At 66.9% G+C, this 54,867-nt stretch carries 62 protein-coding genes and 2 riboswitches (2 of these 64 running past the window's edge); of the genes, 34 read left to right on the forward strand and 28 right to left on the reverse strand.

Annotated features, from left to right (window positions below):
* Positions 1-380, reverse strand: partial view of a DUF4307 domain-containing protein gene (locus tag JOD62_RS12030; protein WP_204939505.1) — the 5' portion only. It extends 7 nt beyond the left edge of the window; the window shows 380 of its 387 coding nt (coding positions 1-380); its start codon is at positions 378-380; the stop codon falls past the left edge of the window.
* A gap of 67 nt (positions 381-447) precedes the next feature.
* Between JOD62_RS12030 and JOD62_RS12035 the strand changes: the two genes are divergently transcribed.
* Positions 448-735 carry a hypothetical protein gene (locus tag JOD62_RS12035; RefSeq protein ID WP_204939506.1) on the forward strand — a complete coding sequence of 96 codons (288 nt, stop codon included), beginning with the start codon at positions 448-450 and terminating at the stop codon, positions 733-735.
* 23 nt (positions 736-758) lie between these two features.
* Here the strand turns inward: JOD62_RS12035 and trhA are convergent, their stop codons facing one another.
* Complete coding sequence (trhA, locus tag JOD62_RS12040; RefSeq protein WP_271171529.1) at positions 759-1,496, reverse strand: PAQR family membrane homeostasis protein TrhA; 738 nt, start codon at positions 1,494-1,496, stop codon at positions 759-761.
* Between the two features lie 72 nt (positions 1,497-1,568).
* On the opposite strand from trhA, the gene JOD62_RS12045 reads away from it, so the two are divergent.
* The 3 genes from JOD62_RS12045 (at position 1,569) to JOD62_RS12055 (ending at position 5,073) form a co-directional block, all read left to right on the forward strand.
* Positions 1,569-2,351, forward strand: coding sequence for an isoprenyl transferase (locus tag JOD62_RS12045; RefSeq protein ID WP_204939508.1), 783 nt, complete (start codon positions 1,569-1,571; stop codon positions 2,349-2,351).
* Positions 2,352-2,407: 56 nt separating this feature from the next.
* On the forward strand, positions 2,408-3,544 hold the full coding sequence (locus JOD62_RS12050; protein WP_204939509.1) for an aminotransferase class V-fold PLP-dependent enzyme: 1,137 nt from the start codon (positions 2,408-2,410) through the stop codon (positions 3,542-3,544).
* A 218-nt stretch (positions 3,545-3,762) separates the two neighbouring features.
* Complete coding sequence (locus JOD62_RS12055) at positions 3,763-5,073, forward strand: PhoH family protein (protein ID WP_204940193.1); 1,311 nt, start codon at positions 3,763-3,765, stop codon at positions 5,071-5,073.
* A 72-nt stretch (positions 5,074-5,145) separates the two neighbouring features.
* Here the strand turns inward: JOD62_RS12055 and JOD62_RS12060 are convergent, their stop codons facing one another.
* The 5 genes from JOD62_RS12060 to xseA are packed head-to-tail and all read right to left on the reverse strand — an operon-like array spanning position 5,146 to position 9,433.
* A complete protein-coding gene (locus JOD62_RS12060; protein ID WP_204939510.1) occupies positions 5,146-6,540 on the reverse strand; it encodes a class II fumarate hydratase in 1,395 nt (464 codons plus the stop codon).
* Positions 6,537-7,211, reverse strand: coding sequence for a carbonic anhydrase (locus tag JOD62_RS12065; RefSeq protein WP_204939511.1), 675 nt, complete (start codon positions 7,209-7,211; stop codon positions 6,537-6,539). Before JOD62_RS12065 ends, JOD62_RS12060 begins: the two co-directional genes overlap by 4 nt.
* Positions 7,208-7,858 (reverse strand): DUF4245 family protein, encoded by a 651-nt coding sequence (locus JOD62_RS12070; RefSeq protein WP_204939512.1) that lies wholly within the window; start codon positions 7,856-7,858, stop codon positions 7,208-7,210. Before JOD62_RS12070 ends, JOD62_RS12065 begins: the two co-directional genes overlap by 4 nt.
* Positions 7,855-8,112: an exodeoxyribonuclease VII small subunit gene (locus JOD62_RS12075; protein ID WP_378789534.1), complete on the reverse strand. Its 258-nt coding sequence runs from the start codon at positions 8,110-8,112 to the stop codon at positions 7,855-7,857. Before JOD62_RS12075 ends, JOD62_RS12070 begins: the two co-directional genes overlap by 4 nt.
* Before the next feature lie 16 nt (positions 8,113-8,128).
* Positions 8,129-9,433 carry an exodeoxyribonuclease VII large subunit gene (xseA, locus tag JOD62_RS12080; protein ID WP_204939514.1) on the reverse strand — a complete coding sequence of 435 codons (1,305 nt, stop codon included), beginning with the start codon at positions 9,431-9,433 and terminating at the stop codon, positions 8,129-8,131.
* A 174-nt stretch (positions 9,434-9,607) separates the two neighbouring features.
* On the opposite strand from xseA, the gene JOD62_RS12085 reads away from it, so the two are divergent.
* From JOD62_RS12085 to JOD62_RS12100, 4 genes are all read left to right on the forward strand, one after another.
* Positions 9,608-10,591, forward strand: coding sequence for a 4-hydroxy-3-methylbut-2-enyl diphosphate reductase (locus tag JOD62_RS12085; RefSeq protein ID WP_407666011.1), 984 nt, complete (start codon positions 9,608-9,610; stop codon positions 10,589-10,591).
* The gene (locus JOD62_RS12090; RefSeq protein WP_204939516.1) at positions 10,588-11,349 is read left to right on the forward strand and encodes an IclR family transcriptional regulator; all 762 of its coding nucleotides are present in this window, start codon (positions 10,588-10,590) and stop codon (positions 11,347-11,349) included. The genes JOD62_RS12085 and JOD62_RS12090 overlap by 4 nt, the downstream gene beginning before the upstream one ends.
* A gap of 220 nt (positions 11,350-11,569) precedes the next feature.
* On the forward strand, positions 11,570-12,100 hold the full coding sequence (locus tag JOD62_RS12095; protein WP_204939517.1) for a DUF6264 family protein: 531 nt from the start codon (positions 11,570-11,572) through the stop codon (positions 12,098-12,100).
* A 44-nt stretch (positions 12,101-12,144) separates the two neighbouring features.
* Positions 12,145-13,374: a hypothetical protein gene (locus JOD62_RS12100; protein ID WP_204939518.1), complete on the forward strand. Its 1,230-nt coding sequence runs from the start codon at positions 12,145-12,147 to the stop codon at positions 13,372-13,374.
* A gap of 88 nt (positions 13,375-13,462) precedes the next feature.
* On the opposite strand, the gene fbaA is transcribed toward JOD62_RS12100, so the two are convergent.
* On the reverse strand, positions 13,463-14,491 hold the full coding sequence (fbaA, locus tag JOD62_RS12105) for a class II fructose-bisphosphate aldolase (protein ID WP_204939519.1): 1,029 nt from the start codon (positions 14,489-14,491) through the stop codon (positions 13,463-13,465).
* A 184-nt stretch (positions 14,492-14,675) separates the two neighbouring features.
* Between fbaA and glpX the strand changes: the two genes are divergently transcribed.
* On the forward strand, positions 14,676-15,662 hold the full coding sequence (glpX, locus tag JOD62_RS12110; RefSeq protein ID WP_204939520.1) for a class II fructose-bisphosphatase: 987 nt from the start codon (positions 14,676-14,678) through the stop codon (positions 15,660-15,662).
* A 146-nt stretch (positions 15,663-15,808) separates the two neighbouring features.
* Complete coding sequence (locus JOD62_RS12115) at positions 15,809-16,021, forward strand: UDP-N-acetylmuramyl pentapeptide phosphotransferase (RefSeq protein ID WP_204939521.1); 213 nt, start codon at positions 15,809-15,811, stop codon at positions 16,019-16,021.
* Between the two features lie 64 nt (positions 16,022-16,085).
* On the opposite strand, the gene JOD62_RS12120 is transcribed toward JOD62_RS12115, so the two are convergent.
* The 3 genes from JOD62_RS12120 to JOD62_RS12130 all read right to left on the reverse strand — a co-directional run bounded on the left by JOD62_RS12120 (position 16,086) and on the right by JOD62_RS12130 (position 18,589).
* On the reverse strand, positions 16,086-17,465 hold the full coding sequence (locus tag JOD62_RS12120) for a DNA recombination protein RmuC (RefSeq protein ID WP_204939522.1): 1,380 nt from the start codon (positions 17,463-17,465) through the stop codon (positions 16,086-16,088).
* Positions 17,466-17,551: 86 nt separating this feature from the next.
* Positions 17,552-17,959 carry an ankyrin repeat domain-containing protein gene (locus JOD62_RS12125; RefSeq protein WP_204939523.1) on the reverse strand — a complete coding sequence of 136 codons (408 nt, stop codon included), beginning with the start codon at positions 17,957-17,959 and terminating at the stop codon, positions 17,552-17,554.
* A gap of 36 nt (positions 17,960-17,995) precedes the next feature.
* Positions 17,996-18,589: a 3'-5' exonuclease gene (locus JOD62_RS12130; protein WP_204939524.1), complete on the reverse strand. Its 594-nt coding sequence runs from the start codon at positions 18,587-18,589 to the stop codon at positions 17,996-17,998.
* 59 nt (positions 18,590-18,648) lie between these two features.
* On the opposite strand from JOD62_RS12130, the gene JOD62_RS12135 reads away from it, so the two are divergent.
* From JOD62_RS12135 to JOD62_RS12160, 6 genes are all read left to right on the forward strand, one after another.
* Positions 18,649-19,389: a class I SAM-dependent methyltransferase gene (locus JOD62_RS12135; protein ID WP_204939525.1), complete on the forward strand. Its 741-nt coding sequence runs from the start codon at positions 18,649-18,651 to the stop codon at positions 19,387-19,389.
* Between the two features lie 70 nt (positions 19,390-19,459).
* The gene (ychF, locus tag JOD62_RS12140) at positions 19,460-20,533 is read left to right on the forward strand and encodes a redox-regulated ATPase YchF (RefSeq protein WP_204939526.1); all 1,074 of its coding nucleotides are present in this window, start codon (positions 19,460-19,462) and stop codon (positions 20,531-20,533) included.
* A 68-nt stretch (positions 20,534-20,601) separates the two neighbouring features.
* A complete protein-coding gene (locus tag JOD62_RS12145) occupies positions 20,602-21,261 on the forward strand; it encodes an AraC family transcriptional regulator (protein ID WP_204939527.1) in 660 nt (219 codons plus the stop codon).
* A gap of 80 nt (positions 21,262-21,341) precedes the next feature.
* The gene (locus tag JOD62_RS12150; RefSeq protein ID WP_204939528.1) at positions 21,342-21,872 is read left to right on the forward strand and encodes a VOC family protein; all 531 of its coding nucleotides are present in this window, start codon (positions 21,342-21,344) and stop codon (positions 21,870-21,872) included.
* Between the two features lie 145 nt (positions 21,873-22,017).
* Entirely contained in the window at positions 22,018-22,248 is a 231-nt protein-coding gene (locus JOD62_RS12155) for a DUF4190 domain-containing protein (RefSeq protein ID WP_239526678.1), read from the forward strand.
* Between the two features lie 92 nt (positions 22,249-22,340).
* A complete protein-coding gene (locus JOD62_RS12160) occupies positions 22,341-22,889 on the forward strand; it encodes a HEAT repeat domain-containing protein (protein ID WP_271171530.1) in 549 nt (182 codons plus the stop codon).
* A 3-nt stretch (positions 22,890-22,892) separates the two neighbouring features.
* Here the strand turns inward: JOD62_RS12160 and arfB are convergent, their stop codons facing one another.
* Positions 22,893-23,333, reverse strand: a complete 441-nt coding sequence (arfB, locus tag JOD62_RS12165) for an alternative ribosome rescue aminoacyl-tRNA hydrolase ArfB (protein WP_204939530.1) — start codon at positions 23,331-23,333, stop codon at positions 22,893-22,895.
* 73 nt (positions 23,334-23,406) lie between these two features.
* Between arfB and JOD62_RS12170 the strand changes: the two genes are divergently transcribed.
* From JOD62_RS12170 to JOD62_RS12180, 3 genes are read left to right on the forward strand one after another with little or no spacing between them, the layout of a single operon-like run.
* Positions 23,407-25,062 carry an ABC-F family ATP-binding cassette domain-containing protein gene (locus tag JOD62_RS12170; RefSeq protein WP_204939531.1) on the forward strand — a complete coding sequence of 552 codons (1,656 nt, stop codon included), beginning with the start codon at positions 23,407-23,409 and terminating at the stop codon, positions 25,060-25,062.
* Positions 25,063-25,064: 2 nt separating this feature from the next.
* On the forward strand, positions 25,065-25,301 hold the full coding sequence (locus JOD62_RS12175; protein ID WP_271171531.1) for a hypothetical protein: 237 nt from the start codon (positions 25,065-25,067) through the stop codon (positions 25,299-25,301).
* Positions 25,302-25,305: 4 nt separating this feature from the next.
* Entirely contained in the window at positions 25,306-25,992 is a 687-nt protein-coding gene (locus JOD62_RS12180; protein WP_204939532.1) for an SDR family oxidoreductase, read from the forward strand.
* Positions 25,993-26,020: 28 nt separating this feature from the next.
* On the opposite strand, the gene JOD62_RS12185 is transcribed toward JOD62_RS12180, so the two are convergent.
* A complete protein-coding gene (locus JOD62_RS12185) occupies positions 26,021-26,437 on the reverse strand; it encodes a GNAT family N-acetyltransferase (protein ID WP_204939533.1) in 417 nt (138 codons plus the stop codon).
* A 117-nt stretch (positions 26,438-26,554) separates the two neighbouring features.
* Between JOD62_RS12185 and JOD62_RS12190 the strand changes: the two genes are divergently transcribed.
* On the forward strand, positions 26,555-26,911 hold the full coding sequence (locus JOD62_RS12190) for a VOC family protein (protein WP_204939534.1): 357 nt from the start codon (positions 26,555-26,557) through the stop codon (positions 26,909-26,911).
* Between the two features lie 13 nt (positions 26,912-26,924).
* On the opposite strand, the gene JOD62_RS12195 is transcribed toward JOD62_RS12190, so the two are convergent.
* Genes JOD62_RS12195 through JOD62_RS12205 form a run of 3 tightly spaced genes read right to left on the reverse strand, consistent with a single transcriptional unit; the run spans position 26,925 to position 29,956 of the window.
* Entirely contained in the window at positions 26,925-28,127 is a 1,203-nt protein-coding gene (locus JOD62_RS12195) for a low temperature requirement protein A (protein WP_239526680.1), read from the reverse strand.
* Between the two features lie 7 nt (positions 28,128-28,134).
* Positions 28,135-29,166: a S66 family peptidase gene (locus tag JOD62_RS12200; RefSeq protein WP_204939535.1), complete on the reverse strand. Its 1,032-nt coding sequence runs from the start codon at positions 29,164-29,166 to the stop codon at positions 28,135-28,137.
* A 10-nt stretch (positions 29,167-29,176) separates the two neighbouring features.
* Complete coding sequence (locus tag JOD62_RS12205) at positions 29,177-29,956, reverse strand: hypothetical protein (RefSeq protein WP_204939536.1); 780 nt, start codon at positions 29,954-29,956, stop codon at positions 29,177-29,179.
* A gap of 56 nt (positions 29,957-30,012) precedes the next feature.
* Here JOD62_RS12205 and JOD62_RS12210 point away from each other — a divergent pair, with 56 nt between their 5' ends.
* A complete protein-coding gene (locus JOD62_RS12210) occupies positions 30,013-30,699 on the forward strand; it encodes a hypothetical protein (protein WP_239526682.1) in 687 nt (228 codons plus the stop codon).
* Between the two features lie 147 nt (positions 30,700-30,846).
* Positions 30,847-31,410, forward strand: a complete 564-nt coding sequence (locus tag JOD62_RS12215) for an alpha/beta fold hydrolase (RefSeq protein ID WP_204939538.1) — start codon at positions 30,847-30,849, stop codon at positions 31,408-31,410.
* A 4-nt stretch (positions 31,411-31,414) separates the two neighbouring features.
* On the opposite strand, the gene JOD62_RS12220 is transcribed toward JOD62_RS12215, so the two are convergent.
* From JOD62_RS12220 to JOD62_RS12230, 3 genes are all read right to left on the reverse strand, one after another.
* The gene (locus tag JOD62_RS12220; protein WP_204939539.1) at positions 31,415-31,984 is read right to left on the reverse strand and encodes a 1-acyl-sn-glycerol-3-phosphate acyltransferase; all 570 of its coding nucleotides are present in this window, start codon (positions 31,982-31,984) and stop codon (positions 31,415-31,417) included.
* A 77-nt stretch (positions 31,985-32,061) separates the two neighbouring features.
* Complete coding sequence (locus JOD62_RS12225; protein WP_204939540.1) at positions 32,062-32,496, reverse strand: hypothetical protein; 435 nt, start codon at positions 32,494-32,496, stop codon at positions 32,062-32,064.
* Positions 32,497-32,517: 21 nt separating this feature from the next.
* Complete coding sequence (locus tag JOD62_RS12230) at positions 32,518-33,978, reverse strand: alanine/glycine:cation symporter family protein (RefSeq protein WP_204939541.1); 1,461 nt, start codon at positions 33,976-33,978, stop codon at positions 32,518-32,520.
* 157 nt (positions 33,979-34,135) lie between these two features.
* Here JOD62_RS12230 and JOD62_RS12235 point away from each other — a divergent pair, with 157 nt between their 5' ends.
* Positions 34,136-34,663 (forward strand): Dps family protein, encoded by a 528-nt coding sequence (locus tag JOD62_RS12235; protein ID WP_239526684.1) that lies wholly within the window; start codon positions 34,136-34,138, stop codon positions 34,661-34,663.
* Between the two features lie 64 nt (positions 34,664-34,727).
* Here the strand turns inward: JOD62_RS12235 and JOD62_RS12240 are convergent, their stop codons facing one another.
* Positions 34,728-35,027: a Fe-S cluster assembly protein HesB gene (locus tag JOD62_RS12240; RefSeq protein WP_204939543.1), complete on the reverse strand. Its 300-nt coding sequence runs from the start codon at positions 35,025-35,027 to the stop codon at positions 34,728-34,730.
* A 186-nt stretch (positions 35,028-35,213) separates the two neighbouring features.
* Between JOD62_RS12240 and JOD62_RS12245 the strand changes: the two genes are divergently transcribed.
* A complete protein-coding gene (locus tag JOD62_RS12245) occupies positions 35,214-35,852 on the forward strand; it encodes a DUF1345 domain-containing protein (protein WP_204939544.1) in 639 nt (212 codons plus the stop codon).
* A 5-nt stretch (positions 35,853-35,857) separates the two neighbouring features.
* On the opposite strand, the gene JOD62_RS12250 is transcribed toward JOD62_RS12245, so the two are convergent.
* A complete protein-coding gene (locus JOD62_RS12250; RefSeq protein WP_204939545.1) occupies positions 35,858-36,373 on the reverse strand; it encodes a DUF6328 family protein in 516 nt (171 codons plus the stop codon).
* Between the two features lie 86 nt (positions 36,374-36,459).
* Here JOD62_RS12250 and JOD62_RS12255 point away from each other — a divergent pair, with 86 nt between their 5' ends.
* Positions 36,460-36,597, forward strand: a complete 138-nt coding sequence (locus JOD62_RS12255) for a hypothetical protein (RefSeq protein WP_204939546.1) — start codon at positions 36,460-36,462, stop codon at positions 36,595-36,597.
* A gap of 59 nt (positions 36,598-36,656) precedes the next feature.
* On the opposite strand, the gene JOD62_RS12260 is transcribed toward JOD62_RS12255, so the two are convergent.
* The gene (locus JOD62_RS12260; RefSeq protein WP_239526685.1) at positions 36,657-38,144 is read right to left on the reverse strand and encodes an MDR family MFS transporter; all 1,488 of its coding nucleotides are present in this window, start codon (positions 38,142-38,144) and stop codon (positions 36,657-36,659) included.
* A 141-nt stretch (positions 38,145-38,285) separates the two neighbouring features.
* Here JOD62_RS12260 and JOD62_RS12265 point away from each other — a divergent pair, with 141 nt between their 5' ends.
* Complete coding sequence (locus tag JOD62_RS12265) at positions 38,286-40,190, forward strand: ABC transporter ATP-binding protein (protein WP_204940197.1); 1,905 nt, start codon at positions 38,286-38,288, stop codon at positions 40,188-40,190.
* A 6-nt stretch (positions 40,191-40,196) separates the two neighbouring features.
* Here the strand turns inward: JOD62_RS12265 and JOD62_RS12270 are convergent, their stop codons facing one another.
* From JOD62_RS12270 to JOD62_RS12295, 6 genes are read right to left on the reverse strand one after another with little or no spacing between them, the layout of a single operon-like run.
* Positions 40,197-41,144: a glycosyltransferase family 2 protein gene (locus JOD62_RS12270; RefSeq protein WP_271171532.1), complete on the reverse strand. Its 948-nt coding sequence runs from the start codon at positions 41,142-41,144 to the stop codon at positions 40,197-40,199.
* 29 nt (positions 41,145-41,173) lie between these two features.
* Positions 41,174-42,307: a cysteine desulfurase family protein gene (locus tag JOD62_RS12275; RefSeq protein WP_204939548.1), complete on the reverse strand. Its 1,134-nt coding sequence runs from the start codon at positions 42,305-42,307 to the stop codon at positions 41,174-41,176.
* A 1-nt stretch (position 42,308) separates the two neighbouring features.
* Entirely contained in the window at positions 42,309-43,160 is an 852-nt protein-coding gene (gene nadC, locus JOD62_RS12280; protein ID WP_204939549.1) for a carboxylating nicotinate-nucleotide diphosphorylase, read from the reverse strand.
* Entirely contained in the window at positions 43,160-44,659 is a 1,500-nt protein-coding gene (gene nadB, locus JOD62_RS12285) for an L-aspartate oxidase (protein ID WP_204939550.1), read from the reverse strand. Before nadB ends, nadC begins: the two co-directional genes overlap by 1 nt.
* Positions 44,656-45,999 (reverse strand): quinolinate synthase NadA, encoded by a 1,344-nt coding sequence (gene nadA / locus JOD62_RS12290; RefSeq protein ID WP_204939551.1) that lies wholly within the window; start codon positions 45,997-45,999, stop codon positions 44,656-44,658. The genes nadB and nadA overlap by 4 nt, the downstream gene beginning before the upstream one ends.
* The gene (locus JOD62_RS12295; protein ID WP_204939552.1) at positions 45,996-46,724 is read right to left on the reverse strand and encodes an NUDIX hydrolase; all 729 of its coding nucleotides are present in this window, start codon (positions 46,722-46,724) and stop codon (positions 45,996-45,998) included. The genes nadA and JOD62_RS12295 overlap by 4 nt, the downstream gene beginning before the upstream one ends.
* Before the next feature lie 249 nt (positions 46,725-46,973).
* On the opposite strand from JOD62_RS12295, the gene JOD62_RS12300 reads away from it, so the two are divergent.
* The 8 genes from JOD62_RS12300 to gcvP all read left to right on the forward strand — a co-directional run.
* Complete coding sequence (locus JOD62_RS12300; protein WP_204939553.1) at positions 46,974-48,665, forward strand: ABC transporter substrate-binding protein; 1,692 nt, start codon at positions 46,974-46,976, stop codon at positions 48,663-48,665.
* A gap of 68 nt (positions 48,666-48,733) precedes the next feature.
* A complete protein-coding gene (locus tag JOD62_RS12305; protein WP_204939554.1) occupies positions 48,734-49,729 on the forward strand; it encodes an ABC transporter permease in 996 nt (331 codons plus the stop codon).
* A complete protein-coding gene (locus tag JOD62_RS12310) occupies positions 49,722-50,819 on the forward strand; it encodes an ABC transporter permease (RefSeq protein WP_204939555.1) in 1,098 nt (365 codons plus the stop codon). Before JOD62_RS12305 ends, JOD62_RS12310 begins: the two co-directional genes overlap by 8 nt.
* Positions 50,816-51,676 carry an ABC transporter ATP-binding protein gene (locus tag JOD62_RS12315; protein ID WP_204939556.1) on the forward strand — a complete coding sequence of 287 codons (861 nt, stop codon included), beginning with the start codon at positions 50,816-50,818 and terminating at the stop codon, positions 51,674-51,676. Before JOD62_RS12310 ends, JOD62_RS12315 begins: the two co-directional genes overlap by 4 nt.
* Complete coding sequence (locus JOD62_RS12320) at positions 51,673-52,521, forward strand: ABC transporter ATP-binding protein (RefSeq protein WP_204939557.1); 849 nt, start codon at positions 51,673-51,675, stop codon at positions 52,519-52,521. Before JOD62_RS12315 ends, JOD62_RS12320 begins: the two co-directional genes overlap by 4 nt.
* A 130-nt stretch (positions 52,522-52,651) precedes the next feature.
* A riboswitch (glycine riboswitch) is annotated at positions 52,652-52,747 on the forward strand.
* Between the two features lies 1 nt (position 52,748).
* A riboswitch (glycine riboswitch) is annotated at positions 52,749-52,844 on the forward strand.
* Positions 52,845-52,900: 56 nt separating this feature from the next.
* Entirely contained in the window at positions 52,901-54,007 is a 1,107-nt protein-coding gene (gcvT, locus tag JOD62_RS12325; RefSeq protein ID WP_204939558.1) for a glycine cleavage system aminomethyltransferase GcvT, read from the forward strand.
* Positions 54,004-54,381, forward strand: a complete 378-nt coding sequence (gene gcvH, locus JOD62_RS12330; protein ID WP_204939559.1) for a glycine cleavage system protein GcvH — start codon at positions 54,004-54,006, stop codon at positions 54,379-54,381. Before gcvT ends, gcvH begins: the two co-directional genes overlap by 4 nt.
* 56 nt (positions 54,382-54,437) lie before the next feature.
* On the forward strand, positions 54,438-54,867 hold the 5' portion of the coding sequence (gene gcvP, locus JOD62_RS12335; RefSeq protein WP_239527224.1) for an aminomethyl-transferring glycine dehydrogenase. Its footprint extends 2,399 nt past the window's final position; 430 of the gene's 2,829 nt are visible here — the first part of the coding sequence; the start codon lies at positions 54,438-54,440; its stop codon lies beyond the right edge, outside the window.

The following is a 54,867-nucleotide window of genomic DNA, read 5'->3' on the forward strand; positions in this document are numbered from 1 at the left end:
ACCCAGCAGGTGTTCACCAAACCCGTCGTCGCCTCGGCGACGGTGGGGATTCGCTCGGTGAAGGCGCGGGCGCGCGCCTCGGAGGGGGAGTACTCGACGATGCGCCAGCCGACGATGCCGAACTCCTCGTCGAGCGCCTCCAGGGCGCAGTAGACGGGGCGGTCGTGCGGAGCGACGATCTGGAAGTCGATCGTGACACTGTGCTCATCGGCGACGTGGAAACCGAGATCGGTGATGTCGACGGCGTCGATGGAGCTGCGCACCGTGATCCATCCGCCGATGACGACGGCGATCACGGCGAGAAGGCCGCCGATCACCCAGGGGAGGCGTCCTCGGCGGACGCGACCGTATCGCTCGTCGAGGTGCTGGCTGGTCGTCACGGACACTCGTTCCAATCGTTAGGCTGGTACTTCTAGGCTAAGTGCTTCGCGCACGGAAGGCGGACACATGATCGACGCGCTCGTGCGTGCAGTGACCTCGACCCCCACTCCGACGCCCACGGTCGATCCCGACCTGGTGACCCCGGGTCCGATCGGCTTCGCAGCGATCGTGATCGTGCTGATCGCGGTCATCCTCCTGATCGCCGACATGCAGCGCCGTATCCGCCGCGTGCGCTATCGCGAAGAGGTGCGCGCCGAACTGGATGCGGAAGAGGCGGCTGCGGCCGAAGGGGCTGAGCCGCCGGCGAAGCCTGCGGATCCCGAGGCGCCGGAGGCACCCGACTCCTCACGCTGAGCGCGAGCCGACGAGACGGCCGCTCAGCCGGGGAGTCCGAGCGACGGCGAGAGCGGCGCGAGAGCGATGAGCAGGCAGGCCGTCCAGTGGCAGAGGAAAGCCAGGACAGTGCACACGTGGAAGATCTCGTGGAACCCGAAGCGACCGGGCCACGGATTGGGCTTCTTGACGGCGTAGACGACGGCCCCCGCCGTGTAGAGCAGGCCACCCACACAGACCAGCACCATCATCGCCACATTCGCGAGGACGAGATCGACCATGTACATGACCGCAGCCCAGCCGAGCAGCAGGTACAGGGCGACATAGAGCCAGCGCGGGGCGTTGATCCAGAAGACGCGGAAGAGGATGCCGAGCAGGGCGCCTCCCCAGACCAGGAACAGCAGGAGTATGCCCTTCTCCGGAGGGAGTGCGAGCACCGCGATCGGCGTGTACGTGCCGGCGATCAGCAGCAGGATGTTCGCGTGGTCGATCCGCTTCAGGATGACCTTGACTTTCGGCCGCCAGTCGAAGCGGTGGTACAGGGCGGAGTTTCCGAAGAGGAGAAGCGACGAGGCCATGAACACGGCGGACGCCCACTTCGCCGGCGCCCCCTGGGCCAGGACGATCAGCACGATTCCCGCGGCGATCGCGGCTGGGAAGGTTCCGGCGTGGATCCACCCCCGCCATGTCGGTCTGATCTCGACGTGCGCATCGTCCGCTGCCTCATCGAGCAGCGGCAGCTGGGGAACGTCGGGGACCGGGGGATCGTGTCGTCGGGTCACCTTGCACACTCTATGTCGGCGCGCATGCCGCGCACGGTACATATCCAGGCATGCGCGCGGTAGCGTGGGAGCGTGAATGCGCGTGTGGATGAGGGGCGCGGGCCTCTCTACCGGCTGTACAGCCGACGGCTCCGTCGCCGACTCGATCCCGCGACGATGCCACGCCACGTGGCCATGATGATCGATGGCAACAGACGCTGGGCGCGCCAGCTGGGACTTGCCACACCCGCACACGGTCATCGTGCCGGTGCGGCGAAGATGCGAGAGTTCCTCGAGTGGTGCGACGATCTCGGCATCCCCGTCGTGTCGCTGTATCTGCTCTCCAGCGACAACGTCACCAAGCGCGACAGTCAGGAGATCGAAGATCTCATCGAGATCATCGCAGAGCTCGCTGACTCGTTGTCACATGCGCGCAATTGGCGGGTCAAGCACGTCGGACGCACCGACCTGCTGCCACCACCCCTCGCGCGCGTGCTCGCGGAGGCGGAGGAGCGCACTCGCGACAACACGGGGCTGCACGTGAACCTGGCCGTCGGATACGGCGGGCGTGCAGAGATCGTGGACGCGGTGCGCAGCATCATCGCGCAGCACGAGGCCTCCGGCGGCAGGCTGGAAGACCTTGCGGCCCACCTGACTCCCGAGATGATCGGCGAGCACCTCTACACGGGTGGGCAGCCCGATCCGGATCTCGTCATCCGCACGAGCGGCGAGCAGCGGCTGAGTGACTTCCTGCTCTGGCAGAGTGCACACAGCGAGTTCTACTTCGTGGAGGCGCTGGGGCCAGACCTGCGTGAGGTCGACTTCCTCCGGGCGATCCGCGACTATGCCGACCGTGACCGCCGTTTCGGACGCTAGATCTCCGCACCCCTCGACGGCGGCTCTGCGTAGTGCTTCCGTGGGAGAATTGCAGGATGAGCGCTCTTGAGGAGTATCGGTCGACCTTCGGCGAGGAGTACGGGTACCTGAACTGGGCGGCCTACGGTCTGCTCTCTCCGGCGATCACGGCAGAAGCCGTCGCCGACGCTGAGCTTCTCGGAAGCCCGCGTCCCGCGTCGCACACGCTCGTGCATGACCGTGTCCCCGAGGCGCGCGAGCTGCTCGCCGAGATGCTTGACGTGTCCGCCGACACGGTGACGCTGCAGCCCTCCGCCACGTACGGCCTCATGCATGCGCTGTACGGGCTGTCCGGCGAGGTGCTGGCCGCTTCCTCGGAGTTCCCCAGCATCACGGTCTCGCTCGAGCGCGCGGCCGCGTTCGGCAGGGCACGCGCGCGGTGGATGGACTTCGAGGACGACGACCCGCATGCGGGCTTTGTGACACCGGATGCTGTCGCGGCGGCCCTCGACGACGATGTGTCGGCGCTTGTCGTGAGCCATGTCGACTTCCGCACCGGATATCGCACGGACCTGTCTGCCCTGCGTGAGGTCCTCGGCCCGGATCGTCTGCTGATCGTCGACGCGGTGCAGTCCTTCGGCGTGATCGAGGCGGATTACGCCGCGGCGGACGTCATCGTCGGCCACGGCTACAAGTGGCTGCGGGCAGGTCGGGGAACAGGCTTCGCCACGTTCTCGGCCCGAGCCCGAGAGCGCATCACGCCTGTCCTGTCGGGCTTCGGCGGTGTCGACGGGGGCCTGCCCCTGGACGTGCTTCCTGCGCCGTCTCCGAGTGCGAACGCCTATACCGTGGCGAGCCCCGACCAGCTCGCGGTGGCCCGCCTTGCGATGGGCCTCACGACGGCGCGCGATGCTGGTGTCGCCGACATCGAAGCGGCCCTCATGGAACGCACCGATCGCCTGTTCGAGATTGCGGACTCCTATGGGATCGCGGTCCAGACGCCCCGCGCGCACGAGCAACGCGCAGGCATTGTCAACCTCCTGCCGGAGAACCCGGCGCAACTCGCGGCAAGCCTCGCGAATGCCGGCGTCCGAGCGACGGCCCGCGGCGCCAGCATCCGCGTCTCGGCCCACGTCGGCACGAGCGATGACACCCTCGCGCAGCTCGACGAGGCCATCGGCTCCGCCGGATACGAGAAGTTCACCTCCGAGTAACAGATTCGCCGCGTGTCGGTCCGAATGCGGACCGGGTGCGCGCCGTACCTTCATGGCATCGGGCACGGTGCCCGATCGGGTCGGCCTTCTGGATCGCGACTCGTGGCCCTGGCCGATTCGCCTAACACCGGGAGAACCCGGGTCGGGAGAGGGTCGTGGCCGCACACACCGCACAACAGGACACTCGTTCAGCACCGCACAGCGCCCGTGACAGGGGCATCGCGGACACCTCCGATCAGCGCCTTCGCACCTACGTGCTCGACACGTCCGTGCTGCTGTCGGATCCGCGGGCGTTCTTCCGCTTCGCAGAGCACTCGATCGTGGTTCCGGTCGTCGTGATCAGCGAGCTCGAGAGCAAGCGGCACGATCCGGAGATCGGCTACTTCGCCCGTCAGGCGCTGCGCCACCTCGACGAGCTGCGCGTCGAGCACGGGCGACTCGACTTCCCGGTGCCGGTCGGTGACGGCGGCACGCTGCGGGTGGAGCTGGCGAACACGGATGCCTCGGTGCTCCCGAGCGGCATCCGCCTGAACGACAACGACAGCCGCATCCTCGCTGTCGCCATGCACCTCTCCCAGGACGGGCAGGACGTGACCATCGTCTCCAAGGACCTGCCGATGCGGGTCAAGGCGGCATCGTTGGGTCTTATCGCCGAGGAGTACCTCGCAGAGCAGGCCGTCGACTCCGGGTGGAGCGGCATCGCGCCGCTGCCGCTGTCGGGCGACGAGATGAGCGACCTCTACGAGAGTGAAGTCGGGGTGAGCGAGGCCGCGCGCGGCCTGCCGGTGAACACGGGCCTCATCATTCACTCGGAGCGCGGCTCGGCGCTCGGCCGCGTGGTCGGTGACGGCGAGTTCGCGCTGGTGCGCGGTGACCGTGAGGTCTTCGGCCTGCACGGACGCTCGGCAGAGCAGCGGATCGCCATCGATCTTCTGCTCGATCCGGAGGTCGGCATCGTCTCGCTCGGCGGTCGCGCGGGCACCGGAAAGTCCGCGCTCGCCCTCTGCGCCGGACTGGAGGCCGTTCTCGAACGGCAGCAGCAGCGCAAGATCATCGTCTTCCGTCCGCTGTTCGCCGTCGGTGGGCAGGAACTCGGCTACCTCCCGGGCGACCAGGGCGAGAAGATGGGGCCCTGGGGCCAGGCGGTCTTCGACACGCTCGGCTCCGTCGTCTCCGGCAACGTGCTCGAAGAGGTCGTCGCACGCGGCATGCTCGAGGTTCTGCCGCTGACGCACATCCGTGGGCGCTCGCTTCACGACGCCTTCGTGATCGTGGATGAGGCGCAGTCGCTCGAACGCAACGTGCTGCTGACAGTCCTGAGCCGCATGGGCCAGAACTCCCGTGTCGTGCTGACCCACGATGTCGGGCAGCGTGACAACCTGCGTGTCGGCCGGCACGACGGTATCGCCTCGGTCATCGAGACGCTGAAGGGCCACGCGCTCTTCGGACATGTCACGCTGACGCGCTCCGAGCGGTCGGCGATCGCGGCCCTCGTCACGGAACTGCTGGAGGGCGGCGAGCTCAGCTGAGGCCGGCAAAGAAGAGGGCGGATGCCTCGGAGATCGTCTCTCCGAGGCATCCGCCCTCTGCGCTTCTCGGGGTCAGCCCGGGTGCGTCATCGACAGTAGATCGAGCTTCTCGTCGAGCTGCTCGAGGGTGAGTTCGCCGCGCTCCACGTAGCCGAGAGCGATCACCGCGTCGCGCACCGTGATGCCTTCGGCGACCGAGTACTTCGCGATCTTCGCCGCCGCCTCGTAGCCGATGAGCTTGTTGAGCGGGGTGACGATCGAGGGAGACATGCCCGCGAAGGCCGCCGCGCGCTCGAGGTTCGCCTCGAGACCGTCGATGGTCTTGTCTGCAAGGACGCGCGAGGCGTTCGCGAGCAGGCGGATGGACTCAAGCAGTGCGGTGCCCATGACCGGGATGGCGACGTTGAGCTCGAAGGATCCGGATGCTCCGGCCCAGGCGACCGTCGCGTCGTTGCCGATGACACGTGCGCACACCATGAGCACGGCCTCGGGGACGACCGGGTTGACCTTGCCCGGCATGATCGAGGAGCCCGGCTGCAGGTCGGGGATGTGCAGTTCGCCGAGACCCGTGTTGGGGCCCGAGCCCATCCAGCGCAGGTCGTTGTTGATCTTGGTCAGCGAGACCGCGATCGTGCGCAGCGCGCCGGACGCCTCGACGAGACCGTCGCGGTTGGCCTGTGCCTCGAAGTGGTCCTTCGCCTCAGTGATCGGCAGCTCGGTCTCGGCGGCGAGCAGCGCGATGACCTTCTGCGGGAAACCGAGCGGGGTGTTGATGCCGGTGCCGACGGCCGTGCCGCCGAGCGGGACCTCCGCGACGCGGGGGAGAGCCGACTGCACGCGCTCGATGCCGAGACGGACCTGACGGGCGTAGCCGCCGAACTCCTGGCCGAGGGTCACGGGGGTGGCATCCATGAGGTGGGTACGGCCCGACTTCACAGCCGTCTTCCAGAGCTCTGCCTTCGCCTCGAGCGCGACCGCGAGGTGGTCGAGCGAGGGGATGAGGGTGTCGATGAGGGACTGGGTCACGGCGATGTGCACCGAGGTCGGGAACACGTCGTTCGACGACTGCGACGCGTTGACGTGGTCGTTCGGGTGCACGGGGGCGCCCAGGCGACGGGTCGCGAGAGTGGCGAGCACCTCGTTCATGTTCATGTTCGAGGACGTGCCTGAACCCGTCTGGTACGTGTCGACCGGGAACTCACCGTCGTGGATGCCCGTGGCGACCTCGTCCGCCGCGCCGGCGATGGCGTCTGCGATGGCGCCGTCGAGCGTGCCGAGCTCCTTGTTCGCGAGAGCAGCCGCCTTCTTGATCCGTGCCAGGGCTGCGATCTGCGTCGACTCCAGCCCGGTGCCCGAGATCGGGAAGTTCTCCACGGCACGCTGCGTCTGCGCGCTGTAGAGCGCGTTCACGGGAACGCGCACCTCGCCCATCGTGTCGTGCTCAATGCGGTACTCGGTGTCGGTCATTCCGATCCCTTCTTCGTGTCGGGGGTGTTCCCCTCCGAGTCGATGCCGACCGTGACGACGGGCACCGCGGTGCCCTCGGCCAGACGATAGTTCGCGCCGACGATGCCCAGGCGGCCCTCGGCGACGGCGTTGCTGATGAGTTCAGAGGACTGCAGCAGGTCGTGCACCGTGTTGCGCAGGTGCTCCGCGCCGACGAGCTCGGCGTCGATCTCGTCGACCGTGGTGCCACCGGTCTCGGCCAGGACCTTGCGGGCGGCCGGGACGATCGGGGCGACGAGCTTCCAGATGTGCGGCGGGAGGGGAGCGGCATCGATCGCCGTCCCGTCGATCGCTGCCTTCACCGCACCGCAGGAGTCGTGGGCGAGGACGACGATGAGCGGAACCTCCAGCACCGCGACCGCGTACTCGAGGCTCGCGACGATCGACTCGCCGATGACCTGGCCCGCGTTGCGGACGACGAAGAGATCACCGAGCCCGAGATCGAAGATGATCTCGGCCGCGAGGCGCGAATCCGAGCAGCCGAAGAGCGTGGCGACCGGGTGCTGTGCGGCCGCCAGTGTGCGGCGGCGGGCGACGTCCTGGTTCGGGTGCATCGGGGAGTCGGCGACGAAACGTCGGTTGCCCTCCTGCATCTGGGTCCAAGCGGCCGTAGGGCTGAGCGGGTGCGTCATGGGGTCTCCGAGAGGGCGCGAATCTGCGTGGTGAGGGTTGCGGCGAGCTCCGCCGTCGAATCCGCGGAACGCGAACCGTAGAGGAGCACGTAGTCGGGACCGGCCTGCGTGCCGATCGCGTAGGTGACATTCGCCTGGCCGCGGTCTCCGATCGGGTACACGTCCCAGGTGAGCCCGTCGATCGTGGTCGTGTCCTTCGCGGCGATGCCGTTGAGACGCTGTGGCGCCCACGAGGAGTCGGAGTCAAACGCCTGCGCGATGCGGATGAACCCGGACTCGTTCTCGGCGGACGGGGCGAGCGTGATGTCCCAGACGGCGGGCGATCCGCCCTCCAGCTCGGCCTTGTTCACACGCCAGAAGTCGCCGAGGTCGGGGACGATCGCGGGGCTTCCCACGGTGGATTCGACGTTCGCCGCGATTGCCGACACATCGATCTCCGGAGCGGCGACGCGTTCGCCGCGCGGCACCATGAGCACGATGATCAGCACCATGCCGAGGGTCACGAGGATCGCGGCGAGCAGGCTGCGGATTGTCTGACTGGAGCGGTACGCCTTGGTCGCGGCTGCCTTGCGGTCAGCGGTCTCCTGAGGCGTCTCGGGACGGCCGAGCTCGGCGACGATCGGTGCCGACTTCGGGGTGCGGCTCATGAGGAGCTCACCGCCGAGTCACGGGCGGCGTCAAGGCGGCGCTTCGCCCCCAGGAGCCACTGCTCGCAGCGCTCAGCGAGTGCCTCGCCGCGTTCCCAGAGGGCGAGAGACTGCTCGAGCGTGGGCGCGCCCTGTTCGAGCTCGGCGACGACGCGAACGAGTTCGTCGCGCGCCTGCTCGAAGGAAAGAGCGGATGCGTCGGAAGGGGTGCTCGCCGGAACGGCAGCGCCCGGCACGGATTCATCGCTCGGCACGGTCACACCCTCTATCTTACCGGCGGCCATCGACATCGCCGCCGCCCGCTTCCGCGGTGAGGTCCCCCTCCGACGTGGCGCGGAACGAACCGTGTTCGACCGTCACGGTGATGGCGGTGCCCGCGGGAGCATCCGCCGAATCGCGCAGGATCGCGCCATCCGCGCGCTGCGCGATCGCATACCCCCGAGCCAGCGTCGCCGCGGGGGAGAGCGCGCGCAGCGACGCGCGCAGCTCGGCCGTGCGACGACTGCCGCCCTCGATGGCACGGGTGAGCGCATCGCGACTCCGGGCCGACAGCAGGAAGATCTCCTGTGCGCGCTGCTCGATGATCGGCTCCGGCGAGCGCAGCACGGGCCGGGAGCGCAGCTGGTCCAGCTGGGCGATGTCGTGCGCGATCCGCTGCGACAGACGAGTCGTCGCGCGCGAGCGCAGCTGGGCGATCAGGGCGCGCTGCTCGCCGACATCCGGCACCACGCGTTTCGCGGCATCCGTGGGCGTCGATGCCCGCAGGTCGGCGACGTCATCGAGCAGCGGGTGGTCGTTCTCGTGTCCGATCGCGCTCACGATCGGGGTGGATGCCGCCGCGACGGCACGCACGAGCAGTTCGTCGCTGAACCCCAGGAGGGTCTGCGGGTCTCCGCCACCGCGGGCGATGATGATGACGTCGACGTCAGGGTCTGCGTCGAGCTTTGCGAGCGCGGCGAGCGTCTCCGGCACGCAGCGGTCGCCCTGCACCGCGGCGTACTCGGTGCGGAATCGCACCTGAGGCCAGCGCAGCTCGGAATTGCGATGGACGTCTTTCTCGGCGTCGGACTTCTCGCCCGTGATGAGCCCGATAACGTGGGGGAGGAAGGGCAACGGACGCTTACGGGCCGGATCGAACAGTCCCTCGCGCCGCAGGTCGGCGCGCAGCTTCTCCAGGCGCTCCAGCTGATCGCCGAGTCCCACGTGCTTCATCGCCGAGACGGTGAAGCTGAAATCGCCGGCCTTGACGAAATAGTCGGCCTTGACCGCCGCGACGACGTGGTCGCCGATCCCGAGGTCGGAGGGGATGCGCCCGCGCACGCTCGACCAGATGCGGATCGAGATCGTGGCATCCGACTGCGTGTCTTTCAGCCGCGCGAAGACGGCGCCGGCGCGCACGTTCCAGGATGTGATCTCGCCCTCGACCCACACCGTGTTCCACCGGCTCACGAAGTCACGGATCGTGCCGTTGAGGCGGGCGACCGACGTCGGTGCCTCCGCGGTGGAATCGCGGGGCGCGACGGAATCGGCCGGCGGAGCCTCGCCTGCGATCGATTCGGGTTCGAAAGTCGTCACCGCGCGAGCCTTTCTGCTGATCTGGCGGGGATGGATGCTGCGCGCGGACTCCGCCTCTGCACAGGTGGGCGCAGATACACTCAAAGAGTGACTTCTACAGCTGTTTCGCTTCCTCTCCCGCGCGTTCCTCGTGTTCGAGGAGCGGCGGCACCGAAGCGCCTTCAGGATAACCCGGTGGTCGGACAGAAGCGGGTGCTGCTGGCAGCGCCCCGTGGCTACTGCGCGGGTGTGGACCGCGCTGTCGTCGCCGTCGAGAAGGCTCTCCAGCGCTATGGCGCTCCGGTCTATGTGCGCAAGCAGATCGTGCACAACATCCACGTCGTCACCGAGCTTGAAGCACAGGGGGCGATCTTCGTCGAGGAGGTCGACGAGGTTCCCGAGGGTGCCCACGTCGTCTTCAGTGCGCACGGCGTCTCACCTGCCGTCGTCAGCGCCGCAGCAGATCGCGGCCTGCACGCGATCGATGCGACCTGCCCGCTCGTCACGAAGGTGCACCGTGAGGCGGTCCGCTTCGCCCGCGACGACTTCGAGATCCTACTGATCGGACATGAGGGGCACGAAGAGGTCGAGGGCACCGCGGGTGAGGCCCCGGATCACGTCACGATCGTGAACTCACCCGACGAGGCCGACACCGTCCAGGTGAAGGATCCGTCGAAGGTCGTCTGGCTGTCGCAGACGACGCTGTCGGTGGACGAGACCATGGAGACCGTGAACCGCCTGCGTGAGCGCTTCCCGGAACTGCACAATCCACCGTCTGATGACATCTGCTACGCCACGCAGAACCGCCAGGTCGCGATCAAGAAGGTTGCGGCGAATGCCGACCTCGTGATCGTCGTCGGATCGGCGAACTCGTCCAACAGCGTGCGTCTGGTCGAAGTCGCGCTGGAGTACGGAGCCAAAGCGGCATATCGTGTCGACTATGCGGAGGAGATCCAGCAGGACTGGCTCGACGGCGTGGCCACGGTGGGCGTGACCAGCGGGGCCTCGGTGCCCGAGGTGCTCGTCGAAGAGGTGCTGGAAGCCCTGGCGGGTGCCGGCTACGGGGATGTCTCCGAAGTGCGCACCGCCGAAGAGGATCTGATCTTCTCGCTTCCCAAGGAACTGCGTCAGAACCAGGCCGGAGACGACCGGCCGCTGGGTGGGCGGATCACCCGGTGAGCGCGCGCGAGACGGAGGCCGCGACCCTGATCGGGTCAGTACAGCGTGCGCTCCGTCTCGTGGACATCGTCGCGAACTCGGCACGGCCGATTCCTGTCAAAGCACTCGCCACGGCGACATCCCTGACGCCGGGTACCACGTACAACCTCACCCGCACCCTCATCCATGAGGGCTACCTGCAGGCGCAGCCCGACGGTCTCATTCTCGGTCCGCGCTTCCCGAGTCTGTATGAGGGGCGGGATGCGCGCGGAGTCTTTCTCGCGCGGGTGCGGGCCGCGCTCAACACCATTACGGATGAGATCGGCGCCACCGCGTACCTGTCGCGCTTCGACGACGGCGAGGTGCACCTGATCGACGTCGTCGATGCCGTGCACGACCCCCGTGTGGAGTTCTGGGTGGGCATGGAAGACAGTGCGCATGCGACAGCCCTGGGCAAGCAGATCCTTTCCGTGGTGCCTGAGGGCGAGCGCCTGGACTACCTGTCGCGGCATCCGCTCGCGGAGCTCACCCCGAGAACGGTCAGTGATCGCCGACTTCTGCTGGCGCAACTTGATCACTCAAAGGGGTGGGTTGTCGAGCAGGGCGAGTACTCCATCGGCACGACGTGTCTTGCCGTTCCGGTGATCGCGCCCGGCGTCACCGCGTCACTGGCGATCTCGCTGCGTGAAGATCGACGACCGGTGGACCCCGAGATCATCGCGAAGCTGCAGGCCGTCGCCCGGACCCTGGCTTTCGAGCTCGGTGCCACGCAGCTGTAGGCCGCGCGCCGGTGTTCACTATCTGAAGAAACGCGCTCCCCATCTCCGCTCGGAGCCGATATCTTTAGAATGGCGGTTGGTATACCATCGCCGAGACACACAGCGCAGGCGTCCCCAGCGTCAGCGCTCTGGCCCCGAGGAGTCCCCAACCCTCGGGGCATCGTCTTGTCTGCGTGGACCTCCGAGCGACCGCACAGCGCACTCTCGCTACGATGAGCCGGTGTCTGATTCCCGACCGCAGTACGGCGAGTACGCAACCCCAGAAGAGCAGAGCCGGCGTGCAGGGCGAGGCCTTGTATCCCCGGCGCCCGAGGCCGTTCTGTCGCCGGTTCCGGATGCGGTGGCCCCTGTGTCCTCGGAAGTACCGGCACCACGCAGGCGACCGTTTGACCGACTGTTGACGATCATGCTCCTCGCCTACGGGCTGGTGACGGTGATCATGTCTGCGATCTCGTATCTCGACGTCGCGAGCGTCATGAACGAGAGCATGCGGATGCTCGGAATCGACGGCGAGTTCACGAACTATGGGCAGGGCAAGATCTGGGGAGTCGTGGCCGGAATCGTGCTGATCGTCGGATGGATGCTCACCGCCGCGATGTCGGTGCTGCGGCTGCGCAGCGGACGCCTCACCTGGTGGGTGCCGGTTGCCGGCGCTGTCGTCTTCACACTGCTTGCCGCCGCCGCTCTGACGGTGCCGATGTTCGGCGACCCCGCTTTCGCGGCCTATCTGTCGCGCGCGGCGGGAAGCTGACCGACGCGCCAGGAAGCGCGGGGGACCACCGGTAGCCTCGAAGGATGCCAGCCGAACACGTCGCCTTCCATGTCGTTTACGTCTCGATCGAATCTGCCGCAGACGATGCCACGGCGACAGCCGAGAGAATCCTGCGCGACGAACGCGTTCTCGCGGGCGTGCGCGCTGCCGACGGCGGCGATGCGCTGGCGCTGATCCCCGTCACGGAAGACGGCACCGTGATCGCGCTGGATGCCGAGGGCCGCCTGCGCTTCGACCTATCGGACAGGCGCCTGCGCGAGGCGTTCGCGGCGGAAGGGATCATCCTGCGCCTTGGCGTGGACGAGCGGGCCGGCGATCCCGGCGACGGAGGGCCTCTTTCTCCGGATCCGAGCGACAGCGTTGACGATTTCGCAGGCGCGGAGGAGATCCCTGCGCACCTTCTGGCGGAACCTGAACCGGTGCGCGTCGCCGAGTTCTCCCGCCGCAGTGCCTGGGCGGCGCGGATCACGGCGCATCTTATCGGCGCCCCCGTGCACTACCGCGAGTCCGGCACCTGGTCGCTCTATCGGTATGCCACGGACCGTGCGCACATGGCCCTCTCCGGCAGTCGCGCGGACGGTGCGATCATCGAGCTCAACATTCCGCAGCGTGGGCCGATGCAGTACGACGAAGCCTGGGTCGAGGTGACCTCTCCTGCGTCCCCTACGGGGATGTTCTGGCCGAACAGTCAGCGCCTCACGCGTCCCGTGCTCGATGTGTCGACGATCGCGGTGCCGGAGAGCGCCGAACTCTACCGGCGCATGCTCGTCGAAGCCGACGGCACTCAGGACGAACTCGCTGGCCTGAGCGGCGGCGTGGGCGTGGATCAGGTTGCGGCGCTGCGCGCCTGCACGCCCGAGGCGATCGGCGGTGTGCCGGGCGAAGTGGAGCGGCTGCGTGCCTTCCTCACGGCCTTCGGTGTCCCTTCCGAGCTCATCGATGCGGCGCTCGCCGAGGAACCCGGGGGAGAGGTGTTCACCGGCCGTGGGTGGGGACAGGTGATCGGAGACCTCCTGCTGAGCGGCTGGAGCGAGACCGTGCCGCTCACCCGCAGACAGCGCCCCCTCGTTCGCGCCGCACGCTGGGTGCGTCAGCGGCCACTCCTGGGAGCAGCGATCAGCACGAGCGAGCTCGCCGGCGGCGTCGCCTTGACGCGCTCGCGCTCGAAGGTTGCTCGAGGGTTCGGCGTGGTGCTCGTCATCGACGCGCTCATCGACCTCGTCATCTGGGCGGTGCGGATGCGACGCCGCTGAGTCTGCATCGCGCACTTCTGCACGCGAGAAGACGGATGCCCCGCTCCTGAGCTCAGGAGCGGGGCATCCGTCTTCGTGGTGAGCGAACTCAGCTCTTGGACTGGCCGTACGAGCCCAGCTGCTTCGTCGACTCGACGATGCGAGCGGCCATCGCCGTCTCGGCGACCTTGCCCCAGGCGCGGGGGTCATAGAGCTTCTTGTTGCCGACCTCGCCGTCGACCTTCAGGACGCCGTCGTAGTTCTTGAACATGTAGTCGGCGATCGCACGCGTGTAGGCGTACTGCGTGTCGGTGTCGATGTTCATCTTGATGACACCGTTCGCGACGGCGAGAGCGATCTCTTCGTCGGTCGAACCCGAACCGCCGTGGAAGACGAGGTCAAGGGGCTTCGGGCCGGTGCCGTACTTCGCGGCGACCTCGGCCTGGATCTCGCCCAGGAGCTCGGGGCGCAGCTTGACGCCACCCGGCTTGTAGACGCCGTGCACGTTGCCGAAGGTCAGAGCGGCGATGTAGCGGCCCTGCTCGCCGAGGCCCAGAGCCTGAACGGCCTGGTCGACGTCAGCGAAGGTCGTGTACAGGGCGTCGTTCGAACCCTCGTGGGCAACGCCGTCTTCCTCGCCGCCGACGACACCGATCTCGACCTCGAGGATCGCGTTGATGTTCTTCATGCGGGGGAGCAGCGTCTGCGCGATCTCGATGTTCTCAGCGAGGGGAACGGCCGAGCCATCCCACATGTGCGACTGGAAGATCGGGTTGCGGCCCGCCTTGACCTCTTCCTCAGAGGCGGCGATGAGCGGCTCGACGAAGCCGGCCAGCGCGTCTTTCGGGCAGTGGTCGGTGTGCAGGGCCACCGTGATGGGGTAGTTCTTGGCGACCTCGGTCGCGTAGCGCGCGAAGGCGAGAGCGCCGGTTGCGCGCGCCTTGACGGTGTGGCCGGCGAAGTAGTCGGCACCACCGGTCGTGACCTGGATGATGCCGTCGGATCCGGCCTCGGTCAGTCCCTGGAGGACGGAGTTGATCGTCTGCGAGCTGGAGACGTTGAACGCGGGGTAGGCGAAACCGCCGGCCTTCGCGCGGTCGAGCATCTCTGCGTACTGATCCGGGGTTGCAACGGGCATGGAATCTCCTGTGCTGAGAAGCGGGGGTCAACCCCCACTCTACCGGCGCAGAATTGCGGGTTTCACGGGGTCCATCGCGAGGAGGGGAGGCGAGATCTTCGCGTGTGGCAAGAATCGCGATTCCTTCGCCGATCGAGCGCGGAAAACGTCCGGTCTCTGCGCATGAGTCGCCTAGTCTGGCGGCATGGTGAGTCTGACGGCCGATCTGAGCCCCCTGCGTCCTGACCGTAATCTCGCGCTCGAACTCGTGCGCGCGACGGAGGCCGCGGCCATCCGCGCCGTTCCCTTCATCGGTCGCGGCGCCAAGGAGGCCGCGGACGGTGCAGCCGTCGACGCGATGCGTGCTTTCCTCGGCACCGTGGACTTCGACGGCCAGGTCGTGATCGGCGAGGGCGAGAAGGATGACGCCCCCATGCTCTTCAACGGCGAGAAGGTCGGCACCGGGCGCGGCCCGGCGTGCGACATCGCGGTGGATCCGATCGACGGTACGTCACTGACGGCTGCGGGTCGCCAGAACGCGCTTTCCGTGATTGCGGTCTCGGACCGCGGCACGATGCTCGATGCGTCCAGCGTCTTCTATATGGACAAGCTGGTCACCGGCCCCGCCGGCGTCGGCGTGGTCGACATCCGTCTGCCGATCGGTGAGAACATCCGCCGCCTCTCGGCCGCACTGGAGAAGCCGGTCGATGAGATCGTCGTCTCGGTGCTCAACCGTCCGCGCCACGAGCAGTTGATCCAGGAGATCCGGGATGCCGGTGCCGGAACCCGGCTGATGTCCGATGGCGATGTCGCCGGCGGGATCAACGCGGCGCGTCATGGCGCTCGCACCGACATGTGCGTGGGGATCGGCGGCAGCCCGGAGGGCATCGTGACGGCCTGTGCGATCAAGGCGCTGGGCGGGCACATCCAGGGTCGTCTCTGGCCACGCGATGATGAGGAGCGCCAGCGGGGGATCGACGCGGGTCTCGATCTGGACAAGGTCTACGAGGCCGATGATCTGGTCCGGGGAAACAACACCATCTTCGTGGCGACGGGCGTCACCGACGGTCAGCTGGTCGCGGGCGTGCGCCGCGAGAACGGCTACGTGTACACGGAGAGCGTCGTCCTGCGCGGTGCATCGGGAACTCTTCGTCGCGTGAACTCGGAGCACCTCGTCTCGAAGTGGCTCTGAGCGGCGCCGGCGGGCTCGTTTCGTTACGGAGTCGGAACTCCGATCCGCAGGCTTCAGGACCTATTCAGCCGCGTCCCTGGCACAATGGAACGGATCTATCACGACAGTGATGCCTGCCCAGGGGCGTCGCGAGAGGGGTGCGCGGAATGGCTTCGGAGAACATCTACCGTCAGACCAACATCAGCGACACCGGTACCGTCACGGTGATCGAGATGGACGCCGCCCGACGCACCGACGTGCTGTTCCGTGTGCGCCGTGATGAGGGGCACGAGGTCAACGCCTGGTGGCTGATCGGCGCCTTCGTCGCGTTCTCGTCGGCGGTCGTGATGCTGCTGAGCTTCATGCCGGGCGGTGCCTGAGGACTGAGAGGTCGTCGCTGCGCTTTGCTCAGCGACGTGCTGCTCTCTGCTCAGCGACTCAGCGTCACACCTCGCGGGCTTCCGTGACCTCGGCGTCGTCCAGGCGCAGGCGCACATCGCCGATCTCTGCGTGGAGATCGTAGAGGTCGTCGCTCTCGATGGCGTCGAGAACCTCGACGTCGCGGAGCCTGCGTTCGACGGCGCGGGTGCGCCGCCCTGCTTCGGAGACGGTGTTCTGCGCGGTCTGCAGCTGCTTGCCGAGCTTCTCCCACACCTGTCCGTACTTCTGGAACTCCACCTTCGCTGCGCTCAGCACCTTCCAGACCTCACTGCTGCGCTTCTCGATCGCGAGCGTCCGGAAACCCATCTGGAGGCTGTTCAGCAGCGTCATCAGCACAGAGGGGCCGGCGACGGTGATGTGGAACTCGTTCTGCAGTCGGCTCGTGAGTCCGGGGCGCCGCACGACCTCGGCGAAGAGACCCTCGGTCGGCAGGTACATGATGGCGAAGTCGGTGCTGTAGGGCGGTTCGACGTACTTGTCGGCGATGAGCTTCGCCTGCGCCAGGATCACGCGTTCGATGTTCTTGCTCTGGACATCGATCTCGTTCTTGTCGCCGCGCTCCTGCGCCTCCAGCAGGCGCTCGTAGTCCTCCTGAGGGAACTTCGAGTCGATCGGGAGCCAGACCGGCTGGTCATCATCGCGCCCGGGGAGGCGGATCGCGAACTCCACGCGCTCGGACGAACCCGGGCGCACGGCGACGTTCTCGGCATACTGCTCGGGCGAGAGCATGTCTTCCAGCTGCCGGGAAAGCTGCACCTCGCCCCAGCTGCCGCGATTCTTCACATTCGTGAGCACGCGCTTGAGTCCGCCGACGTCAGAGGCGAGTGTCTGCATCTCGCCGAGCCCCTTCTGCACCTGCTCGAGGCGGTCACTGACCAGTGCGAAGGACTCTCCCAGACGCTTCTCGAGGGTGCCTTGCAGCTTCTCGTCGACGGTCTCTCGCATCTTCTCGAGCTTGGCCTCATTGCCGGTGCGCATCTTCTCGAGTTCGTCGCGCAGCAGGGTCTGCATCTCGCCGTGCCGAACGGCGTTCGTCTCGGTGAGTGCGTGGATGCGTTCGAGCATCCCGGTGAGCGCGTGGGACAGAGACTCCTGCAGTGCGCGCTGCTCTTCCCGCCGTGCGACACGATCGCGCTCCTGCGACTCGGCCTGGACCTGCGCCTGACCCATCACGCGCTGATCGAGCAGGCTCTGCCCCGTCATGATGGTCTCTTTCAGCTCCATGCGCTGCGCACTCAGCTCTGCCCGCGTCTCCGCGCCGAGGGAGTCCCCTCCGGCAGCCGAGCTGGCGGAAACCTTGCCGCGCAGAGCGAGCACGAGAACGAGCACCACGATCAGCAGAATCACCGTGGTGATCCCCAGCAGGGTCGTCAGCGTCTCCATGGAGCCTCCTTCAATCGGCGGGGTTCGCGCTGTGCCCTGAGCGTAGCGGGGGCCACAGACATCGCCGGAAGGGGCGCCCGAAGGGCTCAGCGCGCGGCGTACTCGTCGAGGATCGCGCGCATGCTCGCGAGGCCGAACTGATCGGCGGTCGCGGCCGCCGTATGCATGCCCGCGTTCTGGTCGGCGCCCGCGTCCAGCAGCATCCGCAAGAGTTCTTCGTTGCGTCGGAAGACCGCGCAGGTCACCGCCGTCTGGCCGTTGGCGTTGACGACATCGAGCGCAGCACCACGGTGGATCAGGTCGGCAACGGTGGCGGTCTGCTCCGCGTAAGTGGCGACGATCAGCATGGTGTCGCCCCGCGGGTTCTGCACATCGATCGGCACGCCTGCGTCGATCATCTCGCCCAGCGGCGCCGTGCGCCCCTGTCGGGCAAGGTCGAAGGTGCCCTCGATGACCTCAAGAGAGAGCGCGGAGTCGTCAGCGGGGCTCGTCATGATTCCATTGTGCCGCGCGCAGCGGGAGATGCCAGGTCAGGCGACGGCTTTTCGAACCTCGTCAACGGGCGAACCGGTGACGGTGATCCGGAGCATCCGCGCGAGCTCGTCGATGTCAGCGGCGTCAAGACGGGCCGCGGCATCGATGGCGATCTGCGCGCAGGCGCGCGCATCCGCCAGCGCATCGTGATGCGCGAAATCGCCGAAGCCTGCCGCAGCGGCCGCAACCGGCAGACGATAGGAATCCAGCGAGTAGGTCTTGCGGGCGACCTGCAGGGTGCACAGCGAGCGATAGGGCGGAAGGGCGTTGCCCGTGACCTCCGACGCGGTGCGCAGCACCTTCATGTCGAAGCTTGCGTTGTGAGCGACCAGGACGTCGGCGCCTGCGAACGCGCAGAGCCGGTCGAGCTGCTCGCTCCAGGTGGGGGCATCGACGACCTGGTGGGGTTCGATGCCGTGGATGCGCACGTTCCACTCCTGGAACTCGTCGTGCCCCGCGGGCGGACGGATGAGCCATCCGGCCGACGCCACAACCTGGCCGTCACGAACCCGCACGAGGCCGACAGCACAGGCGGATGCCGGAGAGGAGTTCGCCGTCTCGAAGTCAATAGCGGTGAAGTCCAGTGGCACGCATCTACCTTCTCTCGCGCTCTCCTGACCAGCGCGCAGGCACGCCGTAGGCTGGTCTCATGACTGATGAGCGCGCAACGTCCTTCGGTTCTCAGGCCCGCAGCTACGAGGCGGGCCGGCCGGAGTATCCGTTCGCGGCGGTGGCGTGGATGCTCGAGACGCTGCCGGCAGGTGCGAGCCGCGTCGCCGATGTCGGGGCGGGAACGGGAAAGCTCACGCGTGCGCTCGTGGGCGCCCCGAGCGCGGAGATCGTGGCGATCGATCCTGATCCCGCGATGCTTGAGAGCCTCCGCGTCAACGTGCCCGGTGTGCCCACCTTCATCGGAACCGCGGAGCAGCTGCCGCTGCCGGATGCCTCTCTGGACGCCGTCGTGCTCGGACAGGCGTGGCACTGGGTCGAGCCGGTCGCAGGGTCGCGCGAGGTCGGCAGAGTCGTGCGTCCCGGTGGGACGCTCGGGCTGATCTGGAACATCCGCGACGAGAGCGTCGAGTGGGTGACCCGCCTCACCGAGATCATGCATGCCAGCAGTGCGGAGGAGACCCTCGCCGATGGTGGTCCGGTGGTGCATGCGCCGTTCGGCCCGCTGGAAGAGAGCGAGTGGCCGTGGACGCGCACGATGACCCGTGCGCAGCTGCACAGCATGGCCGCCTCGCGGAGCTACGTCATCACGGCATCCGACGAAGAGCGCACACGGATTCGGCGCGAGATGAACGCGCTGTTCGACGACCTCGGAATCGATGCGGAGGGCACGATCGAGTTGCCGTACGTCACTCGGGCTTTCCGCGCGACACGTCTCTGAGGACGCGGGAGCTCCTGTCTGGTGAGCGGAGAGCCGCTGCACGGGCGGCATCCGCGTAGACTTGCACCCCGTGGCTCTTACTATCGGAATCGTCGGCCTGCCCAACGTCGGCAAGTCCACCCTTTTCAACGCTCTGACCAAGAACAACGTGCTCGCGGCGAACTACCCGTTCGCGACGATCGAGCCGAACGTCGGGGTCGTGAACCTGCCCGACGAGCGGCTGAAGACGCTCGCCGAGATCTTCGGCAGCGAGCGCATCCTCCCGGCGTCCGTGTCGTTCGTCGACATCGCGGGCATCGTGCGTGGCGCGAGCGAGGGGGAGGGTCTGGGCAACCAGTTCCTTGCCAACATCCGTGAGGCTGACGCGATCGCGCAGGTCGTGCGCGGCTTCGTTGACGATGACGTCGTGCACGTCGACGGTGCGGTCAACCCGAAGAACGACCTCGAGACGATCAACGCCGAGTTGATGCTCGCTGACCTGCAGACCATCGAGAAGGCGCTTCCGCGCTACGAGAAGGAGGTCAAGCGCAAGACTCTCGACCCCTCGGTGCTCGAGGCCGCGACCGCAGCGAAGGATGCACTTGAGCGTGGCGAGCTGCTTTCGCAGACCGGTCTCGACCTGGCGCCGATCCGTGAGCTGGGCCTCCTCACCGCGAAGCCGTACATCTACGTGTTCAACGTGGACGAGTCGGTGCTGACGGATGCCTCGCGCAAGGCGGAGCTGGAGGCACTTGTCGCCCCCGCCCAGGCGGTCTTCCTCGATGCGAAGATCGAGTCCGAGCTGATCGACCTCGACCCCGAAGATGCCGCCGAGCTCCTCGAGGCGACGGGACAGACCGAGTCCGGTCTTGACCAGCTGGCACGCATCGGCTTCGCGACCCTCGGCCTGCAGACCTACCTCACCGCAGGACCCAAAGAGTCGCGCGCATGGACGATCCCGCAGGGCGCCAAGGCTCCGCAGGCCGCCGGCGTCATCCACACCGACTTCGAGAAGGGCTTCATCAAGGCGGAGGTCATCTCGTTCGCGGACCTCGTCGAGACCGGTTCGGTCGTCGAAGCCCGCGCCAAGGGCAAGGCGCGCCTCGAAGGCAAGGACTACGTCATGCAGGACGGCGACGTCGTGGAGTTCCGCTTCAACGTCTGAGCGTTCCGCGGTTCACCGACTCGCACGTCTGTACTCTCTTCGCAAGTGATCATTTGCGAACGGAACGCATGTACGAGGAACGTCACCCCGACTCGCGTGTGCTGGAGTGTGTCTGGCAGGCGCGGGCGACGCGAGATGAGCGCTACCTCGTCCCTGCAGTCGAGTACTGGGATCTGTGGTTCGCCCGCGAGCCGGATGGGGAGATGCTCGCCGGCCTGACGGGTCCAACGTTGGGCCACCGCTGGAACCGCTCGACGGTCGGTGAGCACAGCTGGGGCATCCAGCTGAAGGCTCACGTCGTCCTGCCCGGAGTGAGCAAGCTGCTCCTGCGTGGCGGCGAGCAGCGCCTCGTCGTACAGGCGGGGAAGGTCACCATCGCGCAGCATGCATTACCCGTCCCGGAGTTCGAGGACCTCGAGAGTTTCACTGATCGTCTCCTTGAGCTCGACGTGCTGCGCGACGACGAGCAGGTCAGGCGGATGCTCACTGGCGATGACGCGGGCTATTCGGAGAGGCACCGTCAGCGCCGGGTTCGCGCCGTGACAGGGCTCACGCGCAAGCAGATCGAGCAGCTGTCGCGAGCGCGTGAAGCGTTCAGCCTGCTCCTGCAGGGCGTGCCGCCGACCGAATGCGCTGCGCGTTGCGGTTTCGCCGACCAGGCTCACCTGACTCGTTCGCTGAGCGCTTTCCACGGCCAGACGCCGGCCCAGGTGCTGTCCGGTCGATGATGGCGGAAATGTTCAATACCGGAGGTTCGTCCGGTGGTGGACTGAGGACATCGCATCCATCCCCAGGAGAGGACCAGACGATGTCCATACCAGCCGCCCCCGAGGGCTACGCCACCGTCAACCCGTTCATCATCACGACGGGCGCCGATGAGTTGACCCGGTTCGTGATCGAAGTTTTCGACGGCGAGGAGCGGACAGACGCACGCACCATTGACGAGGACGGGCTTCTGCTCCAGGCCGAGGTGAGAGTAGGCACGACCACCATCATGCTGGCCGAACGCAAGCCGGACTGGCCTTTCACGCCGAGTCTGCTTCAGGTCTATGTCGATGACCTCGACGCCGTCGTCGAGCGAGCTCTCGCACGCGGGGGCCGACTGGTCACCAAGCCCACCGACTTCTTCGGAACGCAGTTCGCCCGAGTGCAGGATTCGAGCGCGAACCTCTGGTGGATCTGGCAGCACGGCGATGCCGCCTGGGACGCCGATGACGAGGAGAGCGAGTGGACGGCAGAGGGCGTCGATCAGGGATGGGGTGAGGTCTCGCCTGAGCTCGCCTACATCCACGACACGCTGCTCGAGGCGATGACCGCCCTGCGCGACCCCAGAGCCTGAGCAGCGCGTCGTCGACATGGGCGGGAATGTCGTGGAGTTCCGCGTCAACGTCTCGGCAGAGGGATAGTCTCTCGATGTCTGGTGTTGCGGAGCTGCGATGGGGGAACGGTTGACGGGGACAGTCGGGTACCAGAGGACGAACCCATTGGCGATCGCTGGCTTCATCACGGCGTTCGTCATTCCGATCGCGGGGTTAGCTCTGGGCGCGATCGCGATCCGACAGCTCAGAGCACCCGGCAACCCCGAGGCGGGGGCGGGACTCGCTCGGTGGGCTCTCGTCGTGGGCTCGGTGATCGGCCTCTTTCACTTGGCTTTCTTCATCCTCTGGCTCAGCATGTTCGAGGCGGCGCTGAGCAATGCACCCCTGGGTGGCTGATCGCAACAAGGGGCGGGGAGAAGAAGGGGAGCGTCGTCGCAGTGACCGCTTCAAGGTCTGAGCGGTGTGCGGCGGGAGCCTAAAGTGGAATCGTGACCCGCACTCCCGAAGAACCCGCATCCGTTCCCGTCGAGCTTCCGCTCGAGAAGCGACTGGCGGCGGCCGTCGAGCGCTACGGCGAGGAGAACGTTGTCGAGCGTGCACTCTCACTGCTCGCGGGAAACTACGAGGGTGAGGACTTCCTGCTCTTCGTCGGCGGCGAGCATGCGCAGGGCATCCTGGACGGCGCGCCGGTGCTCTACTGGCCCGAGCTCTGGGGCGCACGTGCGCTTCTCTACGTCTGGGACGAATCGGCAGGCCCGGCCATCATCGAGACGCTGAGCAACCCCGCATGGCGTGTCCGAGAGATGGGAGCCCGCGTCGCCGCTGCGCGTGAGCTGCCCGCAGCATCCGCGCTCGCCGGACTGCTCAGCGACCAGGTTCCCCGCGTGCGCGCGGCCGCGGCACGAGCGCTGGGAGCTCTCGGCACCGCCGATGACATGGCCAGCATCCGAACGCTGCTGAAAGACCCGGAGATCGAGGTTCGCCGCGCCGCGCAGCAGAGCCTCGACGCACTTCGTGCGCGCTTCCCGAAGCCCTGAGCCTTACTCCTGGCCTGGTCGTCTGCGCCCGAGCTTGATCTCGGATCGCTGACGCTTTCCCTCAAGCCGTCGACGCTGCGACCCCTTCGTCGGACGCGTCGCGCGTCGCATGATCGGCGGCACGACGGCGTCGCGGAGTAGTTCGGCGAGACGCTGGCGCGCGGCGGCTCTGTTCTGTCGTTGCGAGCGCTGCTCAGCGGCGCTGATCGTGATCACCGTGCCGGAGAGTCTCGTCGCCAGGCGCTCGATGGCTCGTGCACGCTGCGTCTCGGTCAACGCCGTGGTCGTGGCCAGATCGAGGCTGAGCTGCACACGCGAGTCGGTGGTGTTGACGCCCTGCCCGCCGGGTCCTGAGGCATGAGAGAAGCGTTCGACCAGCTCGCTCGCGGGCACGGTGAAGCCATGCGGCGCCCCAGGGCCCGGAGGTACATGCAGGTCTGGCATGTGCTCAGTCTGCCGCAGTGGGTACGCTCGGCGCGGAGCAGTCGGGCTGTGCCGCGACTGACAGGATAGAAGAATGACCGCAACGCTCGTCGCCAAGGGCCTGGCTGGGGGCTATGGCCACCGCACCCTGTTCGATTCCCTTGATCTGACTGTTGCGCCCGGTGACGTCGTCGGAGTCGTCGGAGCGAACGGTGCGGGCAAGTCGACACTGCTGCGCCTGCTCGCCGGCATCGATGAGCCCCAGGCCGGAACGATCTCGTTGGCTCCGGCGGATGCCTTCGTCGGCTGGCTTCCGCAGGAGCACGAGCGCGTCGAGGGCGAGACGGTCGTCGAGTACATCGCGCGTCGCACCGGGTGCGCGCAGGCGACGGGCGACATGGATGCCGCGGCAGTCGCCCTCGGGGATCCCTCGCTGTCGACGGTCCCGGGCGCAGATCCAGCCGACGTCTACTCTGCGGCCCTCGAGCGCTGGCTGGCAAGTGGCGCCGCAGACCTTGATGAGCGCGTTCCCGCGGTGCTTGCCGACCTCGGACTCGAGGTCGAGGGTGCAGCACTGATGACGTCGCTTTCGGGTGGGCAGGCGGCCCGCGTCGGTCTCGCAGCGCTCCTGCTCTCGCGCTTCGACATCGTGCTGCTCGACGAGCCGACGAACGACCTCGATCTCGAAGGTCTCGAGCGCCTCGAAACCTTCGTGAAGGGTCTCCGGGGCGGGGTCGTGCTGGTCAGCCACGATCGCGAGTTTCTCGCACGCTGCGTGACCCGAGTGCTCGAACTCGATCTGGCGCAGAACTCCAACCGTGTGTTCGGCGGTGGCTACGACGCCTATCTGGGAGAACGGGAGACGCTGCGCCGCCAGCAGCGTGAGAAGTACGACGAGTTCGCCGACAAGAAAGCCGATCTCGTCGCACGTGCGAGAACGCAGCGCGAGTGGTCAAGTCAGGGCGTGCGCAACGCCATGCGGAAGGCGCCAGACAACGACAAGATCAAGCGCAAGGCATCCGCGGAATCCAGCGAGAAGCAGGCCCAGAAGGTGCGCCAGATGGAGAGCCGCATCGCACGCCTCGAAGAGGTCGAAGAACCGCGCAAAGAGTGGCAGCTCGAATTCACGATCGGTTCTGCGCCGCGCTCCAGCTCGGTGGTCTCCACGCTCAGCTCCGCCGTCTTCCGGCAGGGCACCTTCACGCTCGGGCCGGTGTCGCTGCAGGTGAACGCGGGGGAGCGCATCGGCATCACGGGGCCGAACGGGGCAGGCAAATCGACGCTGCTGCGGGCGCTCCTCGGCACGCAGCATCCCGATGAGGGTACTGCGAGTCTCGGCGCCAGCGTGCAGATCGGAGAAATCGATCAGGCGCGCTCGCTGCTGGTGGGCTCCAAGCCTCTCGCAGACACGTTCGAGGCGATCGTCGGTGACATGACCTCGGGCGACGTGCGCACATTGCTGGCGAAGTTCGGCCTCAAAGCCGACCATGTGAACCGCCCGGTCGAAGAGCTCTCGCCGGGAGAGCGCACGCGCGCCGGCCTCGCGCTGCTGCAGGCGCGCGGCATCAATCTGCTGGTGCTTGACGAACCGACGAACCACCTCGATCTGCCTGCGATCGAGCAGCTCGAACAGGCACTGGAATCCTACGAGGGAACGCTGCTGCTCGTGACACACGACCGGCGGATGCTCGCTGCCGTGCAGACCGATCGGCACTGGCGCGTCGATGCGGGACAGGTCTCGGAGGTGTAGTCGTGTCAGACCCTGTGGAGTTCATCCGATCCGCCGCCCTCGGTACGCGGATGACGGTGCGCACGCGCATCGAGGGCGGGTACACCGACGCCGTCGGCTACCTGCGTGAGCGCGACGCCCAGCACTGTCTGATTGAGACACGTCGCGGCATGGTGACGATCGCGTTCGCGGACGTGCACCTCGCGAAAGAGGTGCCGCCGCCTCCGCCGCGGAGACCCCCGCGCGCTGTGCCACGATAGAGCTGTGGCTGTTCATCTTCTCACCGGCGCGGGGTCCGGAATCGGTGCTCTTGTCGCGAAACGCTTGATCGCGCGGGGTGACGAGCTCGTTCTTCTTGCCCGGGACGCCGGTCGCGCGCGTGCGCTGGCAGAGCAGCTTCCGGGGGCGCAGACCCTTGTCGGAGACTTGTCCGAGCCAGGACGCCTGTCGTGGGCGCTCTCGCACCAGAGTCTTCCCGCACGGCTTGACAGCCTCGTGCATGTCGCAGGGATCGTCGATCTGGGAGCAGTCGCGGATACGCCAGTGAACCTCTGGGAGTCTCAGCTCGCCGTGAACCTCGTCGGGCCGGCGGAACTCACCCGTCTCCTGCTGCCCCAACTGCGTCTCACGCGCGGGCAGGTGCTGTTCGTCAACTCGGGTGCCGGGTTGCGCACCTCCGCAGGATGGTCCGCGTACGCGGCATCCAAGCATGGTCTGCGCGCGCTGGCTGATGGGCTGCGCGCAGAGGAAGCCGAGCACGGCATCCGCGTCGGCACGATCTATCCCAGCCGCACCGCCACTCCCATGCAGGAGCGCGTGTTTCAGCAAGAGGGTCGCGAGTACACCACAGCAGGACTGATTGATCCGGATGTCGCCGCAACAACGATCCTGGCGATGCTCGATCTCCCGCGCGGCGCACAGCTGACGGATGTGACATTGCGCGCAGAGTGAGCGTGCCCGCCTTCGCGCGGGGCGGGATCTAGCTCCGTCGCATCCCCACGGTCGGAGCGGTCTCCACGAATCCGATCTGTTCGTACAGCCGGCGACCAGGAGGATCCGCGAGGAGCGTGATGTACGGGTTCGCCGGAGCCGTGTCCTGGATCCGCGCGACGAGGGTGTCCATCACGGCCCGACCGAGTCCCATCCGCTGATGGTCCGGATGCGTCGCGATGTCGGCGATGTGGAAGTACCACCCTCCGTCACCGATCACGCGGCCCATCGCGACGACCTGGGCGGTCGAGCGTTCGCGGATGTGGCAGAAGAACCAGGTGCCTGCGATCGCGGCGGCTCCCTGTTCGACCGTCTTCGGTGAGAGTCCTGCGTCCGTGCGCAGCGCGACATAGGCGTCCACGGGTGGTGCGTCATGGATCAGTTCGTACCGGTCGGCGAGAGTCATGGAGAACATTGTTCCAGCACCGGCAGCTGACGCAGCTTGTTCCGGCCGCGCACCGCGCGTTCGCATGTCGGACCCCCGCCCTACGATGATGACAACTCACTCTCAGGAGGTTCTCCCGTGGCTCACCCTCAGCATCATGCCCTCAGCTACGTCGAGTTCGGCGTGGACGATCTCGCCGCGACGCAGGCCTTCTACGAAGCCGCGTTCGGTTGGAAGTTCAACGACTACGGTCCGACATACCGAGGGATCCAGGCTCCCGACGGCGAAGGCGAGGTCGGTGGCTTGGATGCCGGTGCGCAGCCCGGTCAGGGGCCGCTGGTCCTGCTCTTCTCGACAGATCTGGATGCCACCGTCGACGCGGTTCGTGACGCTGGGGGAGTCATCGTCACCGGGCCCTACGAGTTCCCTGGCGGCCGACGCTTCGAGTTCGAGGACCCGAGTGGCAATCGACTGGGCGTCTTCGCAGAGGCGTGACGGCCGACATCCCTCACCCGTCGTGGCGGGCGGTCTCGAGGTCTGACAGTGACCGTGCTCGCGCCCGTTCACGTTCCATGACCGCGACGGCAACGCACAGGAGTGCGGCGGTGCCGGCGACGGTGAACACGGGGGCGATGGCACACAGCAGCACTCCTCCTGCGCAGACGAGGAAGATCGCGGATGCTGCGCCCGACACCTGCCCGCGCAGCAGCACCGCCCACGCCATGACCATGTAGACCGCGACGGGGATCGTGAAAGCGAGAGAGGCCGTCGCGACGGTGAGATGCTCAGCCCCTCCGGTGAGCAGGTCGAGTTCGACCTCGATGCCCGCGGAGACAGCTCCGATCGCCGCGAAGATGAGGTAGTGCGCGTACCCGAAGGCGAAGCCGCGGGAGTTGCGCGTGAGGCGCTCGCCCTGCGCCCGGGAGAAGTAGACCCACCACAGTGCGGCGGCCGTCACGATGCCCGCGACGGCGAGACCGATCAGGCCGTCGACACGGGCTTCGCCGTTGCGTGCGCCGATGATCGAGTTCGCGGAGGCGAGTAGGCTCTCGCCGAGCAGGATGAGCGTGAACAGGCTGAACCGTTCCGCGATGTGGTGCGGATGCCACGGCGTGCGCCGCTTCCGCTCCGCCCAGACCGGCACGAGAAGCTCCAGCGCGACCATGACCCAGAACGTCCAGAACTGGGCGGGGCCATCGAGCGGCAGGCGGGCCAGCCACAGCACCTGCACGATCGCGATCCCTGCGGCGTATCGCAGCGCAATGGACCTGTTCTCGGGGTCGGACAGCGCGAGCCGCAGCCACTGGGTCACGAGGGCCAGTCGCATGATGACGTAGCCCCACGTCACGGTCGCCCAGTCGCCCTCCGCCATCGCATCGTGGACGCCCGCGGCCAATACGAGCACGCCGGCCATCTGCGCGATGGTCGTCACGCGATACAGCCAGTCATCCGTGTCGAATGCCGAGGCGAACCAGGTGAAGTTCATCCATGCCCACCAGATCGCGAAGAACACCATCGCGTACGACAGCGTCGTCTCGGCGGCGTGACCCTCCGCGATGCCGTGGTGCAGGCTCTGCGACGCCTGCGAGACCGCGACCACGAAGACGAGGTCGAAGAACAGCTCCAGGGGGCTTGCGACGCGGTGCGATTGGCGAGGGTCACGCCCCGACATGCGGATCAGGCCGATGCGGTGCAGCAGGTCTGTGGTCATGGTGTCCTCACGCAAGCGTCTGGGTCAGGGAGCGGATGCTGCGCGTCATGCGCACACGTCCGAGGGCGCCGTTCACGATGGGCATGAACGGCTGCACATGCCCACACTCGACATCGCCGATGAGCGGCACCCCGAGTCCGCCGAGTGCATCGAGAACGGCCTCGCGCTGCGTCATGTACTCGGTGTCCGGAGCGCGGGTGCGTCCGATGAGGACGGCGCTCGCGCGGTCGAAGAAGCCGGCGAGCCGCATGCCGTGCAGGGCGCGGCATGTGGTGAGCGCATCCTTGCTCGACGCTTCCACGTACACGATGAGCCCCTCGGGTGCGTGCTGATCGACGAATGTCGGGACATCGCCGTAGGGAGTTCCCGCGACGTTGCACAGGGTGTCGATGCATCCGCCGATCAGCCGGCCGGTCACGTCGACGTCTTCGGGGCCTTCATCGAACCGACTCCAGGTCCCCGGGGTGTCCAGCGTCATCTCGTCGATGTCGGGATGCGTCAGATAGTTGTCCCAGCCGATCGCACGGAATCGCCCCGGCGGTGTCTGCGTGAAGCTCGCGCCTTCGGACAGCGCCGTGATGTCCTCCCATCCGAAGAGTCCGTCGGGCGCCCGGTAGGGAGTGTCCATCAGATTGTTGCCGTGCACCGTGGCGACTCCGGTCAGGAGCGTGAGCGGCGTCAGGAGCGTCGAGATGTCGGAGAAACCGACGAACCACGTGGGCTCTGCCTCGCCGATCACCTCCCAGTCCAAGAGCGGAAGGAGGTCGATCGCCGTCACTCCGCCCCACGGCGGGACGACGGCACGGATGCCCGGATCCGTCAGGAACATCTGGAGTTCGCGGGCGCGTTCCCGCGCTGGTGCGCTCACATGGCGCGTGCCATCCATGCAGGAACCGACGACGATATTGAATCCACGGTCGCGAAGCCCGGCGATCGCCAACTCCAACCGTGCGCGTTCGCCATTCGTCACCCCGCTGGAGGGCGAGGTGACGGCGATCGTGTCACCCGGAACAAGCGGTGCGGGATAGCGAATGGGCACGGAACTCCTCTCAGGGGGCAGATGTCGGTGCAGCGGCGTGCTTCTGAAGCGCGGCGAGGTCGTGAGCCCCGTCCACGGGACATCCGTGCACGGACGGGATCGCGCGGAGCGGAACGTGCTCCGCCAGGCGCAGCGGGGAAGCGATGATCCCGCCGCCCCAGAAGACCACACTGGCCACTCCCCAGGGCATCACCTCGTCGCAGACGACGCTCCCGGCGGTGTCGAGCACCAGCATCCGCTGGTCGTGCTCTCCGGGGTAGGGGCTCGTCGCGCCGACCGTGACCCCGTCTCGCTCCTCGAGAACGCGGATGATGCCCGCCCGTGCGGCTGCGGCATTGACGAGACTCGCCGACCCGGACACGCGACGCCGACGCCCGACCGGTTCCCACGCCGCCAGCGATACGAGGATGTCGGTGGCCTTGGCATCGTTTCCGACGGCCACGACGTCATCCGAGACGCGCTGCATCGAGGTGTTGTGTCTGCCGATCTTTGCGGTGAGCTTTCGTGTGACCATGAGGATCGCGAGATCGATCTCGAACAGCCCGTAGTCGGTGAGGAGGAGAGCGCGGCCTCCGGGGAGCGCCAGCGCGTCACGGAGCATCCCGCGCACCCCCTTGAGGATGCGCCAACTGCCATCTGTGAGGCGGAGAATGCCCACGCGCACGGCCGCGATGCCATCCACCCACGACGTCAGGAGAAGGTCCCCCTCGAGAAGCAGCGTCGTCGTGCTGTAGCCGTCCGGATTCTCCCCGCGTGCCGGAACGGGAAGGTCGAAGGCCTGACTGGACATGACGTCATCCTAGGGCTGCGGACGCGAGCATCTGGCCGCTCGATAGCATGTCGGTCATGGGACTCTCGAGCGTCGTCACCTATGACGGTCTTCCTGCGTCGTCCGGCGGTGCCCACGCGCTTCGCGTGAAGAAGCCGGCGGCTGCATGGTCCTCGGTCGGGAAGTTCGTCGACGCGTGCCTCGTGCCGCTGTCCGATCGCGTGACACTGCGCCTCTGGGCGGGCGGCCCCGCAGAAGCGACACAGCACGTCATGGACGTCGCATCGTCCGCGCTGGGCGGGCCCTCTCGGCGCGACCATGCACGGACCGAATGGAACGTACGCCCCGAAGCGCTCGAGACCGTGCTCAGCGCACTCACGGAGATCGGCGCAGCCGGCCTCCCCGCGCACGGCGGACATTCCCTTGCTGCGCTCGTACGCACGGTCGAAGGGGGCTTGATCGACCCGCGGACCGGCACCGCCTACGCGAACATCACCCCCGAGGCTTTCGACGATTTCGCCGTCGACGGCTACGGCCGTCGCCTCGGACGGTCCGGCATCCGCGCATCGGTCGGAACGGCAGGATCCTCTCTGTCTCTCTGGGTCAATCTCCCCGACACGGATGAGGAACTCGCACGCGCCGCAGGCCATCTGCAAGCGCACCTTCCGTTCCGACTCTCGACGAAGCACTGGCGCCGCTGGCAGCAGACCAGGAACGGCCAGAGCTACCGCTCAGCCAAGATCGCATCGCCGCTTGCGAGGTAGTTCCGCTGTCGTGTCATCCGCGGTTCGTCGGCCGCGCCCGCTCCTGCGGGGAGCCGATCGATGTGGGTTAGCCTTGTTCGCAGTGAGGTGACTTCGGCGATGGCGACGAAGACGCGCCGGATGACGCCAGAGGAAGGCATACGACACATGACGCAGCATCGCATCTTCGAGACCGAAGGCCGCGCCATCCCCTACATCGAAGAGGGATCGGGACCGATCGGACTCGTGCTCATCGCGTCGGAGTCGCTCGAGCGCGACGGCCTCGGAACCGTCACGCACTACCTCGACGAAGAAGCCGGCTTCCGCGTCGTGCGCGTGGGTCAGAGCGCGGATCGCACTGCTGTCGCCGACCGCATCGCTGACGTCGAGGCGGTCATCGATCACCTCGGATTCGCGACGACGTGGATCGGGGGATACGGCGCAGGCGGAACGATCGCCCGTGAGTACGCGAACACCCACACCGAGCGCCTCAACGGTCTGCTCCTCCTCGGCGTCGAAGACGTCGACATCCCGCTCGCGCCGATGATCCCCGTGCTGATCGTGCAGGCCACCGAAGACGCCACGGCCCCCTTCGCGAACGGCGAGAAGCTGCAGGCCACGGCACCCGATCGTGCCAGCATCAAAACGGTCGAGGGAGCTGATCACCTGTTCCCGGTGACGCACCCGATCGAGACCGCCGTCATCATCGAGGAATATCTGGACTGGGACTGACGCCTCAGGCGGCTTCTTCGCGCAGTCGCGGTTCGATGCGGTGCTGTGGGCGGAACCCTGCCTTGTCCGCGTAGAACGCGCGGATGCGGTCCATGTCCGCAGGGATGTCGCCGGTGAGCTCGATCGTGGGGCCGAGTCCCGTCGTCATGGTCGTGCGATCGACGTATCCGAGAGTGACCGGCATCCCCGTCTCCCGGGCGATGCGATAGAACCCGCTCTTCCAGTGCGTGTGGCCCTTGCGGGTCCCGTCGGGGGTCACGACCAGGCCGAAGGTCTCGCCTGCGCGCACACGCGCCACGACATCGCCGACGACGCGGCTCGGGTCGGATCGATCGACCGGGATGCCCCCGAGACGACGCATGATCGGTCCGCGCCATCCGGCGAACAGGCTGCTCTTGCCGAGCCAGCGCACGTCGATCCCGAGGCGCCAGGCGATCGCGAGCATGAGGACGAAATCCCAGTTGGACGTATGCGGAGCGCCGATCAGAACAGTCGGACGAGTGGGCGCCGCCTCCGTCTTCAGAGTCCAGCGGCTGAGCGCCCAATACATCCGGGCCAGGGTACGGCGAAGCATCCGTCCACGCTAGGACACCCCGTATGCAGGGTGCGGCATGCGTCGACCGGGGGAGAGGCGGATGCCGCGTCCCGGGCTTAGTTCGCAGCCGCGCGGATGTACTCCGTGACCTTCTTCTCCGTCTCGGGCGTCCAGGCCAGCAGCGCGAAGGAGGTCACCCACATGTCTCCGTCGTCGAGGTGCGCGGCCTCTTCGAAGCCGAGCGTCGCATAGCGGGACTCGTACTTCGACGCGGCCTTGAAGAAGACCACGACCTTTCCGGCCGCATCCGTGTATGCCGGGAATCCGTACCAGGTCTTCGGCATCAGGTGGGCTGCCACCTCGGCCACGACCCGATGGATGCCTTCCGCGAGTTCACGATCGTTCGGCGGCATCGCCTCGATCGCTTCGCGGATGGCCTTCTCGCCGGCGTCGCGGTTCTTTCCGGCTTTCTGCTCCGCGCGCAACTCCGCGGCGCGCTGTTTGACGGCCTCGCGCTCCTGCGCGGAAAGCCCTTCGCTCTTCTCAGCCATGAGTGCTCCTTCGTTCAGGGATCAGCGGCGGCGCGGCAGGTCGATCGGACCCGTCACGGAGAGCTCATCCTCCCAGACTTCGATCCCCTTCACATCAGGCATCCGTGCCTTCGTGAACACCGGATCCAGACCTGCGCGGCGTTGCTCGGTGTAGTCCTTGAGCAGTCGGAATGCGATGCCCGAGAGCAGTGCGATCGCGATGAGGTTCACCAGCGCCATGATGCCCATCGCACCGTCGGCAAAGTTCCAGACGACATCAGCCGAGACCACCGACCCGACGAACACGGCGAGGATCGCCAGCACGCGATACGACAGCAGCACGGCAGGACGCATCGTGATGAACTCGATGTTCGACTGTCCGTAGTAGTAGTTGCCGAGGATCGAGCTGAACGCGAGGAGGAAGATGATCACGCTCAACAGGACGTTCGACCATTCGCCCAGGGCGCTGACCATCGCACCCTGCGTGAGAGAGATGCCCCGCTCGGCATTCGCAAGATCGGGCACCGAGACGAGCACGATGAACGCGGTGATCGAGCACACCAGGAACGTGTCGAAGTAGACGCCGAGAGTCTGCACGAGCCCCTGCTTGACGGGGTGCGTGACCGCGGCGCTCGCACCGGCATTCGGAGCTGACCCGAGACCGGCCTCATTCGAGAACATGCCCCGCTTGACGCCGGTGAGGATGATGTAGCCGAGAGCAGCGCCGACGATCTCGTTCGGACCGAACGCCTGGGTGAAGATCGCCCCGAAGACTTCGGGCAGGCGCTCGATGTGAATGGCGACGATCACGAGTCCGACCAGCAGGTACAGCAGCGCCATGAGCGGCACGAGCATCTGGGTCACCGACGCGATGCGGCGCACCCCGCCGAAGATCACCGCGGCCATCAGCACGGCGAGCACGCCGCCCACGACCCAGGGCAGCCAGCTGAGCTCCATGCCGCCGAAGCTGCCGGCGAGCGTTGCCTGAATCGTGTTGGCCTGCAGCGAGCTGAACGCGACGGGGAAACAGACGATAAGGATGACCGCGAAGAGCACGCCCATCCAGCGGGCACCGAGACCGCGCTGCATGTAGTACGCGGGACCGCCACGGAAGCCGTCGGCATCCCTCGTCTTGTACAGCTGCGCGAGCGAGGACTCGATGAACGACGACGCGCCACCGACGAAGGCCATGAGCCACATCCAGAACACCGCTCCGGGCCCGCCGATGGCGATCGCCGTGCCGACACCGGCGATGTTGCCGACGCCGACGCGTGACGCGGCCGAGATCGTGAACGCCTGGAACGCCGACACGGACTGCGGCGTGCCGTCTGCGGTGCGCGGCGTCTTGTCGGTGAGAGTACGGATCATCTCCGGAATCAGACGGAACTGCACGACGCCCGAGCGCACGGTGAAGTACAGCCCCAGCGCGATCACGACGGGGAGCACCGCCCACGTCCAGAGATTGTCGCCCCAGGTCAGCAGCCACTCATTCACAGCATCCATAGCCGTCAGTATCGCGGCACATCCGCGCCTCGAACCAGAGGCGCGCCCCTGGTAAAGTCAACCCCCTCGTCTCGCACATGCCTTCGTCGTAGCGTCGTGCACGGCGCAGACCAGGCGTCGAGACCGAATCGGCATGACACAGAACGAGGAGAGCACGATGGCAAAGACCACCCGTCGACAGAACGCAGAACACGGTTTCACCGCATCCGGAGACCTCGCCACGGCGCTTCAGCGCGTGCTGGTCGACCTGCTCGATCTCGCCATGCAGGGCAAGCAGGCACACTGGAACGTCGTCGGACGGAACTTCCGAGACATGCACCGCCAGCTCGACGAGATCATCGACGCCGCTCGCGGTTTCAGCGACACGGTCGCGGAGCGCATGCGTGCGATCCACGCGGTTCCCGACGGCCGCACCGCGACCGTCGCCGAGGCGTCGAGCCTGCCAGGGTTCCCCGAGGGGGAGGTGTCGACGGACGATGTCGTCGACCTGATCACCGAGCGCCTGGAGGCGGCCGTGCAGACCATGCGCGACGTGCACGACGGTGTTGATGAGGAAGATCCCACGTCGGCAGACATCCTGCACGCCGTGATCGAGAGCCTTGAGCAGTTCGCCTGGATGGTGTCTGCGGAGAAGCGCACCCCGGCGAAGAGTACGGCGCGCGCGAAGGCCGCGTCCAAAGGCTGACAACGCACGCGACAACAAGGAACGCCGCGGCCCCCTCGGAGGCCGCGGCGTTCCTTGTCTCAGATCAGACGGTCTGCGCGAGGACGGCGAAAGACACCGCGCCCTCATCGTCGACCGCGGCATCGAGGACCTTGTCGGAGAGAGCGACGGCCGCCTGCTCCTCCAGGAAGATACGTGCGCCGGACGCCTCGACGATGGCATCGGCGGCCTCCGGTGCGGAGGCGACGTCGACGGCGAATCGTGCTGCGCCGTCTGCTCCCGGTTCATCCGTCGTGTGGATTCGCAGTCCTGCCTCAGAGGCGCTGCTGCGTCGGCTGACGAGCGTCGAGACGATCGCGGTGGCGTTGTCGGTCAGAGTGAGCATGCTGCTGTCCTTCCGGTTGCGTGAGCGATGCGGATGCATCGCCTGCATTCCACGGTTGTCGAGGCCGAGAGCTCTCACAACCCGCACGCGCCCATTCGGAGGGCTTTCACACGAAGCCCGGATCGCCCGTGCAAGAATCCGCGCGCGTCCGCACGCGGGCGGGTATCGCGGGCTACCATTCGGGGCATGAAGCACCCCGAGCGCAGGCAGGTCCGGTGGCGGGCGAGTGCGTCGGCACTGGGCGGAGTCGTCGTCGGGATCGCGGCCGGATCCGTCGGGGGAATCGCCGCGGGCATCGTCGCCGGGTGGGGAACGCTGGCGGTCGTCAACGTGGTCTGGGTTCTCCTCGAGGTTTGGCGCATGGATGCGGCCCAGACACGCGCTCATGCGACGGCGGAGGACCCTGGCCGACGCACAGCGAGATTGATCGCCACGATCGGAAGTGGCGTCAGTCTTGCGGCCGTCGTTCTGGTCGTCGTGCAGGCGCGCAACGCACAGGGCATCGACGCGCTCGCGCTCGCGGGAATCGCGATCCTCAGCGTCGTGGCATCCTGGGCGCTCATCCAGGTCGACTACATGCTGAGGTACGCGCGCGTCTTCTATCAGGACGACCGCGGAGGGATCGACTTCGCGCAGCAGGAGGATCCGGAGTACACCGACTTCGCCTACTTCTCGGTGGGCCTCGGTATGACCTATCAGGTGGCGGACACGACGGTGCGTTCGAATGCGATTCGCCGCATCGTGATCGCGCAGACGCTTCTTGCCTACCTCTTCGGGGCGGTCATTCTCGCGACGATCATCAATCTCATTGCCACACTGGGCTGACGTCTCTAGTTGTCGGAGTCGCGTGCGCGCCGGTGTCGGATCGCCATCGGCACGACCAGCCACAGGATGAGGACGAGCAGGGACGACGCCACGAGAGTGATGAGTGCCGCCGTACGGTGCATCGTGAAGTCGATGATCAGCGTGGTCACGCCCACGCTCAGCGCACCGATCACCAGCAGATCGATCCGAACAATCAGCGCCGCATGCCGCACCAGAACGGGTTTCAGCTGCTTCCCGAACAGTGCGCGGTGCAGCCCCACCGGCGCAAGGGCGAGGACCGTCGCGAGCGCGGCCAGCAGCACCAGGATGACGTAGAGGCTCACCTGCGCGGCATCCAGCTCTGTGAATCGGGGCTGGAACGCAACGGCGAGCAGAAACCCCGTGAGGATCTGCGTACCGGTCTGCATGACGCGCAGTTCTTGAAGGAGCTCCTCCCAGTTGCGGTCGGCGCGCTCGATCGCCGTCTCCTGGCGGCCGTCATCGCGATCGTCGTGCCTGTGTTCGTCCGACTCCGAGGTCATGCCCTTATCTTGCCAGCGCATGGCGCGTCCGACGAGATGGTCTGGCGCTTGGCCCATGTGCGGAGGGAGCGGCGTAGCATGGGGGGATGACCACGCCGACCCCTCCTGCATCCGCACCCCTCACGACCCCGCTTCAGGCGCCGCCGGGGTCGCTGAACCTGCTGCCGGTCGATGAGACGGCAGGCGGATGCTGTGGCGGAGGCGCCTGCAGCACAGGCCTCTGAGCCCATGACGACAGAGAACCCCCGCACACGGATGTGCGGGGGTTCTTTCGTGTGCGCGGTCAGTGACCGTGGCCTGCAGGAGCCTCAGCGGGGTTGTCGGCGGGCTTGCGGATGAAGAACGCGCCGACGATCGTGATCGTCGCGATGATCGCACCCAGCACGAAGGCCAGACGCGAGCCGTGCGCCACGGCCTCTGGGACGTGGCTGCCGCCGCCGGCGTTCACGGCGACCGTGAACACGGCCATCATCACGGCGATGCCCGCGGCACCGGCCACCTGCTGTACGGTGCCGATCACCGCGCTGCCGTAGGAGTAGAACTTCGGCTGCAGCGAGGCCAGCGCTGCCGTGAACAGCGGCGTGAACGACAGCGCGAGTCCGACCGAGAGCGCGGTCTGCGCCACGACGACGAGCCAGAGAGGCGTCGCCTCGGTGAACGACGTGAACAGCCACAGCATGCTCGCTGCCATGATCGCACCGGGAACCAGGAGGATCCGCGTGCCGTGCAGGTCGTAGATCCGGCCGATGAGCGGACCGAGCAGACCCATGGCCAGGGCGCCCGGCAGCGCGACGAGGCCTGCGTCCATCGCCGGCAGACCCATGGCGTTCTGCAGGAACAGCGGCACGACCGTGATCGATCCGAAGAAGGCGAGGGCCAGCAGGAACATCTGTGCCATCGACAGCGTGAAGTCGCGAGAGCGGAACACGCGCAGGTCGAGCAGCGCGTCATCCTTCTTCTGCAGTACGACCTGGCGCCAGAGGAACAGGGCGAGACCCACGACCCCGACACCCAGAGCGATGAGCAGCGGGGCGGGGGAGACGGCGGTGCCCGCGAGCGCGCCGATCTGGCTGAGGCCGAAGACAAGACCTCCGAAGCCGAGAGCCGACAGCAGGATCGAGAGCACATCGATGGGAGCATCCATCGTCTCGCCGACATTCGTCAGCCAGCGCCACCCGATGAAGAGCGCGACGAGCGCGATCGGGAGCACGATGAAGAAGATCGAGCGCCATCCGAGGTGGTCGAGCAGGAAGCCGGACAGCGTCGGGCCGATCGCCGGGGCGAGCGACATCACGATGCTCACCCGGCCCATCATGCGACCGCGCGCCGCGGGCGGCACGAGGTTCATGATGGTCGTCATAAGCAGCGGCATCATCATCGCGGTGCCCGCCGCCTGCACGACCCGTGCGACGAGGAGCATTTCGAAGCCGAAGGCGAGTGCCGCCATGAGCGTTCCCACTGAGAACAGCGAGAGCGCGGCGAGGAAGATCTGACGCGTCGTGAAGCGGCGCAGCAGGAATCCGGTGATCGGAATCACGACGGCCATCGTGAGCATGAAGGCGCTCGTGACCCACTGGGCGGCAAGCGGCGAGATGCCGAGGTCGTCCATGAGGTGCGGGATCGCGATGCCCATGGTCGTCTCGTTCAGGATCGCGACGAAGGCCGCGGTCAGCAGTACCCAGATCACGCGCATATCGCGACGCGGGATCAGGGTCTTGGGCTCCTCGGCGGAGGAGATCACGGGGGTCGCCCCGGTGTCGACAGCAGACAAGGATTCCTCCGGGAGAAAGTGTGGGATGGTGCACGAATGTGCGAAGACTTTCGAGGATAACGGCTCCGGGCGACATTTCATTCCGTCCTGAGCGAACCGCGTCACGACGTCCGACGGCCTGGCTACGCTGAAGGAATGAGCATGCATGGCGGCCCGGGCGGACGCGGCGGAGGATTCCGCGGAGTCGACGAGGCGGCGCAGAAGCGAGAGAACGCCGCCGCACCCGTGATCGAGAGACTCGGCGCGCGGGTCGTCGCGCTGTTCCGTCCCTACCTCGGACGCATCGTCATCACCGGTCTGCTCGTCATCGTCGGTGCAGCGATCGCTGTGATTCCGCCGTTGCTCGTCCAGCGCATCTTCGACGACGCGCTCTTCCCGGTCGAAGGCGGCGCGCCGCAGCTCAACCTGCTGGTGGTGCTCGTCTCCGTGATGATCGGGCTCTTCCTCCTCTCGGCCGGCCTCGGCGTCGCGCAGACCTGGTTCACCTCGACCGTCGGAAACAGCGTCACGGGTGACCTCCGCGTACGTCTGTTCGAGCATCTGCAGGCCATGGAGCTCGGGTTCTTCACGCGCACGAAGACTGGCGTCATCCAATCCCGGCTGCAGAACGATGTGGGCGGCGTCGCCGGTGTGCTCACGAACACCGTCACCAGCATCCTCGGCAATGTGGTCACCGTGATCGCATCGCTGGTGGCGATGATCCTCATCGACTGGCGCCTCACCCTGATCGCCGTCGTCCTGATGCCCTTCCTTGTGCTCGTGCAGCGCAAGGTCGGGCAGGTGCGTGCGCGCATCGCGGGCGAGACGCAGGAGTCGCTGTCCGAGCTCACCTCGATCACGCAGGAGACGCTGAGCGTCTCAGGCATGCTGCTGTCGAAGTCGTTCAACCGGCAGCGCACCGAGTCGTCCCGCTATCAGCGCGAGAACCGCAACCAGGTCGTGCTGCAGGTGCGGCGGGCCATGAGCGGGCAGGGTTTCTTCGCCGTCGTCCAGGTGATCATGGCGAGTGTTCCCGCTGTCATCTACCTCGTCTCCGGCTACCTGATCACGGGCGGCAGCGATGCCATCACCGCCGGGACGATCGTGGCTTTCACGACGGTGCAGGCGCGCCTGCTGCAGCCGCTCATGGGTCTCATGCGCGTCGCGCTCGACCTGCAGACGTCCAAGGCGCTGTTCGCGCGGATCTTCGAGTACCTCGACATGGTCCCGCAGATCCAGGATGCCCCGGGGGCGATCACCGTCGCCCAGGCTCCGGGGCCCCGTGGTCGCATCGAGTTCCGTGATGTGGTGTTCCGCTACCCGGATGCCACGGCCGACTCGCGCCCGACGCTGCAGGGGGTGTCGTTCGTCGCCGAGCCCGGACAGCACGTGGCCTTCGTGGGGCCGTCGGGCGCAGGAAAGACCACGATCCTGTACCTCGCCCCGCGCCTGTACGAGGTGCATGATGGGCAGGTCCTGTTCGGGGGCGCGGACGTGCGTGCTCTGACTCAGGCGTCGATCATCGACGACGTGGGCATCGTCTCGCAGGAGACGTACCTCTTCCATGCGACGATCCGCGAGAACCTGCTGTACGCGAAGCCCGACGCGACCGAGGACGAGCTGATCGCCGCGTGCACGGCGGCGAACATCCACCACATCATCGCGGGCTTCGAGCGCGGCTACGACACCGTGGTCGGTGAGCGCGGGTACCGACTCTCGGGTGGCGAGAAGCAGCGCATCGCGATCGCACGGGTGCTTCTGAAGGATCCGCCCGTGCTTCTGCTCGACGAAGCGACCTCGGCCCTCGACACGGTGTCCGAGCGCGTGGTGCAGGAGGCTCTCGACGAGGCGGCGCGAGGACGCACGACGCTGTCGATCGCGCACCGCCTCTCGACGGTCATGGCCGCCGACGTCATCCATGTGCTGGAGGCGGGACGGATCGTCGAGTCGGGGACGCACCGTGAGCTCATCGCGCGGGGAGGGCTCTACTCCGACCTCGCGGCGCAGCAGCTGGCGGCGTCGCATGTCCTGCAGGACGAGGAACGGATCGCCGCGGAGAGCGACTGAGCACCGTCACCAGGTGAGGGCGTCCGCCAGGCTCGGATCCGGTCGGGCTTCTGCGAACTCAGGGAGCGTCTGCAGCCGGGTGAGGAAATCCTGAAGGAGCGCGGGGTACTCCGGGTCCGGATGCGTGTCCGCGATCTCGAGCAGCGGCGGGGCATCCATCGCGAGAATCAGGGCAAGCCGTGCACGCACGGCGTCTGTCGCGCCGGCATCCCGCAGCACCTCGATCCCACCCCACAGGGCGGTGAGATAGTCACGCAGGACCGCCACCTGGTTCTTGCCCTGAGAGAGGGAAGAGCCGTCGGCTCGCAGACGCCAGTGCACGAGGACGTCCGGGATCACATCGAACGCCCGCGCCCGCGTGTACATCAGCTGCGCGACGACCTGGTCCTCATAGGCGACCCCGGTGGGAAACCGCAGGTCCTGCCAGAACTCGGTCCGGCTGACCTTCGACCAGGCGACGATGTTCGCCGACGCATCCGGATGCTGCATCAGCGTGGTGGCGCGACGCTCGGGTGCGGTCGCAGCGGCCGTCCACGGCTGCACGCGTCCGGGGCGGTAGGCGATGCCGTCCCACCGCGAGCGCACGTAGGCACCGGCGACGAAGTCGCTGCCGGTTTCGCGGAGCGTCTGCGTCGTGCGTGCGATGGCGTCGCGGGTCAGCTCGTCGTCTGCGTCCAGAAACCCGAGGAACGGGGTGTCGACGTGTTCGAGTGCGAGGTTGCGTGCCGCACCCAGCCCGCGGGATTCACGATGTGACAGCAGAGTGAAACGGGGATCCCGCGCCGCGGCCTCGGCGAAGATCTCGCCGGTGGTGTCGACGGACCCGTCGTCGACCAGGAGTGCTCGCCAACGCGGCTCGGTCTGCGCCCGCAGTGAGTCGAGGGCGGCAGGGGCGAAGGGGGCGATGTCGCGACCGGGCACGATCATCGTGACGATCGGGGCAGAATCGGGCACGTTTCGAGTGTAGGCCGCTGAGGCGACGGTCAGCCGACGGCGGCGACGGATTCCGCGACGAGGCGTGCGAGCTGCAGAGGGGCGTCGGGGGAGAGCTGCTCTCGCCCGAACGTGAAGCGCAGAGACGTGTGCGCGACTTCGGGGGCGATGCCGAGAGCCAGCAGGACGGGGGAGGGCTCATCGCTGCCGGCGGCGCACGCCGAGCCGCTGGAGGAGACGACACCGCGTCGCTCGAGCTCCAGCAGAACGGACTCTCCGCTGGTTCCTGCGATCGTGAAGCTCGCCGTGGCGGGCAGCCGATGCACGGGATCGCCCGTGAGCCGGGCGGTGGGAACAAGACGCAGCACCTCGGTGATGAAGGCGTGGGTCGCCGCACGGACCCGATCGGCGACGTGCTCGCGCTCGATCTCCGCGAGCTCCAGTGCGGTGGCGAGACCCACAGCGCCCGCGACGTTCTCGGTGCCGGAGCGACGTCCGCGCTCCTGACCGCCGCCGTGGAGCAGCGGCTCCAGCGGCACGCGTCCACGCACGATGAGTGCGCCGATGCCCTGGGGGGCGCCGAGCTTGTGCCCGGCGATCGAGATCGCATCCGCACCGATCCCGGCGAGCGGCAGCCAGCCAGCGGATTGCACGGCGTCCAGATGGAGCGGAACGCGATGCTCCCGGGCGATCGCGGCCAGGGCTGTGGCATCCTGCACGGTGCCGATCTCGTTGTTCGCGTGCGCGAGCGAGATGAGTGCGGTGTCCTCTCGCACCGCGCCGCGGAGCGTATCCGGTTCGACACGACCGTGTGCGCCGAGCGGAAGGAGCGTGATCTCGACGCCGTGGAAACGACGCAGATACGACGCCGATGCCCGCAGCGATTCGTGCTCCATCGCGGTCGTGATGAGGTGCCGATGCCCGGATTCGAGCGCCGCCAGCACGATCCCCTTCATCGCGAGGTTGTTGGCCTCGGTGCCGCCGGAGGTGAAGACCACATCGCTCGCGCGCATCCCGAGGACCCGCGCGACGCGCGTCCTGGCATCGGAGAGGACCGCCGCCGCCGCCTCGCCCACGGTGTGATGGCTGGAGGGGTTGCCCACCGGACCTGTGAGGTGCGGCGCCATCGCGGCGAGCACCTCCGGGCGCAGAGGCGAGCTGGCGGCATGGTCGAGATAGAGCACGTCAGTCGATCCGGATGTCCAGGCCGAGGTCGAGCGCCCGGGCCGAGTGTGTGAGTGCTCCGACCGAGATCACCTGCACACCGGTCTCGGCGATCGCCCGCACGGTGTCCAGGTTCACGCCGCCGGATGCTTCCGCTGTCGCCCGTTCACCGATCAGCGCGACGCCTGCGCGCAGGTCGTCGAGCGTGAAGTTGTCCAGCAGCACGGTGTGCGCGCCGCCCGCGAGGACATCCGGGATCTGGTCGAGACGATCGACTTCGATCACGATGTGCGTGGTGTGCGGAAGTTGAGCGAAGGCGGTGCGCAGAGCCTGCGCGAGGTCGTCTCCGGTCCGTCGGATCACGGCGAGATGGTTGTCTTTCGCCATGACGGCGTCCGACAGCGTTGTGCGGTGATTGCTGCCTCCACCGCTGCGCACTGCGTGGCGTTCGAAGGCGCGGAGTCCCGGCGTCGTCTTGCGGGTGTCGGCGATGCGCACCCCTGTGCCCTCGACCGCGGCGACGTAGGCGGCCGTCAAGGTGGCGATTCCGCTCATCCGCTGCGCGAAGTTGAGCCCGATGCGTTCGGCCGTGAGCACGCTGCGCGCGGAGCCGGTGACTGTTGCGAGCACATCACCGGCGACGAAGGAGTCGCCATCGGCGAAATGCAGATCGACCGCGACATCCGGATCCGTCAACGTGAAGGCGGCCGCGAACACCTCGCCGCCGCTGAAGACGCCGGGCTCGCGGGCGACGAGATCGGCAACGGCCTGCGTCTCGGCGGGGATCAGCGCCGTGCTGGTGACGTCGCCCCACGGGGCGTCTTCCTCCAGGGCGGCAGCGACGACGCGGGTGAGGGTGGCGGCGGTGAGCATCAGAGTCCGATCAGTGCAGGAGCGGGAGCGAGATGGTGAGCGCCCACCGAAGAGGTGCGGGCGAGGGCGGCGGATGCTGTGGCATCCGCGACCAGAAGGAGATTGGCGTCTTCGTGGGTGGCGACCGTCGTCGGCAGCGGCATCGTCTTCCGCCAGCGGGTGATCATCGCTCGCGCGTGCGTCATGCCCTCGACGGTGCGGAGGAGTCCCACGTGATCCCACATCAGCTGCTGGAGAGCCGCGCGCGTGAACGGCGGGGCATCGACGAGAGCGTGCACTCCGGGAGCATCCACGGTCGCCGGTTGCGGGAGCGCGGCGGGGGTGTCGAGAGCAGCGGCGGCCCGTGCACCGAACACAGCGCCCTCCAGCAGGGAGTTCGATGCGAGGCGGTTGGCGCCGTGCACGCCCGTTCGGGCTGCTTCGCCGACGGCGAAGAGCCCAGGGACGCTCGTACGGCCGTCGAGATCTGTGACGATGCCGCCCATCAGGTAGTGGGCAGCGGGTGTCACGGGGATCGGCTCGCGAGCCCAGTCGAATCCTCGCTCGCGGGTGACGCGGTCGATTGTCGGAAAGCGTCGCGCGAGCGTCTTCGCGAGCATGTCCGGCGTGCTCAGTACGGTGGCGTCCAGGCGCACGTCAGCGTGCTGTTCCGCCGCCTGCCGGGCGATCGCCCGGGCGACGACGTCGCGTGGTGCGAGTTCTCCGTCGGGATGAGCGTCGAAGGCGAAGCGTCGACCCTCATCGTCGATCAGAGTCGCTCCCTCGCCGCGCACGGCCTCTGACACGAGGAACGGCTCTCCAGGGCTAGCGAGGATCGTCGGGTGGAACTGCACGAACTCGAGATCCGTCACCGCTGCGCCGGCGCGCAGTGCCGCCGCGATCCCGTCGCCGGTGACATCCAGCGGATTGGTGGTGCGTGTGAAGAGCTGACCGGCGCCGCCGGTCGCGATGATCACCGCATCGGCGAGAAGCTCCTGCTCACCGTCCGCCGTCAGGACGCGGATGCCACGCACGCGGGCAGAGTCCTCGCCCAGAAGGAGATCGCACAAGAAGGTGTGCTCGTGCACGACGATGTCGCTCGCCTGCACGGCGGCGACAAGAGCGCGCGAGATCGCGGCGCCCGTGGCATCGCCGCCCGCATGCACAATGCGGGGAAAGGCGTGCGCCGCCTCATGTCCGCGCAGCAGAGCCCCGTCAGGGCTTCGGTCGAAGTCGACGCCGCGTTCGAGCATCTCCGCGATGCGGGCGGTGCCTTCGCTCACGAGGACGTCGACCGCGGCAGGGTCGCTGAGCCCCGCACCCGCCTGAATCGTGTCGGCCGCATGGGTCGCAGCTGAGTCGTCGGGGCCATACCAGCCGGCGACGCCGCCCTGGGCGAGGGGGGTGCTTCCGCCGCCGAGGGCGCCCTTGACGACGAGAGCGACCCGGTGCCCGCGCTCACGGGCGTGCAACGCTGCGGTGAGTCCCGCGACGCCGGCGCCGACCACGATCACGTTCATGCGCGTGGTGCGGCATCCTGCGTCGCGACCGGTGGCTTCGCCGCCAGCATCCGCTCCAGGGCGACGCGCGCCGGATCGGCGACATCGGCGCTCACCTGGATCCGGTTGGGAGTCCGCCCCGCAACGAGTTCTTCCAGCACCCAGGCGAGATACCCCGGGTGGATCCGATACATCGTCGAACAGGGGCAGACGACCGGGTCGAGACAGAAGATCTCGTGCTGCGGGTACTGTGCCGCCAGACGTCGGACCAGATTGATCTCGGTGCCGATCGCGAACGTGGTCGGCGTCGTCGCCGCATCGATCGCGCGACGGATGTAGTCGGTGGAGCCTGCCTCATCTGCCGCATCCACGACCTCCATCGGGCACTCGGGGTGCACGATCACGCGCACACCCGGGTGCTCGGCGCGCGCCTGATCGATCTGCGCGACCGTGAAGCGGCGGTGCACCGAGCAGAAGCCGTGCCACAGGATGACTCGCGAGTCCGCCAGCGCCTCGGCGTCGTTGCCGCCGAAGGGGCGGCGCGGGTTCCACATCGGCATCTGCTCGAGCGGAACGCCCATGGCCTTCGCGGTGTTGCGGCCCAGGTGCTGGTCCGGGAAGAACAGCACGCGACGTCCGCGTGCGAATGCCCACTCCAGGACGGTCTGGGCGTTGGAGGACGTGCACACGATGCCGCCGTTGCGCCCCACGAAACCCTTGATCGCCGCCGAGGAGTTCATGTAGGTCACGGGGATGACGGGAAGCAGGCCATCCGCGTCGACCTGATCGAGGGGGCCGAGCACCTCAGCGAGCTGCTCCCAGCACTCCTCGACCTGGTCGATGTCGGCCATGTCGGCCATGGAGCATCCGGCGGCGAGATTCGGCAGGATCACAGCCTGCTCGGGCTGTGAGAGAAGGTCGGCGGTCTCCGCCATGAAGTGCACGCCGCAGAACACGATCGCCTCGGCGTTCGGGTGCTCCTTCGCCGCGGTCGCGAGCTGGAACGAGTCGCCGACGTAGTCGGCGTGGCGCACGACCTCTTCCCGCTGATAGAAGTGACCGAGGATCACCAGACGGTCGCCGAGGGTCGCGCGCGCCGCCTGGATGCGCGCGTGCAGCTGCGCCTCGTCGGCTTCGCGGTACGCCCGCGGCAGCTCGCCCTGGCGTGGTGCCCCGGTCGGGATGACATCGCCCATCGACGATCCTGGACCGTAGCCGGGGCGGGTGTCGAAGTCCCAGGGCCCCGCGGCCAGATCGGTCGAACAGGTGGCATCCGTGGATGCCCCGGCGACGATGGACTGGATCGCGTGGTCGACGGAAGGGTCACGCAGGGCAGGAGTGGTGAGCGTGCTCACGGTCATGGCGTCCTTGTTTCTTCGGGGGCGAGCGGGCCTCGGTCGGCGAGCTCGACGTCGGTGTTGTAGCGGTACAGGCGGGCGGGGCGGTGGCTTCCGGTGCGGAAGCGGTCGGTGGGGATGAGAGTGCCGGATGCTTCGACCTGGCGGCGGAAGTTCGCCGGATCCAAGCGGCGCTGCAGGATCGCCTCGTAGGCATCCCGAAGCTCAGCAAGAGTGAATTCCGGGGGCAGGAACCCATGGGCGACGCGGCTGTAGCCGACTTTGTTACGCAGACGCCACAGCGCGTAGTGGATGATCTGCGCGTGATCGAACGCCAATGGCGGCAGATCCGCGACCTCGAACCACTGCACGTTCTCCGGCGCATGCCCCGCGGCACGGTAGGCGGCGATCTGCCGGTCGACGGCATCGGAGGGGAGCAGTGCCCAGTACACGACCGAGATCGTCCGCGTGGGGGAGCGGTCGACGGCGCCGAAGGCGTAGAGCTGTTCCAGATAGCTCGGCGCAAGGCCCGTGGTCTCTGCGAGCGTGCGGGATGCGGCTTCCTCCAAGCCCTCCTGTGCGTCCAGCCAGCCGCCGGGCAGCGCCCAGTCGCCGAGATGAGGCTCGCGGGTGCGGCGGACGAGAGGCAGCACGATGTGCGGTGACTCCTCCTCGGACTCGCGACGCAGCGTCAGGGTGACAGCAGACACCGCGACGCGGATCGAATCCTCGTTCCCAGTTTTGGTCATTGCGACTCTAACCTCCGAGCATGATCTTATAGTCTCGGTGACTCGAACGTCACCTTTCTTACGTCGCAGCTCCCTGTCTGGGATCGTTCGTGGGGGCTGAGTCCGAAACGTTATCTTCGCCGCGCGATGCGCGCTTGTATGCAGTTTGAGGATTTGTTAGGTTGCTGTCCTAACAAACCCCATCCGGGGTGCGTCCTCAATGGGGAGCAAGTCCCTCCTGCAGTGCAGCACCGAGAGGAAAGTAAGAGAATGAACCGAAACGGCAAGCGCATCGCGCTCACCGCTATCGCGGGAGCATCCGCTCTCGCAATGGGTCTGACCGGCTGTGCCCCGGCCGCCGGTGGCAACGGGGGCGAGGGTTCCAGCGACCGCGCCCTTCGCGTCTGGGCCGGAAGCCAGACCCCGATCGAGGCCAACTTCAACCCGTTCGCACCGACCGTGCTCCACGGCGCACTCGGTCCCGTGCTCGAGCCGCTGTTCTTCTTCAACAAGACGGCTGACTCGGAGCCCGTTGGTCTCATCGGCGAGTCCTACGAGTACAACGAAGACGGCACCGTCATCACCGTCAAGATCAAGGAAGGCCTGAAGTGGTCGGACGGCAAGCCCCTCACGGCTGACGACGTCGTCTTCTCCTTCACTTACGAGGCGAACAACCCCACAGGCAACGGCCTGGTCTCGGCTGAAGCGACAGACGACACCACCATCGTGCTGACCTACGCCACGGCGCAGTTCACGACCGAGTTCCAGCGCATGGGCTCCAGCTACATCCTTCCGAAGCACGTGTGGAGCGAGATCACCGACTTCGCCACGTACACCAACGAGTCGCCCGTCGGCTCGGGTCCGTACGTCGTCGATAAGGTGACCAAGGAGTCCTACACCCTCGTCGCCAACGAGAACTTCCGCGGTGCGGCAGACCTCGGCGTCAAGAAGGTGCAGTACATCGCCGTCGACAACAACCAGACCGCTCAGGACCTCCTGGCCGCGGGCAAGCTCGACTGGGCCGGTATGTTCATCCCGAACCCGGAGTCAGTCACCGGCAACGGCAAGATCTCGTGGATCAACACCCCGCAGGACCCGACCGTCCTCTACACCTGCTCCAACGCGGCTCTCGGCTGCGTCGGCGAGCAGACGGATGTCGCAGTGCGCCAGGCACTCAACGTCGCGATCGATCGCGCCACGATCAAGGAGAAGGCATTCGTCGGCATGACAGGCGAAATCTCCCCGACGTTCGCTCTCGTCCCGCGTGACCAGAAGTGGATCGCGGACGACGCCAACGAGGTCAGCCCGCAGGAGGCTGATGTTTCCGGCGCTGGCGCGATCCTCGAGGCAGCTGGGTACACCAAGGACGCCGAGGGCTTCTACGGCAAGGAGGGCGTCGCCATCGAGCTGTCGCTGATCTCGGTAGACGGTTGGACCGACTACAACGATGCCGCCAAGCTCATCCAGGAGCAGGCTGCGGAGGCCGGCATCAAGGTCAACGCCTCGACGGTTCAGTGGCAGGAGTTCTCGGATGCTCGTCAGACCGGTCAGTACGAGCTGATCATGGGTGGCGTCATCGGCACGTCCGTCGCAGACCCGTTCCAGATCTACCGCGACTGGTTCGGTGGCGAGATCGTCCAGTCGACCAGCCCGGTCGGCACGGAGATCCCGGCAGGGCGCTGGAACTTCAGCCGCTACAGCAACCCCACGGTTGACGCAGCTGTCCAGGCAGCAACCAGCACCAATGACGAGGCCGAGAAGCAGGCCCTCTACGGCACGATCCAGACCGAGATCGTCCGCGACCTGCCCTACATCCCGCTCGTAGTCAACGCGACCCAGACCTTCATGAACACGAAGGACTTCACGGGCTGGCCGACCGAGGATGACCTCTACGCCTTCCCGCCGTCGTGGGGCGCGATTGCGGCAGGATACATCCTGACGCAGCTGGCACCGGCAAAATAATCCCGCACGACACGCAATAAAGAGCAGTAAGGCATGAAGACGTTGGAAGCAGGAAGAGTGAGAGTGACATGAAGTTCTATGCACGAAGGATCGGGTTCTACGCGGTAACGCTGTGGGCCACGATCTCCCTCAACTTCCTGCTTCCTCGTCTCATGCCCGGTGACCCCGCCGACATCATGATCGCGAAGCTTCAGCGAGCTGGCGGCGAGATCTCTGAGACAACAATCCGCAACATCAAGACCCTTCTGGGATCGGATGACAGATCCCTGTGGGAGCAGTACCTCGCATACTGGGGAAGGATGTTCCAGGGCGACCTGGGCATCTCGGTCACCCGGTACCCGACGCCTGTCGCTGACCTGATTGGAGAAGCGTTGCCGTGGACGCTCATCCTCGTCGGCACGGCCACGATCATCTCGTTCGTCCTCGGTGTCATCCTTGGCGCTTGGGCGGGGTGGAAACGTGGTACTTGGGTTGACCACATCATTCCCGCGACGACCGTCCTCCAATCAATTCCCTACTTCTGGCTGGCACTGATCCTCGTCTCCGTCTTCGCGGTCGGATTGGGCTGGTTCCCGATCTTCGGTGGGTACGATGTCTTCGAATTCTCCGACGGTCCCGAGTTCTCCTGGGCGTTCATCGCAGATGCGACGCGTCACGCCATTCTTCCCGCGATCACGATCGTCATCAGCTCTGTCGGAGGCTGGCTGTTTGGAATGCGCAATATGATGGTTTCCACGCTCGCGGAGGACTACATCACCACAGCCGAGGCCAAGGGGCTGCGCCCCCGCCGGATCCTGACGACCTATGCCGCGCGCAACGCAGCGATCCCCTCGATCGCGGGCTTCTCGATCACCCTTGGGTTCGTGGTCGCCGGCTCCATCGTGATGGAGCAGGTGTTCACATACCCCGGTGTCGGAAAGCTGATGTTCCAGGCGGTTGGCGCCAGCGACTACGCGCTCATGCAGGGTGTCTTCCTCGTGATCACGCTCGCAGTGCTAGCGGCCAACTTCTTCATGGACCTCATCTATGGCTTCATCGACCCGAGGGCACGCCAGAATGTCTGACAACCAGAGCAACGCTTCGAACGCTGGCTCGGAGTCCAACGCGACCAACGAGCCCTCCACGTCCAACGTCATCCTCAAAGAGCCGCCGACAACCGTGGCACCCAGCACGGTGGCACTTGCGACGCAGCGCAAACCGCGTCGCGGAGTGCGGGCTCTCTTGCCGTCCTTCTCCGCCAAGCTCGCGGTGGGTACGGCCCTTGTCTCATCGATCGTGCTGTTCGCGGTGATCGCCCCGATGTTCACGCAGAACCCCCGCAATTCGAAGAACCCGCCACTCGAAGGCCCCTCGGCCGAGCACTGGCTCGGCACGACGAAGCTGGGCTACGATGTTCTGGCGCAGCTGGCGCACGGTGCGCAGGGATCGCTGAAGGTCGGTCTCATCACCGGTGGAATCGCGATTGTGCTCTCCCTGGTCTTCGGTGTTCTGGCCGGGTACCTCGGCGGCTGGCGAGAGGACACGCTCGCCCTCGTCACCAACATCATGCTTGTGATTCCTGGTCTTCCGCTCGTGATGGTGATCGCCGCCTTCGCACCCGTCCGTAGCCTCGAGCTCGTCTCTATCGTGCTCGGTATCACCGCATGGGCGGGCGCAGCATACGTGCTCCGGTTGCAGACCCGTTCGCTGCGGACCCGTGACTATGTCTCGGCATCTCGCGTCGCCGGTGAGAGATCCTGGCGGATCATCCTCGTCGAGATCATGCCGAATCTGCTGCCGCTGCTCGCTTCGCAGTTCCTGTTTGCGATCATCTTCGCCATTCTTGGCGAAGCCGGCCTTTCCTACCTCGGCCTCGGCCCTACCGACTCGATCACCTGGGGTACCGTCCTCAACGATGCGCAGTCCGGACAGGCACTCGGCCAAGGAGCATGGTGGTGGTTCGTCCCGCCGGGCGTCCTCATCGCTCTTCTCGGTTGTGGTCTTGCGCTGATCAACTTCGCGATCGACGAGATCATCAACCCCAAGCTGCGCAACGCCCCCGCCGCGGCACGCAGCGTCCGCAAGGCCACGAAGGCTGGCCGTGGCGTGACGGGTGCAGAGGGTTCCGCCCCCGCATCCGCCACCGCATCGCACTCGACCGGAGCCGACGCATGACCGCCGAACCCGTCCTCACCGCCCGCAACGTCTCCATCGAGTACGAGGTCGACCCGCCCGTCAAGGCCGTGCGCAACGTCTCTCTGACGCTGAACCGTGGCGAGATCCTCGGCCTCGCCGGCGAGTCCGGCTGTGGAAAGACGACCCTGGCCTACGGCCTGAACCGTCTGCTCAAGGCGCCGGCGCTCATGACGAGCGGCGAGATCACCTTCCACGACCGTTCGGGTGCCGACATCGACATCATCGGTCTCGAGGCGGAGCAGCTGCGTGCGTTCCGCTGGGACAAGATCTCCATGGTGTTCCAGGGCGCGATGAACTCGCTCAACCCGGTCATCAGTGTCAAGGATCAGATCTTCGACATCTTCGACACGCACCGTCCCGGCATGTCGAAGCGGGAGAAGAAGGAACGTGCCGAAGAGCTCCTCCAACTGGTCGGTGTCGACCCGAACCGTCTGACGAGCTTCCCGCATGAGCTGTCCGGCGGCATGCGCCAGCGCATGATGATCGCCATGGCGCTCTCGCTCGACCCGCAGGTCATGATCATGGACGAGCCCACCACGGCGCTCGACGTGGTCGTCCAGCGCGGCATCATCCGCGAGATCATGCGACTGCGCGAGAAGCTCGGCTTCGCCGTGATCTTCATCACGCACGACCTTCCGATGCTGATCGAGATCAGCGACCGCATCGCGGTCATGCTGCAGGGTCAGATCGTCGAGCAGGGCACGGCCGCAGAGATCTACCACACCCCCCAGCACGAGTACACCAAGCGCCTGCTCTCGAGCTTCCCGAGCCTCCGCGGTGAGCGCGGCGACTTCGTGCGCACGGGCAGTCAGGTCAGTCAGGAGCAGGTCCGATGAACGAGACGATCCCCGCAGCGACGCTCGAAGCGCGCAATCTCGTCAAGGACTTCAAGCTCCGCTCGGGCCTGAAGACCTCGATCCTCCACGCCGTGAAGGACGTCTCGTTCACGCTGGAATCCGGCAAGACGATCGCCCTCGTCGGCGAGTCCGGCAGTGGCAAGTCCACGATCGCCCGCATGCTGATGAAGCTCGAGACTCCGACCTCGGGCAGCATCCTGCTCGACGGGGTCGAGACGCCCAACAGCGGCCGTGCGATCGCGAACTACCGCTCCGAAGTGCAGATGATCTTCCAGGACCCGTTCGCCTCGTTGAACCCGTTCCACACGATCATCCACCACCTTGAGCGCCCGCTGCGTCTGCACCACCCGCACCTCTCGAAGAGCCAGGTGCGCGACCGTGCGCACGAGCTGCTCGAGCGTGTGCGTCTGAGCCCCGCCGACAACTACGCCGACCGTCGTCCGCACGAGCTGTCGGGCGGTCAGCGTCAGCGCGTGGCCATCGCTCGTGCCCTCGCACCGGGTGCACGTTTCATCGTGGCAGATGAGCCTGTCTCGATGCTCGACGTGTCGATCCGTCTCGGCGTTCTGAACCTGCTGGCCGACCTGCAGCGGGAAGACAACCTGGGCGTGCTCTACATCACGCACGACCTCGCGACGGCTCGTCACTTCAGCGACGAGATCATGGTCCTCTACCGCGGCGACGTGGTCGAGCGCGGTCCGGCGGACGAGGTGATCCTCAACCCGCAGCACGAGTACACCAAGACGCTGCTGAACGCGGCACCCGAGCCCGAGAACCTCGGCAAGCTGCGTGACGAGGTCCGCCGCGAACTGGCCGGCCTCTGAGTATTCAGTTGCCCCGACGAACGCCCGCGTGACCGCTGCGGTCCGCGGGCGTTCGTGTACCGATCCGGACGCTAGACTGGCTCCCGTCGGGTCTGCTCTGCATGCCCGGCGACAATTGAAGACGGGCCGAATGACCCCCGCGGGAGAGCCCCGGCGAACGCAGCCGGGCACCGAAGGAGCAAGCCTCCCCGCCAATCTCTCAGGTACCGCGTACCGCGCGGGTCCGGCCACTCTGAAAAGCGATCGAGAGTTCTTGATCCGCCGACGGTGAAAGCTGCCTCTCCTCGAGGCGGCGAAACTCTCAGGCCCATGACAGAGGGGGAGTTCTCGGATGTCTCGCGACCGCGGGGCATCCTTCCGACCGCACGGGAGAACTTTCATGTCCGATCCCCGCTACACCCCGCTCCGCGCGCAGCACGAAGCCCTTGGTGCGTCCTTCACCGACTTCGGCGGCTGGCAGATGCCGGTGCGCTACACGTCAGATCTCGCCGAGCACCACGCCGTGCGTCAGGCGGCTGGACTGTTCGACATCTCGCACATGGCCGAGTTCCTCATCGAGGGCGAGCAGTCCGCCGCGTTCCTCGACTACGCCCTCGCCGGACGCCTGTCCGCCCTGCCGATCGGCAAGGCCAAGTACTCGCTGCTGCTGGCGGAAGACGGCGGCATCATCGACGACGTGATCGTCTACCGCCTCGCGGACGAGCGTTTCCTGGTCATCGCGAACGCCGGCAACCGCGCACCGGCAGCGGAGGCGTTCTCCGCTCGCACATCCGATTTCGCCGTCACCTTCGCTGACGCCTCTGATGAGTACGCGCTGCTGGCCGTGCAGGGCCCGGCATCCGAAGCGATCGTCGCCGCGATCGACGTCATCGACGACGTCTCCACTCCCTGGGCGGAGCAGAAGTACTACGCCTGGGCGGATGCCACTTTCCGCGGATCTCCGTTGCTGATCGCCCGCACCGGATACACCGGCGAGGACGGTTTCGAACTGATGGTGCGCGCGGACGACGCCCCGGCGCTCTGGGAATCCGTCATCACTGCGGGCGCCCCGCACGGCCTGGTGCCGGCCGGGCTCGCCGCCCGAGACACGCTGCGCCTGGAGGCGGGGATGCCGCTGTACGGTCACGAACTGTCCCGAGAGACGAAGCCCGCGCAGGCCGGCCTCGGTCGTGTGGTGGTCACGGACAAGGAGCGCTTCGTCGGACAGTCCGGTGTCGCCGTGGCATCCGATGCTCCCGTGCTCGTCGGACTCGTCGCCGAGGGCAAGCGTGCCGGCCGCGCCGGGTACGCGGTCGTCGCCGAAGACGGCACGGTTCTCGGTGAGGTCACGAGCGGCGCTCTCAGCCCGACGCTCGGCCACCCGATCGCCATGGCCTACGTCGAGCCCGGCCATGCCGAGAACGGCACCCAGCTTTTCCTTGATGTGCGGGGCACCAAGATCCCCGCGACCGTATCCGCTCTGCCTTTCTACCGGAGGATGAAATGACCGATCTCAGCACCCTGTCCTACACCGAGGAACACGAATGGATCGCCGCGGAGGGGACCACCCTCACGATCGGGATCACCGACTACGCTGCCGAGAAGCTCGGTGACGTCGTCTTCGTGGAGCTCCCGGCCGTCGGCACCGCGGTCACCGCGGGCACCGTCGTCGGCGAGATCGAGTCGACGAAGTCCGTCGGCGAACTCTATGCTCCGGTCGATGGCACGATCGTCGAGATCAACGACGCTGTCGTCGACGACCCCTCGCTCGTCAACGCCGCACCCTTCGAGGGCGGCTGGCTGATCAAGGTCGAGGCAGCTGCAGGCGCGACCGACGGTCTGCTGAACCGCGACGCCTATGTCGCACTCACGGAGGCGTGAGAGTGACCGCATTCGCTGACCGCCACATAGGCACGACAGCCGCGGCGCAGTGGACGATGCTCAGCGCGCTCGGCATCGAACGCGGCGACGGAAGCGAGTCTCCCGTTGATGCGCTCATGCGCCGCGCTGTGCCGCAGTCCATCTGGCGTGACGCGGCCGCCGCCTCGACGCTTCCGGTCGCCGCCTCCGAGGCGGAGGCACTCGCCGAGCTGCGTGCTCTCGCGTCGCGCAACACCGTGAACCGCTCGATGATCGGCCTCGGCTACTACGGCACCCACACCCCGAGCGTGATCCAGCGCAACATCCTGGAGAACCCGTCCTGGTACACGGCCTACACCCCGTATCAGCCGGAGATCTCGCAGGGGCGTCTCGAGGCGCTGATCAACTTCCAGACGATGGTCGCCGAGCTCACCGGACTCTCGACGGCGAACGCGTCGATGCTCGATGAGTCGACGGCGGCCGCCGAGGGGATGCTCCTGGCCCGTC

It is taken from the genome of Microbacterium keratanolyticum (assembly GCF_016907255.1).
In the GTDB taxonomy this organism is placed as follows: Bacteria; Actinomycetota; Actinomycetes; order Actinomycetales; family Microbacteriaceae; genus Microbacterium; species Microbacterium keratanolyticum.

Excerpts from the sequence above, each read along its gene's own strand:
- JOD62_RS12295 (WP_204939552.1), bottom strand. The coding sequence starts at position 46,724 with ATGACCAAAACTGGGAACGAGGATTCGATCCGCGTCGCGGTGTCTGCT.
- gcvT (WP_204939558.1), top strand. The coding sequence starts at position 52,901 with ATGTCCGATCCCCGCTACACCCCGCTCCGCGCGCAGCACGAAGCCCTT.
- JOD62_RS12070 (WP_204939512.1), bottom strand. The coding sequence starts at position 7,858 with ATGAGCCGCACCCCGAAGTCGGCACCGATCGTCGCCGAGCTCGGCCGT.
- nadA (WP_204939551.1), bottom strand. The coding sequence starts at position 45,999 with ATGACCGTGAGCACGCTCACCACTCCTGCCCTGCGTGACCCTTCCGTC.
- JOD62_RS12120 (WP_204939522.1), bottom strand. The coding sequence starts at position 17,465 with ATGGAGACGCTGACGACCCTGCTGGGGATCACCACGGTGATTCTGCTG.
- JOD62_RS12195 (WP_239526680.1), bottom strand. The coding sequence starts at position 28,127 with ATGACCACAGACCTGCTGCACCGCATCGGCCTGATCCGCATGTCGGGG.
- arfB (WP_204939530.1), bottom strand. The coding sequence starts at position 23,333 with ATGCCAGACCTGCATGTACCTCCGGGCCCTGGGGCGCCGCATGGCTTC.
- JOD62_RS12215 (WP_204939538.1), top strand. The coding sequence starts at position 30,847 with ATGACGCAGCATCGCATCTTCGAGACCGAAGGCCGCGCCATCCCCTAC.
- JOD62_RS12225 (WP_204939540.1), bottom strand. The coding sequence starts at position 32,496 with ATGGCTGAGAAGAGCGAAGGGCTTTCCGCGCAGGAGCGCGAGGCCGTC.
- JOD62_RS12240 (WP_204939543.1), bottom strand. The coding sequence starts at position 35,027 with ATGCTCACTCTGACCGACAACGCCACCGCGATCGTCTCGACGCTCGTC.
- JOD62_RS12115 (WP_204939521.1), top strand. The coding sequence starts at position 15,809 with ATGGCTTCGGAGAACATCTACCGTCAGACCAACATCAGCGACACCGGT.
- JOD62_RS12315 (WP_204939556.1), top strand. The coding sequence starts at position 50,816 with ATGACCGCCGAACCCGTCCTCACCGCCCGCAACGTCTCCATCGAGTAC.
- JOD62_RS12065 (WP_204939511.1), bottom strand. The coding sequence starts at position 7,211 with ATGACGCACCCGCTCAGCCCTACGGCCGCTTGGACCCAGATGCAGGAG.
- JOD62_RS12255 (WP_204939546.1), top strand. The coding sequence starts at position 36,460 with ATGACCACGCCGACCCCTCCTGCATCCGCACCCCTCACGACCCCGCTT.
- JOD62_RS12145 (WP_204939527.1), top strand. The coding sequence starts at position 20,602 with ATGTACGAGGAACGTCACCCCGACTCGCGTGTGCTGGAGTGTGTCTGG.
- JOD62_RS12170 (WP_204939531.1), top strand. The coding sequence starts at position 23,407 with ATGACCGCAACGCTCGTCGCCAAGGGCCTGGCTGGGGGCTATGGCCAC.
- JOD62_RS12135 (WP_204939525.1), top strand. The coding sequence starts at position 18,649 with ATGACTGATGAGCGCGCAACGTCCTTCGGTTCTCAGGCCCGCAGCTAC.
- JOD62_RS12250 (WP_204939545.1), bottom strand. The coding sequence starts at position 36,373 with ATGACCTCGGAGTCGGACGAACACAGGCACGACGATCGCGATGACGGC.
- JOD62_RS12035 (WP_204939506.1), top strand. The coding sequence starts at position 448 with ATGATCGACGCGCTCGTGCGTGCAGTGACCTCGACCCCCACTCCGACG.
- JOD62_RS12245 (WP_204939544.1), top strand. The coding sequence starts at position 35,214 with ATGAAGCACCCCGAGCGCAGGCAGGTCCGGTGGCGGGCGAGTGCGTCG.
- JOD62_RS12310 (WP_204939555.1), top strand. The coding sequence starts at position 49,722 with ATGTCTGACAACCAGAGCAACGCTTCGAACGCTGGCTCGGAGTCCAAC.
- JOD62_RS12265 (WP_204940197.1), top strand. The coding sequence starts at position 38,286 with ATGCATGGCGGCCCGGGCGGACGCGGCGGAGGATTCCGCGGAGTCGAC.
- JOD62_RS12185 (WP_204939533.1), bottom strand. The coding sequence starts at position 26,437 with ATGACTCTCGCCGACCGGTACGAACTGATCCATGACGCACCACCCGTG.
- fbaA (WP_204939519.1), bottom strand. The coding sequence starts at position 14,491 with ATGCCCGTTGCAACCCCGGATCAGTACGCAGAGATGCTCGACCGCGCG.
- nadB (WP_204939550.1), bottom strand. The coding sequence starts at position 44,659 with ATGAACGTGATCGTGGTCGGCGCCGGCGTCGCGGGACTCACCGCAGCG.
- JOD62_RS12235 (WP_239526684.1), top strand. The coding sequence starts at position 34,136 with ATGGCAAAGACCACCCGTCGACAGAACGCAGAACACGGTTTCACCGCA.
- JOD62_RS12060 (WP_204939510.1), bottom strand. The coding sequence starts at position 6,540 with ATGACCGACACCGAGTACCGCATTGAGCACGACACGATGGGCGAGGTG.
- glpX (WP_204939520.1), top strand. The coding sequence starts at position 14,676 with ATGGTGAGTCTGACGGCCGATCTGAGCCCCCTGCGTCCTGACCGTAAT.
- JOD62_RS12305 (WP_204939554.1), top strand. The coding sequence starts at position 48,734 with ATGAAGTTCTATGCACGAAGGATCGGGTTCTACGCGGTAACGCTGTGG.
- JOD62_RS12050 (WP_204939509.1), top strand. The coding sequence starts at position 2,408 with ATGAGCGCTCTTGAGGAGTATCGGTCGACCTTCGGCGAGGAGTACGGG.
- JOD62_RS12100 (WP_204939518.1), top strand. The coding sequence starts at position 12,145 with ATGCCAGCCGAACACGTCGCCTTCCATGTCGTTTACGTCTCGATCGAA.
- JOD62_RS12320 (WP_204939557.1), top strand. The coding sequence starts at position 51,673 with ATGAACGAGACGATCCCCGCAGCGACGCTCGAAGCGCGCAATCTCGTC.
- nadC (WP_204939549.1), bottom strand. The coding sequence starts at position 43,160 with ATGCTCACCGCCGCCACCCTCACCCGCGTCGTCGCTGCCGCCCTGGAG.
- JOD62_RS12150 (WP_204939528.1), top strand. The coding sequence starts at position 21,342 with ATGTCCATACCAGCCGCCCCCGAGGGCTACGCCACCGTCAACCCGTTC.
- JOD62_RS12210 (WP_239526682.1), top strand. The coding sequence starts at position 30,013 with ATGGGACTCTCGAGCGTCGTCACCTATGACGGTCTTCCTGCGTCGTCC.
- JOD62_RS12220 (WP_204939539.1), bottom strand. The coding sequence starts at position 31,984 with ATGCTTCGCCGTACCCTGGCCCGGATGTATTGGGCGCTCAGCCGCTGG.
- JOD62_RS12230 (WP_204939541.1), bottom strand. The coding sequence starts at position 33,978 with ATGGATGCTGTGAATGAGTGGCTGCTGACCTGGGGCGACAATCTCTGG.
- JOD62_RS12300 (WP_204939553.1), top strand. The coding sequence starts at position 46,974 with ATGAACCGAAACGGCAAGCGCATCGCGCTCACCGCTATCGCGGGAGCA.
- JOD62_RS12125 (WP_204939523.1), bottom strand. The coding sequence starts at position 17,959 with ATGACGAGCCCCGCTGACGACTCCGCGCTCTCTCTTGAGGTCATCGAG.
- JOD62_RS12205 (WP_204939536.1), bottom strand. The coding sequence starts at position 29,956 with ATGTCCAGTCAGGCCTTCGACCTTCCCGTTCCGGCACGCGGGGAGAAT.
- gcvH (WP_204939559.1), top strand. The coding sequence starts at position 54,004 with ATGACCGATCTCAGCACCCTGTCCTACACCGAGGAACACGAATGGATC.